The sequence below is a fragment of the Streptococcus sp. 2106 genome (assembly GCF_013277315.1).
Lineage (GTDB): Bacteria > Bacillota > Bacilli > Lactobacillales > Streptococcaceae > Streptococcus > Streptococcus pseudopneumoniae.
Genome location: NZ_VMMS01000029.1, coordinates 52,403 through 109,824 on the forward strand (window position 1 = coordinate 52,403; position 57,422 = coordinate 109,824).

Below are 57,422 nucleotides of genomic sequence, written 5' to 3' on the forward strand. Positions count from 1 at the left end.
GTAACATATACATACGGCACGACAAGGCTGACATGGTTTGAAGAGTATGGAACAATCATAACTTATTTGAAGATTTTAAAAGATTGTAAGCTATTATATCTGGATAAATAAGTATTAGAAACTAAAGTGAGGAAAAAGATGTTTTTATATTTAAAGGGTTTAGGAAAATTTCGTAAGTCAAAAGCTTATGGATTGGTGGGATGTCTGGCATTGGTGAGTATGATTGGATTATCGGTTCCTGATTTACCAGTTATTGGTGGTGGGGTCGTTTATGCTGACGTTATTCAAGGTGGCGATGATATAAAAGATGTGGACGTTCATAGTAAATCTGCAGAAGGTGTTGCTATGACTTATACCACTTATGATAGTGGTACGAGTGGAAAACAAACCGCGTCTGGCAGTGGTGTCTTTGTAGCGCCGAATGTCATGGTAACAGTAGCTCATAACTACTATGATAAAAACCAAGAGGATAAGTCTGCGGTCTTGCGTGGTGGGGCGTCTGCTCGTAGTTATGTTGTGATGAACTCAGACACAGAGAAAAGTAACAAAGTACCGACATCAGGAGTATCAGAAGCTCTTGAAAAAGACTCTATTCACTTATATAACGGCAACGACTTTGGTAAAGACTATAGCAACGACTTAGCAGTAGTGGTAACTAAAAAGCCTGTAGAAGCTATGACGGGTGGTGAGGACTCTCCAAGAGAGTTGAGCCATAAAGAGGTTTCTACTGGTGATAAAATCACTATGGTAGGTTATCCCAATGATTTTTCGACTCCGAATTTAAGTGAAGAAAACAAGAAGAGGTTGAAAGATGGTAAGGCTTATTCAGTCTCAACAACTGTAAGCAGTGTCAATAAAGAGAGCGGTGCAGTCACTTATCATTCCTCAGCTTTGGGAGGTTTTTCAGGTGCTCCTTTGTTTAATGATAAGGGAGATGTAGTCGGTATCCACCAGCACGGAACAAATACTTCAAACGCTCCTGAGAGTGAGCGTATTGGGGGTGGTACGATTTTTACGGAAAAGCACAGAGCTTGGATTCGTTCTATGATTGATAAATATGGTATAAAGGGTTGGTATATAGATGGTGCAAACCGTTACTACTATGATGAAAATCATATAGCTTTAAAAGATGTAGAGTCTGAGATTGACGGTGCTTTGTATCGTTTTGATGAAAAAGGTCGAGCTACTTTAGTAAAAGGTGAAGAAAAAGGTCGTGTTCTACTTCGAGTGGAAGATACTAAAGGAACTCGTTTGATTTCAGATAAGGTTGTTCAGGAAGGTCCTGTTGGAAGTGGCTTGAATTTTCATTTAAGACAAAATCCAGACTTCAAACAGTTAATAGCAACTTCCCCAACAGCTAAAGTGGTATCCTATAACGAAGTGCCAATTAACAAACTAGCAAGTGATACTACTTGGTCTGATGACTATGTCAGTAAGTTAGCTTTAGGAGATACAATTATAAGAGCGGTAGTAGATTCGGTAACTCCTCCATCTACCTCTTCTTCGGATTTTGCAAGAACTGAAGTTGGTAAAGTCGATTTGAGTGGTAAATCGAACTTACCTGTTCCTAGTAAAGAGGTGTTACAAGCTCCGAATGGCTCAGAAAATTTCTATGCTACAACGCACATTCAAACGCCAGATGGGTCGGGGTCAGGTACTTTAATTGCACCAAATTTGGTGTTAACAGTCGCTCATAATTTCTTAACAGTTAAAGGTTCTGAAGTAATTACTAAATCTGGTCGCACTAATACAGTGTATAAAGCAACTTTGCCGAATGGGTTGTCTGTGCATTTTTCAGATGATGATATTGTTTATTGGAATAAAAAAGATTCCGTATTTGGATTTAAAAATGACTTAGCCTTGGTTCGACTAAAAGAAGATTTCAAAGCGGTATCTCCTGTAGAGGTGGTTTCTGAGTCAACTTCTATCGCTAAGGGTGAAAAAGTTTCGGTTTATGGTTTCCCGGACGGTCGTTTATCTCCAGTCTTGGATAGTGAAGTTGTAGATACTACTGATTTCGGTTCAGGTATTGAGGGTATCAGCTATGAAGGCACAAAACCCGGAGCGTCTGGTGGTGGTCTTTATAATGACAAAGGTACTTTAATTGGAGTTCACCAAAATGGTGTTGTAGGAAGCCGCAGTGGTGGTTTGGTTTTATCAAAAGAGCAACTGGATTGGGTTCGTTCTTATATTGAAGGTAAACCAAAAGAGCCTGTCTATGTAAGAGATGAAGTTTTGGTGGATGAGAAGGATAAGGATAAACTTCCTTCAACTCCAAAAGACGAAAAACAAAGTACACCTAAAATAGAGTCTGATAAAGATAAAGTAGAACCTCCTCTCAAACCGCAAAAGGAGCCGAAAACAGAGGTTATTACCACTTACGAAGGTGATAGTACCCTTGAGGTTGGAAAAGAGCGTACAGAGGATACTAAGGGTGAAAAAGAAGGTGTTCCACTTATTTACCGAGTAGTGTATAAAGGTACTAAGCCGAAAGTAGAAAAAGAATCGATTGCTTTTGATACTCTTTACCAAGGAGATGAAACAAAAGAGCTTGGTTTCCGTTCAGTTGTAGAGGGTAAAGGAGGGGTGGTTACTCGAACTACTACTTATCAAGTAGATAAGTATACAGGAGCGGTATCTTCTCAAGTTTCTGAGAAGAAAATAGCTCCTCAATCCAAGGTGATTACTTTAGGTATTAAACCCAACAGTGTCATAAAAGAACTTCCGATTACAGAGCGTTTTGAGGACTCTGAAGAGTTAGAGAAAGGGAAAACGGAGGTTGTTTCGGAGGGGTATGTAGGTAAAGAAGTTACTAAGGTGATTTATAAGGTCTTAGCTGATGGAAAGATTGTTGAAAATTCTCGTACAGTCGAGGTTACACCCATGAGAGAACGTGTGGTTCTTAAGGGTGTGAAGGAAGTGGTGTCATCGACGGAAGAAAACTCAAGTAATCTCAAAGAGGAAGTGGTATCTCCAGATAAAGTAGAGTTTCTAGTTCCAAAAGATGCGCCAATCAGAGAAGAACTGCCTGCGTCTAGTGAGGAATTTTCAGAATCAGAGGTTTTAGTATCGGGAGAAAAAATACCAGGCGACCTTGGGAAGTCTATAGTATCTTCAAAAGAACTAGTCCCTGAAAGAGTGGAAGTTCCAGACTTTGTGGCTAAAGTTACAGGTGGAGAAAAATTGACAGTAGAAGGGCACCGAGATGAGAGAAAAATAAAGACTCCATCAAAACAGGAAAGATTATCTAGCCCAGAAACCACTGCTCAATTCACAACGAACGGGACAGGTTCGTCATCGTTAACAGCTGTTTTTGGCGTTGAAGCGGATAACATGTCACTTTCTACTGTTGAACATTCTGTTATTACATATAATCAACAAAGAGGATGGCATAAGATAAATAATCAGTGGTATTTTAGAAATTCCGATGGGAAAGAACGGACAGGCTGGATGAAAGAAAATGATGCATGGTATTATTTTGATGCGAATGGAATCATGCAAACCGGTTGGATACAGGATACAGACGGTAATTGGTATTATCTCAAGGATAATGGCATGATGGAGGTAGGCTGGTTCCAAGATTCAAGTGGCGCGTGGTACTACTTAGGATCATCTGGTTCCATGGAATCCAATACATGGATTTATTATAAAGGAAAGTGGTACTATATCGATGCTTTTGGGAAACTACTTTTCAATTCGCTAACACCAGACGGCTATAGAGTGAACGAGTACGGGGAATGGATCAACTGATTTTGCTTTATGACCTATTGATGAGCAAGCGAGTAGTATAAAAAACATTAGAATTAATAGTCTAGGAAGTGGTAAGAGTTCTCTAAAACGGCTGATTTTGTAATCTTTTTTGTAAAATAGAGTCTTTAATAAATAATATGAGCAAGATTTATCTCTTTACAAGTGATTAGGATTAATAATTTTTAACTTTCTCGCTCCTTTTGTCTTTCTTTTCCGAATAAATAGGTAGTAGCAGTGAATCTAGTAAACCTAGATTTAAAAATGTGCTATAATGAAAGGAGAGGAAATATGATTCTAAGACATCCGGGCATTAGCCCGACCAATGATTTGGTTGCTAAGAAAATCTTTAGCAACCCAGAAATCACTTGTCAATTTATCCGCGATATGCTGGATTTACCAGCAAAAAATGTGACCATTTTGGAGGGAAGCAATATTCATGTCTTGCCTTCCATGCCATACTCGGCACAGGATTTCTATACCAGTATTGATGTCTTAGCGGAGTTGGACAACGGCACTCAAGTTATCATTGAGATTCAGGTACATCATCAGAATTTTTTCATCAATCGTTTGTGGGCTTACTTGTGCAGTCAGGTCAATCAAAATCTTGAAAAAATTCGCCAACGAGAAGGTGATACACACCAGAGCTATAAACACATCGCACCAGTATACGCTATCGCAATTGTCGATAGTAATTACTTCTCAGATGACTTAGCTTTTCATAGCTTTAGTATGCGAGAGGATACGACAGGTGAGGTCTTAACAATTATCAACAATGGTCAGGAAAACCATCTAGTCAAGATGGCATTCTTGGAATTAAAGAAATACAGAGAAACCAGCAAAGACGAGGTTCGAAAGCCGTGGTTGGAGTTTTTTGGGAACAAGCCCTTTACTCAACAACCCGAGCGAGCCATCAGCCAAGCAGATCAACTGCTGGACTACAAGAGCTGGTCCGAGGAGGATAGGAAAATGTTTAGTGAACAACGCAGGCGAGAAGAACAAGCCTTATTAGCACAGGACTATGCTTTGGAGCAAGCTGAGGAAAAAGGTTTAGAGAGAGGTCTTGAACGTGGGAAAGTTGAAGGAAGTTTGTCTATGCTACTAAATCTAGTCCACCAAGGACTTCTGACTTCCGAGGTTGCCAGTCAGCAGTTGGGCATGACCGTTGCTGAGTTTGAAGTATTATTGAAAGACCATCATAAATAAGAATGTTGAATCTCAAATTCAAGTTAGGCAGAGAGAAGAAATTTTCAGAGAGATTTGCGATCCAACTATTTTTTAGGACAATCATTGCTTCACCTCTCGATGAAGGCAACTTTTTTAGAAGTCGTTTTTTTAGGTAAGAGGATTGACTTTAGGAAATCATCTACGAGTCAGTTTTTTTAAGTCCTCATATAGAGACTCTAGGCATAAAATCTTAAAAATCACAAACACGCATAGTATCAGGTAATTAAAAAAACTTGATATTATGCGTTTTATAGTGCATTGAATCTATATTAGGACACAACAATTCTTAAATCATTGTTAGAAATTGGTTTGAATTTTCCAATCAATTTGTTCGATTTTTACATCATTGCATTATATCATGTGACTATTAACCTTGTTTTCTCCTAAAATTGACTTTCTTGTTTTCTTATCTTGTCCACTCGAAACAAGTATTGTAAGAATTTGATTATTTTTGAAAGTACTTTTAATATATTTGATATAGTTAAAAAAGATTTGAAACTAAATTCCAAATTAGAAAAAGACTTGAAATACTAAAAAAAAAGTATACTCTAATTGGAAACGGTAACAAAACTAATTTAGAGAATGAAATATAGAGTATTTCTCTCTTAAAAGTTTTTGGTGAAACGAGATGTAGAAAGGAGATTTAGCCAAAGAGTCTATTAGTGCTAGAATAATAGATTAGAATTATTTTAGAAAAACTAATACTCAATGAAAATCAAAGAGCAAACTAGGAAACTAGCCGCAGGCTGTACTTGAGTACGGCAAGGCGACGTTGACGCAGTTTGAATTTGATTTTCGAAGAGTATAAGTGAGCAGCTTATAAATTCAAGTCCTCGAATAGATTCATACTAGTATCTTTTGCAAAAAATAAAGGGCGACTTTCTTCATGAATATCAATTTCATCTATAAGGAAGGTAGTTCATTGAACTAATTTATTTGTTCTGTTTGTCGCTAGAAAAATCAGATCTTCTTGTGAAGATTGAGGAGATACTGAATGAAAATCAAAGAAGAAACTAGCAAGCTAGTAGCAGATTGCCCAAAACACCGCTTTGAGGTTGTAGATAAGCTGACCTATATAATCCAAGGTGAAGCGACTGTGGTTTGAAGCGATTTTCAAAGAGTATAGGCTAGAGAGTGTTGTGTTTTTATGTCCTTCTAGTAGAAAATGCTAGACAGAAGAATGGGGAACTTGGATAGGAAAAATAGATTGAGAAAGGAGGTTAGAAGAGATGATTATTACAAAAATTAGCCGTTTAGGAACTTATGTGGGAGTAAATCCACATTTTGCAACATTGATAGATTTTCTAGAAAAAACAGGACTAGAAAATTTAACAGAAGGTTCGATTGCTATCGATGGTGATCGATTGTTTGGGAATTGCTTTACTTATCTAGCAGATGGTCAAGCAGGGGCCTTCTTTGAAACACACCAAAAATATTTGGATATTCATTTAGTTTTGGAAAACGAAGAAGCCATGGCTGTTACGTCGCCGGAAAATGTAAGCGTTACCCAAGAGTATGATGAAGAGAAGGATATTGAATTATACACAGGGAAAGTGGAACAGTTGGTTCATTTGAGAGCTGGCGAATGTCTCATCACTTTTCCAGAAGATTTACATCAACCCAAGGTTCGTATAAATGATGAACCTGTGAAAAAAGTTGTCTTTAAAGTTGCGATTTCTTAATGTAGAAAGGGAAGAACGATGAAAAAAATGAGAAAGTTTTTATGTCTAGCTGGAGTTGCGCTAGCAGCCGTTGCCTTGGTAGCTTGTTCAGGAAAAAAAGAAGCTACAACTAGTACTGAACCACCGACAGAATTATCTGGCGAGATTACAATGTGGCACTCCTTTACTCAAGGACCCCGTTTAGAAAGTATTCAAAAATCAGCAGATGCTTTCATGCAAAAGCATCCGAAAACGAAAATTAAGATTGAAACATTCTCTTGGAATGACTTCTATACTAAATGGACTACAGGTTTAGCAAATGGGAATGTGCCAGATATCAGTACAGCTCTTCCTAACCAAGTAATGGAAATGGTAAACTCAGATGCTTTGGTTCCGTTAAACGATTCTATCAAGCGTATTGGACAGGATAAATTTAACGAAACTGCCTTAAATGAAGCAAAAATTGGAGATGATTACTACTCTGTTCCTCTTTATTCACATGCACAAGTTATGTGGGTTAGAACTGATTTGTTAAAAGAACATAATATTGAGGTTCCTAAAACTTGGGATCAACTCTATGAAGCTTCTAAAAAATTGAAAGAAGCTGGAGTTTATGGCTTGTCTGTTCCGTTTGGAACAAATGACTTAATGGCAACACGTTTCTTGAACTTCTACGTACGTAGTGGTGGTGGAAGTCTCTTGACAAAAGATCTTAAAGCAGATTTGACAAGTCAACTTGCTCAAGATGGTATTAAATACTGGGTTAAAATGTATAAAGAAATTTCACCTCAAGATTCTTTGAACTTTAATGTCCTTCAACAAGCTACCTTGTTCTATCAAGGAAAAACAGCATTTGACTTTAACTCTGGCTTCCATATTGGAGGAATCAATGCCAACAGTCCTCAATTGATTGATTCAATTGATGCTTATCCTATTCCAAAAATCAAAGAATCTGATAAGGACCAAGGAATTGAAACTTCAAACATTCCAATGGTTGTTTGGAAAAATTCAAAACATCCAGAAGTTGCTAAAGCATTCTTAGAATCACTTTATAATGAAGAAGACTACATTAAATTCCTTGATTCAACTCCAGTAGGTATGTTGCCAACTATTAAGGGGATTAGCGATTCTGCAGCCTATAAAGAAAATGAAACTCGTAAGAAATTTAAACATGCTGAAGAAGTAATTACTGAAGCTGTTAAAAAAGGTACTGCTATTGGTTATGAAAATGGACCAAGTGTACAAGCTGGTATGTTGACTAACCAACACATTATTGAACAAATGTTCCAAGATATCATTACAAATGGAACAGATCCTATGAAAGCAGCAAAAGAAGCAGAAAAACAATTAAACGATTTATTTGAGGCTGTTCAGTAGATGTAAAAGACTAGAAAATAGGTGGGCTATTGAGCTGGAAAGCCCTAGCCCAATCTTGTAAAAGAAGGGAGAAGGAGAATGGTTAAAGAACGTAATTTAACTCGCTGGATATTTGTTTTGCCAGCTATGATTATCGTAGGATTACTCTTTGTTTATCCGTTTTTCTCGAGTATTTTTTATAGCTTCACCAATAAGCATTTGATTATGCCCAATTACAAATTTGTTGGTTTAGCTAACTATAAAGCTGTGCTATCAGATCCCAACTTCTTTAATGCGTTCTTTAATTCAATTAAGTGGACCGTTTTCTCATTAGTTGGTCAAGTTTTAGTAGGGTTTGTATTGGCTTTAGCTCTTCACAGAGTACGCCACTTCAAGAAATTATATAGGACCTTATTGATTGTTCCTTGGGCATTTCCTACCATCGTTATTGCCTTTTCTTGGCAGTGGATTCTAAACGGGGTTTATGGCTACTTACCTAATCTAATCGTAAAATTAGGTTTAATGGAACATACACCTGCATTTTTGACAGATAGTACATGGGCATTCCTATGTTTGGTGTTTATCAACATTTGGTTTGGAGCGCCGATGATTATGGTCAATGTGCTTTCAGCTTTGCAAACAGTACCCGAAGAACAATTTGAGGCTGCTAAGATAGATGGTGCTTCAAGTTGGCAAGTCTTCAAGTTTGTCGTCTTTCCACATATTAAAGTGGTTGTAGGACTTCTAGTTGTTTTGAGAACTGTATGGATCTTTAATAACTTTGACATTATCTACCTCATTACTGGTGGTGGACCAGCTAATGCTACAACGACGCTTCCAATTTTTGCTTACAACCTAGGTTGGGGAACTAAATTGTTGGGTCGTGCTTCAGCAGTTACAGTATTGCTCTTTATCTTCTTGGTGGCGATTTGCTTTATCTACTTTGCTATCATCAGTAAGTGGGAAAAGGAGGGTAGAAAATAATGAAGAAGAAATCCAGTATTTATTTAGATATTCTCTCACATGTACTCTTGATTGGTGCGACCATTGTTGCAATTTTCCCATTGGTATGGATTATCATATCGTCTGTCAAGGGTAAAGGGGAATTAACTCAGTATCCAACACGATTTTGGCCTGAACAATTTACATTAGATTATTTTACACATGTTATCAACGATTTGCACTTTATTGATAACATTCGAAACAGTTTAATCATTGCCTTGGCTACAACCCTTATTGCGATTATTATTTCTGCTATGGCAGCCTATGGTATTGTTCGATTCTTCCCTAAATTGGGAGCAATCATGTCGAGACTACTCGTCATTACCTACATTTTCCCACCAATTTTGTTAGCAATTCCCTATTCAATTGCCATTGCTAAAGTTGGGTTAACAAATAGTTTATTTGGCTTGATGATGGTTTATCTATCTTTTAGTGTTCCATATGCAGTTTGGCTCTTAGTTGGATTTTTCCAAACAGTTCCAATTGGAATTGAAGAAGCGGCTCGAATTGATGGTGCAAATAAATTTGTTACGTTTTATAAAGTTGTGCTACCGATTGTAGCACCAGGTATTGTAGCAACAGCTATTTATACATTCATCAATGCTTGGAATGAATTCTTATATGCTTTGATTTTGATTAACAATACAGGAAAGATGACAGTAGCAGTAGCCCTTCGTTCGCTTAATGGTTCAGAAATACTAGACTGGGGAGATATGATGGCAGCATCTGTTATTGTGGTTCTTCCATCAATCATTTTCTTCTCTATCATCCAAAATAAGATTGCAAGTGGATTATCAGAAGGATCTGTGAAGTAGACGAAAGAAGGAAAAAAATGAATAAAAGAGGTCTTTATTCAAAACTAGGAATTTCTGTTGTAGGCATTAGTCTTTTAATGGGAGTTCCCACTTTGATTCATGCGAATGAATTAAACTATGGTCAACTGTCCATATCTCCTATTTTTCAAGGAGGTTCATATCAACTGAACAATAAGAGTATAGATATCAGCTCTTTGTTATTAGATAAATTGTCTGGAGAGAGTCAGACAGTAGTAATGAAATTTAAAGCAGATGAACCAAACTCTCTTCAAGCTTTGTTTGGCCTATCTAATAGTAAAGCAGACTTTAAAAATAATTACTTTTCAATTTTCATGAGAGATTCTGGTGAGATAGGTGTAGAAATAAGAGACGCCCAAAAGGGAATAAATTATTTATTTTCCAGACCAGCTTCATTATGGGGAAAACATAAAGGACAGGCAGTTGAAAATACACTAGTATTTGTATCTGATTCTAAAGATAAAACATACACAATGTATGTTAATGGAATAGAAGTGTTCTCTGAAACAGTTGATACATTTTTGCCAATTTCAAATATAAATGGTATAGATAAGGCAACACTAGGAGCTGTTAATCGTGAAGGTAAGGAACATTACCTCGCAAAAGGAAGTATTGATGAAATCAGTCTATTTAACAAAGCAATTAGTGATCAGGAAGTTTCAAATATTCCCTTGTCAAATCCATTTCAGTTAATTTTCCAATCAGGAGATTCTACTCAAGCTAACTATTTTAGAATACCGACACTATATACATTAAGTAGTGGAAGAGTTCTATCAAGTATTGATGCACGTTATGGTGGGACTCATGATTCTAAAAGTAAGATTAATATTGCCACTTCTTATAGTGATGATAATGGGAAAACGTGGAGTGAGCCAATTTTTGCTATGAAGTTTAATGACTATGAGGAGCAGTTAGTTTACTGGCCACGAGATAATAAATTAAAGAATAGTCAAATTAGTGGAAGTGCTTCATTCATAGATTCATCTATTGTTGAAGATAAAAAATCTGGGAAAACGATATTACTAGCTGATGTTATGCCTGCGGGTATTGGAAATAATAATGCAAATAAAGCCGACTCAGGTTTTAAAGAAATAAATGGTCATTATTATTTAAAACTAAAGAAGAATGGAGATAACGATTTCCGTTATACAGTTAGAGAAAATGGTGTCGTTTATGATGAAACAACTAATAAACCTACAAATTATACTATAAATGATAAGTATGAAGTTTTGGAGGGAGGAAAGTCTTTAACAGTCGAACAATATTCGGTTGATTTTGATAGTGGCTCTTTAAGAGAAAGGCATAATGGAAAACAGGTTCCTATGAATGTTTTCTACAAAGATTCGTTATTTAAAGTGACTCCTACTAATTATATAGCAATGACAACTAGTCAGAATAGAGGAGAGAGTTGGGAACAATTTAAGTTGTTGCCTCCGTTCTTAGGAGAAAAACATAATGGAACTTGCTTATGTCCCGGACAAGGTTTAGCATTAAAATCAAGTAACAGATTGATTTTTGCAACATATACTAGTGGAGAACTAACCTATCTCATTTCTGATGATAGTGGTCAAACATGGAAGAAATCCTCAGCTTCAATTCCGTTTGAAAATGCAACAGCAGAAGCACAAATGGTTGAACTGAGAGATGGTGTGATTAGAACATTCTTTAGAACCACTACAGGTAAGATAGCTTATATGACTAGTAGAGATTCTGGAGAAACATGGTCGGAAGTTTCGTATATTGATGGAATTCAACAAACTTCATATGGCACACAAGTATCTGCAATTAAATATTCTCAATTAATTGATGGAAAAGAAGCAGTCATTTTGAGTACACCAAATTCTAGAAGTGGCCGTAAGGGAGGTCAATTAGTTGTCGGTTTAGTCAATAAAGAAGATGATAGTATTGATTGGAAATATCACTATGATATTGATTTGCCTTCGTATGGTTATGCCTATTCTGCGATTACAGAATTTCCAAATCATCACATAGGTGTACTGTTTGAAAAATATGATTCGTGGTCGAGAAATGAATTGCATTTAAGCAATGTAGTTCAGTATATAGATTTGGAAATTAATGATTTAACAAAATAAAGGAGAAAAACATGGTTAAATACGGTGTTGTTGGAGCAGGGTATTTTGGAGCTGAATTGGCTCGCTACATGCAAAAGAATGATGGAGCAGAGATTACTCTTCTCTATGATCCAGATAATGCAGAGGCGATTGCAGAAGAATTGGGAGCAAAAGTAGCAAGTTCCTTAGATGAGTTGGTTTCTAGCGATGAAGTAGATTGTGTTATCGTCGCAACTCCAAATAATCTTCATAAGGAACCGGTTATTAAGGCTGCACAGCATGGTAAAAATGTTTTCTGTGAAAAACCTATTGCGCTTTCTTATCAAGATTGTCGCGAGATGGTCGATGCGTGTAAAGAAAACAATGTAACCTTTATGGCAGGACATATTATGAATTTCTTTAATGGTGTTCATCATGCAAAAGAACTCATTAATCAAGGAGTTATCGGAGACGTTCTATATTGTCATACAGCTCGTAATGGTTGGGAAGAACAACAACCGTCCGTATCATGGAAAAAAATTCGTGAAAAATCAGGTGGTCACTTGTATCACCACATCCATGAATTGGATTGTGTTCAATTCCTTATGGGGGGCATGCCTGAGACTGTAACCATGACAGGTGGAAATGTAGCCCATGAAGGTGAACATTTCGGTGATGAAGATGATATGATTTTTGTCAATATGGAATTTTCTAATAAGCGTTTTGCTTTGTTAGAATGGGGTTCAGCTTATCGTTGGGGTGAACATTATGTCTTAATCCAAGGAAGCAAAGGTGCCATCCGCTTAGACTTATTCAACTGTAAAGGAACTCTTAAGCTAGATGGGCAAGAAAGTTATTTCTTGATTCATGAATCGCAAGAAGAAGATGATGATCGCACTCGTATCTATCATAGTACAGAGATGGATGGAGCAATTGCTTATGGTAAACCAGGTAAACGTACTCCATTATGGCTATCATCTGTCATTGATAAAGAAATGCGCTATCTGCATGAGATTATGCAAGGAGCTCCAGTATCAGAAGAATTTGCAAAACTTTTGACAGGTGAAGCTGCCCTAGAAGCAATTGCTACTGCAGATGCTTGTACCCAGTCTATGTTTGAAGATCGCAAAGTAAAATTGTCAGAAATTGTAAACTAAATTTTGGTATTCTCCTATTATAGGTCGACTTGCTCCTCTGAAAGTACTTTTAGAGGAGCTGTTTGACTTGGCTAGTTTTTGAAACTGAAATCTATTATACTACAAACTCTTGAAAGCGTTTTAATTTTAAGGTATAATAATCTCATAGAAATAAAGAAAAAAGAAAGGGAGGAAAGAGGATGCCACAGATTAGTAAAGAAGCCTTGATTGAACAAATCAAAGATGGAATCATCGTTTCTTGTCAGGCTCTTCCTCATGAACCGCTTTATACAGAAGCGGGAGGGGTGATTCCCTTGCTGGTCAAAGCGGCTGAGCAAGGTGGAGCAGTCGGTATCCGAGCCAATAGTGTTCGCGATATCAAGGAAATTAAGGAAGTCACCAAACTTCCGATTATTGGGATAATCAAACGAGATTATCCGCCACAAGAACCCTTCATCACGGCTACTATGAAAGAAGTTGATGAATTGGCAGAACTGGACATCGAGGTGATTGCTCTGGATTGTACCAAGCGTGAACGCTACGATGGTTTGGAAATTCAAGAGTTCATTCGTCAGGTCAAGGAGAAATATCCTAACCAGCTCTTGATGGCGGACACCAGTACTTTTGAAGAAGGATTGGCAGCGGTCGAAGCAGGAATTGACTTTGTCGGAACAACCTTATCAGGCTACACATCCTACAGTCCAAAAGTGGATGGTCCAGATTTTGAACTCATCAAAAAACTCTGTGATGCCGGTGTAGATGTCATTGCAGAAGGAAAAATTCATACACCAGAACAAGCCAAACAAATCCTTGAATACGGAGTGCGAGGCATCGTTGTTGGTGGCGCTATTACTAGACCAAAAGAGATTACAGAACGCTTCGTTGCTGGTCTTAAATAAGATGTGAGGGGGGGAGTTTTATATTTAAAGTTTTACAAAAAGTTGGAAAAGCTTTTATGTTACCTATAGCTATACTTCCTGCAGCAGGTCTACTTTTGGGGATTGGTGGTGCACTTTCAAACCCAACCACGATAGCAACTTATCCAATACTAGACAATAGTATTTTTCAATCGATATTCCAAGTAATGAGCTCTGCAGGAGAGGTTGTATTCAGTAACTTGTCACTACTTCTCTGTGTGGGATTATGTATTGGCTTAGCGAAACGAGATAAAGGAACCGCTGCGTTAGCAGGAGTAACTGGTTACTTAGTTATGACTGCAACGATCAAAGCTCTGGTAAAACTTTTTATGGCAGAAGGATCTGCAATTGATACTGGAGTTATTGGAGCATTAGTTGTCGGAATAGTTGCCGTATATTTGCACAACCGATATAGCAATATTCAATTACCTTCCGCTTTAGGATTCTTTGGAGGTTCACGCTTCGTTCCTATTGTTACATCGTTCTCTTCTATCTTAATTGGCTTTGTCTTCTTTGTTATTTGGCCACCTTTCCAACAACTTCTTGTTTCTACAGGTGGATATATTTCTCAGGCAGGTTCAATTGGAACTTTTCTATATGGATTTTTAATGAGACTTTCTGGAGCAGTAGGCTTACATCATATAATTTACCCTATGTTTTGGTATACTGAACTTGGTGGTGTTGAAACTGTTTCAGGACAAACAGTGGTTGGAGCTCAAAAAATATTTTTTGCTCAATTAGCCGATCCGGCTCATTCTGGATTATTTACAGAAGGAACAAGGTTTTTTGCAGGTCGTTTCTCAACAATGATGTTCGGTTTACCGGCTGCCTGTTTAGCGATGTACCATAGTGTTCCTAAGAATCGTCGTAAAAAATACGCGGGTTTGTTTTTTGGAGTTGCTTTAACATCTTTTATTACCGGTATTACAGAACCAATTGAATTTATGTTTCTATTCGTCAGTCCGGTTCTATATGTTGTTCACGCATTCCTTGATGGTGTCAGCTTCTTTATTGCAGACATCTTAAATATTTCAATAGGAAACACATTTTCAGGAGGTGTAATCGATTTCACTTTATTTGGAATTTTGCAGGGGAACGCTAAGACGAATTGGGTTCTTCAGATTCCATTTGGACTTATTTGGAGTGTTTTGTATTATATTATTTTTAGATGGTTCATTACTCAATTCAACGTTCTAACGCCAGGAAGAGGAGAAGAAGTAGATTCTAAAGAAATTTCTGAATCCGCAGATTCAACTTCAAATACTGCGGATCATTTAAAACAGGATAGCCTACAAATTATCAGAGCCTTGGGTGGATCAAATAATATAGAAGATGTAGATGCTTGTGTGACACGTTTACGTGTAGCTGTAAAAGAAGTTAATCAAGTTGATAAAGCACTTTTAAAACAAATTGGTGCAGTTGATGTCTTAGAAGTGAAGGGTGGCATTCAAGCAATCTATGGAGCAAAAGCAATCTTATATAAAAATAGTATTAATGAAATTTTAGGTGTAGATGATTAAGTACTTACTGACTTAATAAAAAATAGAGGAGAGTGATTGATGAGTAGGAAAAAATGAAAACGTATATAAATGCAAAGAACTCATTATCCAAGTTGGATACGCTTATAAAATAGGAGAATACAAATGAAATTTAGAAAATTAGCTTGTACAGTACTTGCGGGTGCTGCGGTTCTTGGTCTTGCTGCTTGTGGCAATTCTGGCGGAAGTAAAGATGCTGGTAAATCAGGTGGTGACGGTGCCAAAACAGAAATCACTTGGTGGGCATTCCCAGTATTTACTCAAGAAAAAGCTGGTGACGGTGTTGGAACTTATGAAAAATCAATCATCGAAGCGTTTGAAAAAGCTAATCCAGATGTAAAAGTGAAATTGGAAACCATCGACTTCAAGTCAGGCCCTGAAAAAATCACAACAGCCATCGAAGCAGGAACAGCTCCGGACGTACTCTTTGACGCACCAGGACGTATCATCCAATACGGTAAAAATGGTAAATTGGCTGAGTTGAACGACCTTTTCACAGATGAATTTGTTAAAGATGTCAATAACGAAAACATCATACAAGCAAGTAAAGCTGGAGACAAGGCTTACATGTATCCAATTAGTTCTGCCCCATTCTACATGGCAATGAACAAGAAAATGCTAGAAGATGCTGGAGTGGCAAACCTTGTAAAAGAAGGTTGGACAACTGATGATTTTGAAAAAGTATTGAAAGCACTCAAAGACAAGGGCTACACACCAGGTTCATTGTTCAGTTCTGGTCAAGGGGGAGACCAAGGAACACGTGCCTTTATCTCTAACCTTTATAGCGGTTCTGTAACAGATGAAAAAGTTAGCAAATATACAACTGATGATCCTAAATTCGTCAAAGGTCTTGAAAAAGCAACTGGCTGGATTAAAGACAATTTGCTCAATAATGGTTCACAATTTGACGGTGGGGCAGATATCCAAAACTTTGCCAACGGTCAAACATCTTACACAACCCTTTGGGCACCAGCTCAAAATGGTATCCAAGCTAAACTGTTAGAAGCAAGTAAGGTAGAAGTAGTAGAAGTACCATTCCCATCAGACGAAGGTAAACCAGCTCTTGAATACCTTGTAAACGGATTTGCAGTATTCAACAATAAAGACGACAAGAAAGTCGCTGCATCTAAGAAATTCATCCAGTTTATCGCAGATGACAAAGAGTGGGGACCTAAAGACGTAGTTCGTACAGGTGCTTTCCCAGTCCGTACTTCATTTGGAAAACTTTATGAAGACAAACGCATGGAAACAATCAGCGGCTGGACTCAATACTACTCACCATACTACAACACTATTGATGGATTTGCTGAAATGAGAACACTTTGGTTCCCAATGTTGCAATCTGTATCAAATGGTGACGAAAAACCAGCGGACGCTTTGAAAGCCTTCACTGAAAAAGCGAACGAAACAATCAAAAAAGCTATGAAACAATAGTCCTTAGTTATTCTATAAAAAGTAGTTTTTTAAAGAAGCTAAGAGTGTATACCCCCTTTTCCCTCTACACAGATAGTGTAAGAAAAGGGGGCTTTTGTTTAAAATGTAAGAAACTGTCACGAAATTAAAATGAAGTTCTTACATAAGCGAATCATAAAAAATTTCATTTTGATTTTAAAACAGTTCAAGAAAGTCAAAAAATTATTCTATTTGAAAGAGAGGTGCCGACTGTGAAAGTCAATAAAATTCGTATGCGGGAAACAGTGATTTCCTATGCTTTCCTAGCACCAGTGTTGTTCTTCTTTATTATCTTTGTTTTAGCACCAATGATTATGGGCTTCATCACAAGTTTCTTTAACTATTCTATGACTAGTTTCCAATTTGTGGGCTTAGATAACTATGTCCGTATGTTTAAAGATCCTGTCTTTGCAAAATCTCTGATTAACACAGTTATTTTGGTTATTGGATCTGTGCCAGTTGTTGTTCTATTCTCACTCTTTGTAGCATCGCAAACCTATCACCAAAATGCTATTGCCAGATCCTTCTACCGTTTTGTCTTCTTCCTTCCTGTTGTAACAGGTAGTGTTGCCGTAACGGTTGTATGGAAATGGATCTATGATCCACTATCAGGTATCTTGAACTTTGTGCTTAAATCAAGTCATATCATTACTCAAAACATTTCATGGCTTGGTGATAAGCACTGGGCATTGATGGCGATTATGATTATTCTCTTGACCACTTCAGTTGGTCAGCCCATCATCCTTTATATCGCTGCTATGGGGAATATTGATAATTCACTGGTTGAAGCGGCGCGTGTTGATGGTGCAACTGAGTTTCAAGTTTTCTGGAAGATTAAATGGCCAAGCCTTCTTCCAACAACTCTTTATATTGCAATCATCACAACAATTAACTCCTTCCAGTGTTTCGCCTTGATTCAGCTTTTGACATCTGGTGGTCCAAACTACTCAACAAGTACCTTGATGTACTACCTGTACGAAAAAGCCTTCCAATTGACAGAATACGGCTATGCCAACACCATTGGTGTCTTCTTGGCAGTCATGATTGCGATCGTAAGCTTTGTTCAATTTAAAGTACTTGGAAACGACGTAGAATACTAAAGAAAGGAGACAGTTATGCAATCTACAGAAAAAAAACCATTAACAGCCTTTACTGTTATTTCAACAATCATTTTGCTCTTGTTGACTGTGCTGTTCATCTTTCCATTCTACTGGATTTTGACAGGGGCATTCAAGTCACAGCCTGATACCATTATGATTCCGCCACAATGGTTCCCTAAAATGCCAACCATGGAAAACTTCCAACAACTTATGGTGCAGAACCCTGCCTTGCAATGGATGTGGAACTCAGTATTTATCTCATTGGTAACCATGTTCTTAGTCTGTGCAACCTCATCTCTAGCAGGTTATGTATTGGCTAAAAAACGTTTCTATGGTCAACGCATTCTATTTGCTATCTTTATAGCTGCTATGGCGCTTCCAAAACAAGTTGTCCTTGTACCATTGGTACGTATCGTCAACTTCATGGGAATTCATGACACTCTTTGGGCAGTTATTTTGCCTTTGATTGGATGGCCATTTGGGGTCTTCCTCATGAAACAATTCAGTGAAAATATCCCTACAGAATTGCTCGAATCAGCTAAAATTGATGGCTGTGGTGAGATTCGTACCTTCTGGAGCGTAGCCTTCCCGATTGTGAAACCAGGGTTTGCGGCTCTTGCAATCTTTACCTTCATCAATACTTGGAATGACTACTTCATGCAGTTGGTAATGTTGACTTCACGTAACAATTTGACTATTTCACTTGGGGTTGCGACCATGCAGGCTGAAATGGCAACCAACTATGGTTTGATCATGGCAGGAGCTGCCCTTGCTGCCGTGCCAATTGTAACAGTCTTCCTAGTCTTCCAGAAATCCTTCACACAAGGGATTACTATGGGAGCGGTCAAAGGATAATACTCTGCGAAAATCGAATGCAAACTAGGTCAGTGTCACCTTGCCATACTTAAGTATTGCCTGCGGTTAGCTTCCTAGTTTGTTCTTCAATTTTCATTGAGTATAAGAGAATATAGAGTTATAAGTGTCTACAAAATGGAGGGTATGCAGTTACTTTATGAAGTTTTGTCAGACACTTATCAACTTAAGAATGGTTTTAGTTAACTATCAGAAACGAAGGAAAGAGTATGATTTTTGACGATTTGAAAAACATCACCTTTTACAAAGGGATTCATCCTAATTTAGACAAGGCTATCGACTATCTTTATGAACATCGTAAGGATTCTTTCGAATTAGGAAAGTATGATATTGATGGAGATAAAGTCTTTCTAGTTGTTCAGGAAAATGTCCTAAATAAAGCTGAAAATGACCAGTTTGAACATCACAAGAACTATGCAGACTTGCATTTGTTGGTAGAAGGGCATGAATATTCGAGCTACGGTTCACGTATCAAAGATGAAGCAGTAGCATTCGACGAAGCGACTGACATTGGCTTTGTTCATTGTCATGAACACTACCCACTCTTATTGGGTTATCACAATTTTGCGATTTTCTTCCCAGGTGAGCCACATCAGCCAACTGGCTATGCAGGCATGGAAGAAAAGGTTCGAAAATATCTCTTTAAAATCTTGATTGATTAAAAATAATATGAACTGTTTTTTGTAAAGCTTTGATAATTCTCTACCATGAAATTGATCTTTGTGAGGTAGGGAAATGAGAATAAAATATTTAAAAATTGGTATCTTCTTGTCAGTCTGTTTATTGCTAATGAGTAATATTTTACCTTCAATTGTGTATGCGAATGAAGTTTCGCATATCCAAACTATACAGTCAGAAATAGATCGAATAGATGCAAAATTATCTCAAAATTACTTGCTAACTGAACAAGAAATTAAGGATCTGGTGGAAGATAGCAAAGGAGTCTATCCAGACATATCAGATGAACGTAAAATTGAATTGCTAGAAATGGTATCTTCTAAGTATGCTGCAAGAGCTAGTTTCTTGGATGGACAGGGAATTACAGTTGATGAGATGGCTTGGATAATTAGGGGCATTGTGAATGCATTGATTGGTAGATACATAAAATTAGGTACTTATGCGGCTAAGTATGGTATTAGTATGGCACGCTCGATCTTAAGTAGGGCAGCTGCAACTGCAGCAGCAAGAGTAGGATTAGCGACCAAGATTTCTGGATGGATTTTACGAGTAGCTGTGAATGTAGCTGATGTATATGGTAATTTTGCCTACAATATTGCTGCAGCTTGGGATGCACATGATAAAATTCCTAACAATGGTCGTATAAACTTTTAAAATGCGAGAATGAAAGCACTTTGTATTTTTTTATTGAATATGTTAGCTTGGACAGTGCTTGCAATGATAATTCGTGGAGGGCTAGATGGATTTAATGAGCATACTTGGAGTACTATTTTAATTGCTTCGCTGTTCGGGGTATATGATTATAAGCCTATATATAAAAATAGAAAAAAGTCCAAAAGAAAAAAGAAAAAATAGATTTGTTCATGGTAGGGACTTATGAAAGCTTTACTGACAAAAAAGAAAACAGTTTACAAAGAAAAATGATGGAGGAGCAAACATGTCACAAAAAGGAAGAAGTCTCATCAAGGCTGCATTTGATACAGATAATTTTCTAATGCGAATTAGTGAGAAGGTTTTAGATATTGTAACAGTCAATCTTCTCTTTGTAGTAACTTGTTTGCCAATCGTAACGATTGGAGTGGCTAAAATTAGCCTCTACGAGACCATGTTCGAAGTTAAGAAGAGCAGACGGGTGCCTGTTTTTAAAATCTATCTAAGATCTTTCAAGCAAAATCTGAAACTAGGTCTTCAGCTGGGTTTAATGGAGTTAGGAATTGTGTTTCTTACCCTTTCAGATCTCTATCTTTTCTGGAGTCAAACAGCTCTGCCCTTCCAATTGCTGAAAGCCATTTGTTTAGGTATTCTGATGTTTCTTACTATCGTGATGCTGGCTAGTTACCCTATCGCGGCACGTTATGACCTATCTTGGAAAGAAATTCTTCAAAAAGGATTGATGTTGGCTAGTTTTAACTTTCCTTGGTTCTTCCTCATGTTAGCCATTCTTGTCCTCATTGTGATGGTTCTTTATCTGTCCGCCTTCAGTCTACTCTTAGGTGGCTCAGTCTTCCTACTTTTTGGGTTTGGACTATTGGTCTTTATCCAGACTGGATTGATGGAGAAAATTTTCGCAAAATATCAATAGGAGTCTTATTTCTGAAACTACTTTCAAAGGCTTCAAACGCTATTCTATAAGCTAGAAACTAAAATCTAAGTGTCTATAAGATATTGAAAGCCTTTTCGGTAAAGTGTATACTAAAGAAGTAAAGAAAGAATCTGCTTTAGCAGAAAATAAAAATAATAGGAGAAAATCTATGTCAGATTTGAAAAAATACGAAGGTGTCATTCCAGCCTTCTACGCATGTTATGATGATCAAGGAGAAGTAAGTCCAGAGCGTACACGTGCCTTGGTTCAATACTTCATTGATAAAGGTGTTCAAGGTCTTTATGTCAATGGTTCTTCTGGTGAATGTATCTACCAAAGTGTAGAAGACCGCAAGTTAATCTTGGAAGAAGTCATGGCAGTTGCTAAAGGTAAATTAACTATTATTGCCCATGTTGCTTGCAACAATACCAAAGATAGTATGGAACTGGCTCGCCACGCTGAAAGCTTGGGAGTAGATGCCATTGCAACAATTCCACCAATTTACTTCCGCTTGCCTGAATACTCAGTTGCCAAATACTGGAACGATATCAGTTCTGCAGCTCCAAATACAGACTATGTGATTTATAACATTCCTCAATTGGCAGGGGTTGCTTTGACTCCAAGCCTTTATACCGAAATGTTGAAGAATCCTCGTGTTATCGGTGTGAAGAACTCTTCTATGCCAGTTCAAGATATCCAAACCTTTGTCAGCCTTGGTGGGGAAGACCATATCGTTTTTAACGGTCCAGATGAACAGTTCCTAGGTGGTCGCCTCATGGGTGCCAAAGCTGGTATCGGTGGTACTTATGGTGCTATGCCAGAACTCTTCTTGAAACTCAACCAATTGATTGCGGATAAAGATTTAGAAACAGCGCGTGAGTTACAGTATGCTATCAACGCTATCATTGGTAAATTGACTGCTGCACATGGAAATATGTACGGTGTCATTAAAGAAGTCTTGAAGATCAATGAAGGATTGAATATTGGTTCTGTTCGTTCACCATTGACGCCAGTAACGGAAGAAGATCGTCCAGTTGTAGAAGCAGCTGCAGCCTTGATTCGTGAAACCAAGGAGCGCTTCCTCTAATCCATAAGGAGGTATTTATGACACACTACGTTGCAATTGATATAGGTGGAACCAACATCAAGTATGGTTTGGTTGATCAAGAGGGGCAACTTCTTGAATCGCATGAAATGCCAACTGAAGCGTATAAGGGTGGATCTCATATCTTACAAAAAACCAAAGATATTGTAGCCAGCTATTTAGAAAAAGGCCCAGTAGCAGGTGTTGCCATTTCTTCTGCAGGAATGGTGGATCCTGATAAGGGGGAAATTTTCTACGCTGGACCTCAGATTCCAAATTATGCAGGAACCCAGTTCAAGAAGGAAATCGAAGAAAGCTTTGCTATTCCTTGTGAGATTGAAAATGATGTCAACTGTGCAGGTCTGGCTGAGGCAGTATCTGGTTCAGGTAAGGGAGCAAGTGTCACCCTTTGCTTGACCATTGGAACAGGTATCGGTGGTTGCTTGATTATGGATGGGAAAGTCTTCCATGGTTTTAGCAATTCGGCCTGTGAAGTCGGGTATATGCATATGCAAGATGGAGCTTTTCAGGATCTCGCTTCTACCACAGCCTTGGTGGAGTATGTAGCAACATCTCATGGAGAAGATGTTGATCAGTGGAATGGCCGACGCATTTTCAAGGAAGCCACTGAAGGCAATAAACTCTGCATGGAAGGTATTGACCGCATGGTAGACTATCTAGGAAAAGGTCTGGCAAATATTTGCTACGTTGCCAATCCAGAAGTGGTTATTCTTGGTGGTGGTATCATGGGGCAAGAGGCTATCCTCAAACCTAAGATTCGCACAGCCTTGAAAGAGGCTTTGGTACCAAGTTTAGCAGAAAAAACACGATTAGAATTTGCCCATCACCAGAATACAGCAGGTATGCTTGGTGCATATTATCATTTTAAGACAAAACAATCCTAGTTTGGCTCAGCCAAACTAGGATTTTCTAATCAAATTCCCTTGACTTTCTTTATAATTGTGAGATAATAAATAAAATATATAAAGGAATTATATAAAATGACTATAGCGAATTCAAGTAAGATTGTGACCTTCCAAGCTAATAGAGAATTAGTAAATGATGCCATGGAAGTGTTAAAAGAAAAAAATCTCTCTCTTTCATCAGCACTCAGATTATTTTTAAAGAATGTTGCCGTAACAAATGAAGTAGATTTACTGAGTGAAGAGGAATTAGAGAAGGAGTATTTGTTTAGACAATTACAAGCAGAAGTTCAAGAAAGTTATGCCAAGATTGAGGCTGGAAATTACTTGACAGATGAGGATGTCGTGACACGCTATGGATTATAAAAGATATAGGATTTTGTATTCTCCTAGAGTGATTGATAGTCTGGATAAAATATATCAGTATATAGCGGAGGAAATCGGTTCTGTAGAGGCTGCGAGACGAAAAGTAGCCAATATTAGAAAAGATATTAATCGGCTAGAAATTTTCCCCCAAGCTGGATTTGATGCTGATGAAAAATTTGGTAAGAAATTAGACCCTCGCTACCAAACGCGAGGATGGACCTTGAGTAAGGATTACATTGTATTGTATACAATTGTTGAGGATACCGTCAGACTTGCTTATTTACTCCCTTCAAAAAGTGATTACATGAAATTATTCAAGACTAAGTCAAGATATGACTAATTCATAATCTTGAAGAGGTATGTTTGGTGATGAATAAAAATCCTAGTTTGGCTTAGCCAAACTAGGATTTTCTGACACGTTTTTGTCTACGATAGCCGTTGAGTTTCTTATTTTCCCAGTAGCTATTAAAGATTTTTTCCTTGCTTTCGCGATTGATTTCCAAAAAGTAGGCATAAATCAAATCGATAAAGAAGAGCATAGGAAGTTGAGCGGATATTCGTTGGATATAGGAAGGCTGGCTGTGGGTGGCTACAAGAACAGTCTCTGTGTAGGCCTGGCTATCTTTATTGGGAACACTTGAAAAGAGTACAGTCTTTGCCCCCATCTCCTTGGCATCTAATAGACTATCTAAAATAGAAGGTGTTGTACCAGAAAGTGAGAAGCCCAGTACGAGACAATTTTCCTCCATAATGCTGGTTGTCCATGCAAAGCCATCTTGATCGGTCAAGGCTTCGCAGACCACACCCAGACGCATGAACCGCAATTTCATTTCACGGGCGACGAGGCCAGAACTCCCTGTTCCGAAGAAGTAGACACGCTCAGCATCTTCGATTAGCTGGGCAATTCGTTCTAGTTGGATTTCGTCAATCAAGTCTTGTGTTTGTTCCCTCATATTGCTATAACTTCTGAGGACTCGTTTGGTCAGTGGACTGTGCTTGGAGACTTGGTTGGCTTGATTTTCTGCCTGATGTTGGTATTGGAAAATAAATTCTCGGTAGCCAGTAAAGCCACACTTTTTAGCAAAGCGGGTCAAAGCAGCTTGAGAAATATGTAATTTTTGGGTGACTTGTTGAGAAGATAAATCATCTGTAATCGTTTCAGCTTGCAAAAAATAGCGAGCGATTTCTTGCTCTAGGTCTGTCATTTCTTCAAAATGTGAATCAATGATAGTTGCGATATCTGGTTTGTCCATAGGGAAAGCTCCTTTACATGAGTCATACTGGAAGACTAGATCAGGGAATAGTCACACTTCATTATAACACATAATATAAGGATAGATAAATAAAAACGCATCTCTGTTTTAAAAACGAAAAAGTCGAAAAAGCTTCTTACTTTTCCATAATTTTCTACTCAAATTGTGGTACAATTAAGAGTAAGATTTTAATTATACTCTTCGAAAATCTCTTCAAACTACGTCATCGTTGCCTTGCCGTACTCAAGTACAGCCTGCGGCTAGCTTCCTAGTTTGCTCTTTGATTTTCATTGAGTATTAGAAATGAGACTAATTTGTATGAGAAGATTTAACAGCCATTCGATTCCGATTCGGCTTAATTTATTGTTTTCAATCATCATTTTACTCTTTATGACCATTATTGGTCGTTTGTTGTATATGCAGGTTTTAAACAAGGATTTTTACGAAAAAAAGCTAGCATCAGCTAGTCAGACCAAGGTCACAAGCAGTTCTGCCCGTGGGGAAATTTATGATGCTAGTGGAAAACCTTTGGTAGAAAATACGTTAAAGCAGGTTGTTTCCTTTACGCGTAGCAATAAAATGACGGCTACAGACTTAAAAGAAATAGCTAAAAAGTTACTGACTTATGTGAGCATCAGTTCGCCAAATTTGACAGAACGCCAGCTGGCTGATTACTATTTGGCTGATCCTGAAATCTATAAAAAAACAGTGGAAGCTCTCCCAAGTGAGAAACGATTGGATTCAGATGGCAATCGCCTATCCGAATCAGAACTGTATAACAATGCGGTCGATAGTGTCCAAGCGAGTCAACTAAACTATACAGAGGATGAACAGAAAGAAATCTATCTTTTTAGTCAGTTAAATGCTGTTGGAAACTTTGCGACAGGAACCATTGTGACAGATCCTCTAAATGATTCTCAGGTGGCTGTTATTGCCTCTATTTCAAAGGAGATGCCTGGCATTAGTATTTCTACTTCTTGGGATCGAAAGATTTTGGAAACTTCCCTTTCTTCTATAGTAGGGAGTGTATCCAGTGAAAAAGCTGGTCTCCCAGCGGAAGAAGCAGAAGCCTATCTTAAAAAAGGCTATTCTCTAAATGACCGTGTTGGAACCTCCTATTTGGAAAAGCAATATGAAGAGACCTTACAAGGAAAACGCTCGGTAAAAGAAATCCATCTGGATAAATATGGCAATATGGAAAGCGTGGATACAATTGAGGAAGGTAGTAAGGGAAACAATATCAAACTGACCATTGATTTGGCTTTCCAAGATAGCGTGGATGCCTTGCTGAAAAGTTATTTTAATTCAGAGTTGGGGAATGGTGGAGCCAAGTATTCTGAAGGCGTGTATGCAGTCGCTTTGAATCCCAAAACAGGTGCTGTTTTGTCTATGTCAGGGATTAAACATGACTTGAAAACGGGAGAGTTGACGCCTGATTCCTTGGGAACGGTAACCAATGTCTTTGTCCCAGGTTCGGTTGTCAAAGCAGCGACCATCAGCTCAGGTTGGGAAAATGGAGTCTTGTCAGGAAACCAGACCTTGACAGACCAGTCCATTGTCTTTCAAGGTTCAGCTCCAATTAATTCTTGGTACACTGCCTTTTCTGTTCCAATGCCGATTACGGCGGTTCAAGCTCTGGAGTATTCATCCAATGCTTATATGGTCCAAACAGCCTTAGGTCTTATGGGGCAAACCTATCAACCCAATATGTTTGTCGGCACCAGCAATCTAGAGTCTGCTATGGGGAAATTGCGTTCAACCTTTGGTGAATATGGTTTGGGTTCTGCGACTGGGATTGACCTACCAGATGAATCTACTGGATTTGTTCCCAAAGACTATAGCTTTGCTAATTACATTACTAATGCCTTTGGGCAGTTTGATAACTATACCCCAATGCAATTAGCTCAGTATGTGGCAACGATTGCAAATGATGGTGTTCGTGTGGCTCCTCGTATTGTTGAAGGCATTTATGGCAATAATGATAAGGGAGGACTGGGCGACTTGATTCAGCAACTGCAACCGACAGAGATGAATAAGGTCAATATATCCGACTCCGATATGAGTATCTTGCACCAAGGTTTTTATCAGGTTGCTCATGGGACTAGCGGATTGACAACTGGACGTGCCTTTTCAAATGGTGCCTTGGTATCTATTAGTGGAAAAACGGGTACAGCCGAAAGCTATGTGGCAGATGGTCAGCAAGCAACTAATACCAATGCGGTGGCCTATGCCCCATCTGATAATCCCCAAATCGCTGTGGCAGTGGTCTTTCCTCATAATACCAATCTAACAAATGGTGTAGGACCTTCCATTGCGCGTGATATTATCAATCTGTATCAAAAATACCATCCGATGAACTAGAAAGGAAATTATGCTTTATCCAACACCTATTGCTAAGCTGATTGACAGTTATTCTAAGTTACCAGGTATCGGGATTAAGACGGCCACGCGTCTGGCCTTTTATACGATTGGGATGTCTGATGACGATGTCAATGAATTTGCAAAAAATCTCCTTTCTGCTAAGAGAGAGCTGACCTATTGTTCCATCTGTGGTCGTTTGACTGATGACAATCCTTGCTCCATTTGTACCGATCCAAGTCGTGACCAGACAACGATTTTAGTTCTTGAGGATAGTCGTGATGTGGCAGCCATGGAGAATATCCAAGAATACCATGGACTCTATCATGTCCTGCATGGCCTCATTTCTCCTATGAATGGTATCAGTCCAGACGATATCAATCTCAAGAGTCTCATGACTCGTCTGATGGATAGTGAAGTTTCAGAAGTAATCGTAGCAACCAATGCTACAGCAGATGGGGAAGCGACTTCCATGTATCTTTCCCGCTTACTCAAGCCAGCTGGGATTAAGGTCACTCGCCTGGCACGAGGCCTCGCTGTGGGAGCAGATATCGAGTATGCGGACGAAGTGACCCTCTTACGGGCTATTGAAAATCGGACAGAGTTGTAAGTGTAGACAAATTTACGAACTCCATTCATTTATAAAAAATCAAAGAGGCTGAAAATCGTTCATATCGGCCTCTTTTTGTATAGTGTGATGAGTAGTATCAGGTTCAAGTTTTAAAAAAACAAGCAAATATGATATACTAAAGAGCGAGTATTCTAGTAGAATTAGGACAAATAATATGAAACAAACGATTATTCTTTTATATGGTGGACGGAGTGCGGAACGCGAAGTCTCTGTCCTTTCAGCGGAAAGTGTCATGCGTGCGGTCAATTACGACCGTTTCACAGTTAAGACTTTCTTTATCAGTCAGTCAGGTGACTTTATCAAAACGCAGGAATTTAGTCAGACTCCAGGTCAAGAGGACCGTCTCATGACCAATGCGACCATTGATTGGGATAAGAAAGTTGCACCAAGTGCCATCTACGAAGAAGGAGCTGTGGTCTTTCCAGTTCTTCACGGTCCGATGGGAGAAGATGGCTCTGTTCAAGGATTTTTAGAAGTTTTGAAAATGCCCTATGTCGGCTGTAATATCTTGTCATCAAGCCTTGCTATGGACAAAATTACGACCAAGCGTGTTCTGGAATCTGCTGGTATTGCCCAAGTTCCTTATGTGGCTATCGTTGAAGGGGATGATGTGACTGCTAAAATTGCTGAAGTGGAAGAAAAATTAGCTTATCCAGTCTTCACAAAACCATCAAACATGGGTTCAAGTGTCGGTATTTCTAAGTCTGAAAATCAAGAAGAACTCCGTCAAGCTTTGAAACTTGCCTTCCAATATGACAGCCGTGTCTTGGTAGAGCAAGGGGTGAACGCCCGTGAAATCGAGGTTGGTCTACTGGGCAACTACGATGTCAAAAGCACGCTACCAGGAGAAGTAGTCAAGGATGTTGCCTTCTATGACTATGATGCCAAGTATATTGACAACAAGATTACTATGGATATCCCAGCCAAGATTAGTGATGATGTGATAGCTGTCATGCGTCGAAATGCAGAAACGGCCTTTCGTGCGATTGGAGGCCTCGGTCTATCTCGTTGCGATTTCTTCTATACAGACAAGGGAGAGGTTTTCCTCAACGAGCTCAATACCATGCCAGGTTTCACCCAGTGGTCAATGTATCCACTGCTTTGGGACAATATGGGAATCAGCTACCCAGACCTAATCGAGCGTTTGGTTGACCTTGCTAAGCAAAGTTTTGACAAGCGCGAAGCGCATTTACTATAAAAATGAAAGAGAGGGTAGAAGCCAGAACCGTCACTGCAAGGTGATCAGAGTTCTAGGACTTCAACCCTTTTTAAAGGAGTAGAAATGAAACTTACAATTCACGAAGTTGCCCAAGCTGTTGGAGCTAAAAATGATGTTAGTCTTTTTGCGGACGCACAGTTAGAAAAGCCTGAGTTTGACAGTCGTTTGATTGGGACTGGAGATTTATTTGTGCCACTTAAAGGTGCGCGTGATGGTCATGACTTTATCGAAACAGCTTTTGAAAATGGTGCAGCACTAACCTTGTCTGAGAAAGAGGTCGCAAATCATCCTTACATTCTAGTAGATGATGTCTTGACTGCCTTTCAGCAACTAGCAGCCTACTATCTTGAAAAAACAGCTGTTGATGTCTTTGCGGTTACGGGTTCAAATGGTAAAACAACGACCAAGGATATGTTAGCTCACTTGCTATCAACAACCTACAAAACTTACAAAACACAAGGCAACTACAATAATGAGATTGGTCTTCCTTACACAGTTCTCCATATGCCTGAAGGAACAGAAAAGTTGGTCTTGGAGATGGGACAGGATCACTTGGGAGATATTCATCTCTTGTCAGAATTGGCTCGTCCAAAAACAGCCATCGTGACCTTGGTTGGAGAAGCCCATTTGGCTTTTTTCAAAGATCGTTCTGAAATTGCTAAAGGGAAAATGCAAATTGTAGATGGGATGGTACCTGGTTCCTTGCTCTTGGCACCAGCAGATCCGATTGTAGAGGACTACTTGTCAGCTGATAAAAAGGTGGTCCGTTTTGGGCAAGGAGCAGAGTTGGAAATCACAGACTTGGTTGAGCGTAAGGACAGTCTGACCTTTAAGGCTAATTTCTTGGAACAAGCCCTCGATTTGCCAGTGACTGGTAAGTACAATGCGACAAATGCTATGATTGCGTCCTATGTTGCCCTACAAGAAGAAGTTTCAGAGGAGCAGATTCGTCAGGCCTTCCAAGGTCTTGAATTGACGCGTAACCGTACCGAATGGAAGAAAGCAGCCAATGGAGCAGATATTTTGTCTGACGTTTACAACGCCAATCCAACTGCTATGAAGCTGATTTTAGAGACTTTCTCTGCCATTCCAGCCAATGAAGGTGGCAAAAAAATCGCTGTCTTGGCGGATATGAAGGAACTTGGTGACCAGTCTATTCAACTCCATAATCAGATGATTTTGAGCCTTTCTCCAGATGTGCTGGATACCGTGATTTTCTACGGAGAAGACATTGCTGAATTGGCCCAACTTGCCAGTCAAATGTTCCCAATTGGCCACGTTTACTATTTCAAGAAAACAGAAGACCAAGACCAATTTGAAGACCTAGTCAAGCAGGTCAAAGAAAGCCTTGGAGTCAATGACCAAATCCTACTCAAAGGCTCTAACTCTATGAATCTAGCCAAGTTGGTAGAAAGTTTAGCAACTGAAGCCAAGTGATTTTGTCAAACATTTACGTATTTCTAAATCCATTTTTGACAAATAGCATGGTATAATAATATGCAGGAAAATTTTGAATTATGAGGAAGACTAGATGAATTTATGGGATATTTTTTTTACAACTCAGCCAACAGAACCACCTAAATTTGACCTTTTTTGGTATGTTAGCCTATTTACGCTCTTAGCCTTGACCTTTTATACAGCCTATCGCTATCGTGAAAAGAAGGTTTACCAACGATTTTTCCAGATTTTACAGGCCGTTCAGTTGATCCTTCTTTATGGTTGGTACTGGGTCAATCATATGCCATTGTCAGAAAGCCTACCCTTTTACCATTGCCGTATGGCTATGTTTGTGGTACTCTTGCTTCCTGGTCAGTCCAAATATAAACAATACTTTGCATTATTGGGAACATTTGGGACATTAGCAGCCTTTGTTTATCCAGTGCCAGATGCTTACCCTTTTCCACATATCACCATTTTATCCTTTATCTTTGGTCATTTAGCACTCTTGGGGAACTCTCTAGTTTATCTATTGAGACAGTATAGTGCGAAATTGCTGGATGTGAAGGGAATTTTTCTCATGACCTTTGCCCTAAATGCCTTGATTTTTGTGGTCAATTTGGTAACAGGTGGGGATTACGGATTCTTGACAAAACCGCCATTGGTTGGGGATCATGGTCTAGTAGCTAATTATTTACTTGTTTCAATTGTGCTGGTAGCTACTATCAGTTTGACTAAGAAAATCTTAGAATTCTTTTTAGCTCAAGAAGCAGAAAAAATGATTGCAAAGAAAGCTTAACACAGAGCTTTCTTTTTTTGTCTTAGAGAGTTTTTACAAGCAGCTTATAAAATAAGAATTTCTGAACATAGAAACTCAAAAATTGGCTGGGAAATTTAGGAAAAAAGCAAGCATGATTAAATTTTTTGTGTTATAATATTCTGTGAATAGCTATGCCTAAGTTTAGCTATGGAATAATACGAAGTGCGAAACTTGGAAGATAGAGAGGATGCGATGTAATGGCTAGAGAAGGCTTTTTTACAGGTCTAGATATTGGAACAAGCTCTGTCAAGGTGCTTGTAGCCGAGCAGAGAAATGGTGAATTAAATGTAATTGGCGTGAGTAATGCCAAAAGTAAAGGTGTAAAGGATGGAATTATTGTTGATATTGATGCAGCAGCAACTGCTATCAAGTCAGCCATTTCCCAAGCAGAAGAAAAGGCAGGCATTTCGATTAAATCAGTGAATGTCGGCTTGCCTGGTAATCTTTTGCAGGTAGAACCAACTCAAGGGATGATTCCAGTAACATCTGATACCAAGGAAATTACGGATCAAGATGTTGAAAATGTTGTCAAATCAGCTTTGACAAAGAGTATGACACCTGACCGTGAAGTCATTACCTTTATTCCTGAAGAATTTATTGTGGATGGTTTCCAAGGGATTCGTGACCCACGTGGCATGATGGGGGTTCGTCTTGAAATGCGTGGTTTGCTTTATACAGGTCCTCGCACTATTTTACATAACCTACGTAAGACAGTAGAACGTGTCGGACTACAGGTTGAAAATGTTATTATTTCACCACTAGCAATGGTTCAATCAGTTTTGAACGAAGGTGAACGTGAATTTGGTGCTACAGTGATTGATATGGGAGCAGGTCAAACGACTGTCGCTACAATCCGTAACCAAGAACTTCAGTTCACACATATTCTCCAAGAAGGTGGAGATTATGTAACTAAAGATATCTCCAAGGTTTTGAAAACCTCTCGCAAATTAGCGGAAGGCTTGAAACTGAATTACGGGGAAGCCTATCCGCCTCTTGCAAGCAAAGAAACCTTCCAAGTAGAAGTTATTGGAGAAGTAGAAGCAGTTGAAGTGACGGAAGCCTACTTGTCAGAAATTATTTCTGCACGAATTAAGCACATCCTTGAGCAAATCAAGCAAGAATTAGATAGAAGACGTCTATTGGAGCTCCCTGGTGGTATTGTCTTAATCGGTGGGAATGCCATTTTACCAGGTATGGTTGAACTTGCTCAGGAAGTCTTTGGCGTCCGTGTCAAGCTTTATGTTCCAAATCAAGTTGGTATCCGTAATCCAGCCTTTGCGCATGTGATTAGTTTATCAGAATTTGCGGGTCAATTAACAGAAGTGAATCTTTTGGCTCAGAGAGCGATAAAAGGTGAGAATGACTTAAGTCATCAGCCAATTAGTTTTGGTGGGATGCTGCAAAAGACAGCTCAGTTTGTACAATCAACGCCTGTTCAACCAGCTCCTGCTCCAGAAGTAGAGCTGGTGGCGCCTACAGAACCAATGGCGGATTTCCAACAAGCTTCACAAAATAAACCGAAATTAGCAGATCGTTTCCGTGGCTTGATCGGAAGCATGTTTGACGAATAAAGAGGAAAAATAAATTATGACATTTTCATTTGATACAGCTGCTGCTCAAGGGGCAGTGATTAAAGTAATTGGTGTCGGTGGAGGTGGTGGCAATGCCATCAACCGTATGGTCGACGAAGGTGTTACAGGCGTAGAATTTATCGCAGCAAACACAGATGTACAAGCATTGAGTAGTACAAAAGCTGAGACTGTTATTCAGTTGGGACCTAAATTGACTCGTGGTTTGGGTGCAGGAGGTCAACCTGAGGTTGGTCGTAAAGCTGCTGAAGAAAGCGAAGAAACACTGACGGAAGCTATCAGTGGCGCAGATATGGTCTTCATCACTGCTGGTATGGGAGGAGGCTCTGGAACTGGAGCTGCTCCTGTTATTGCTCGTATCGCCAAAGATTTAGGTGCTCTTACAGTTGGTGTTGTGACACGTCCCTTTGGTTTTGAAGGAAGCAAACGTGGACAATTTGCCGTTGAAGGAATCAACCAACTTCGTGAGCATGTAGATACTCTATTGATTATTTCAAACAACAACTTGCTTGAAATTGTTGATAAGAAAACACCGCTCTTGGAGGCTCTTAGCGAAGCGGATAACGTTCTTCGTCAAGGTGTTCAAGGGATTACCGATTTGATTACCAATCCAGGATTGATTAACCTTGACTTTGCCGATGTGAAAACAGTTATGGCAAATAAAGGGAATGCTCTTATGGGTATTGGTATCGGTAGTGGAGAAGAACGTGTTGTTGAAGCAGCGCGTAAGGCAATTTACTCTCCACTTCTTGAAACAACAATTGATGGAGCAGAAGATGTGATTGTCAACGTAACTGGTGGTCTCGATTTAACCTTGATTGAGGCAGAAGAGGCTTCACAAATTGTGAACCAGGCAGCAGGTCAAGGAGTGAACATCTGGCTCGGTACTTCAATTGATGAAAGTATGCGTGATGAAATTCGTGTAACAGTTGTTGCAACAGGTGTTCGTCAAGACCGCGTAGAAAAGGTTGTGGCTCCACAAGCTAGACCGACTACTAACTACCGTGAGACAGTGAAACCAGCTCATTCACATGGCTTTGATCGTCATTTTGATATGGCAGAAACAGCTGAATTGCCAAAACAAAATCCACGTCGTTTGGAACCAACTCAGGCATCTGCTTTTGGTGATTGGGATCTTCGCCGTGAATCGATTGTTCGTACAACAGATTCAGTCGTTTCTCCAGTTGAACGCTTTGAAGCCCCAATTTCACAAGATGAAGATGAATTGGATACACCTCCATTTTTCAAAAATCGTTAAGTAAATGAATGTAAAAGAAAATACAGAACTTGTTTTTCGAGAAGTTGCAGAGGCTAGTCTGAGTGCTCATCGAGAGAGTGGTTCAGTCTCTGTCATTGCAGTTACCAAGTATGTAGATGTACCGACAGCGGAATCCTTGCTTCCGCTAGGTGTTCATCATATCGGTGAAAATCGTGTCGATAAGTTTCTGGAAAAATATGAAGCTTTAAAAGATCGAGATGTGACTTGGCATTTGATTGGTACCTTGCAAAGACGTAAGGTGAAAGATGTCATACAATTTGTCGATTATTTCCATGCCTTGGATTCAGTAAAGCTAGCGGAGGAAATCCAAAAAAGAAGTGACCGAGTCATCAAGTGTTTCCTTCAAGTAAATATTTCTAAAGAAGAAAGCAAGCACGGTTTTTCGAGAGAGGAACTGCTGGATATCTTGCCAGAGTTAGCCAGACTAGATAAGATTGAATATGTTGGTTTAATGACGATGGCACCTTTTGAGGCTAGAAGTGAGCAGTTGAAAGAAATTTTCAAGGCGACCCAAGATTTACAAAGAGAAATCCAAGAAAAACAAATTCCAAATATGCCTATGACCGAGTTAAGTATGGGAATGAGTCGTGATTATAAAGAAGCGATTCAATTCGGTTCCACCTTTGTTCGTATAGGTACAGCATTTTTTAAGTAGGAGAGAACCATGTCTTTAAAAGATAGATTCGATAGATTTATAGATTATTTTACGGAGGATGAGGATTCAAGTCTCCCTTATGAAAAAAGAGATGAGCCTGTGTTTACTCCAGTAAATTCTTCACAGGAACCGGCTCTCCCAATCACTCAAACTCCACAATCAGCTGGAACAAAGGAGAACAATATCACCAGACTTCATGCAAGACAACAGGAATTGGCAAATCAGAGTCAGCGTGCAACGGATAAGGTCATTATAGATGTTCGTTATCCTAGAAAATATGAAGACGCAACAGAAATTGTTGATTTATTGGCAGGAAACGAAAGTATCTTGATTGATTTTCAATATATGACTGAAGTGCAGGCTCGTCGTTGTTTGGATTACCTGGATGGGGCTTGCCATGTTCTAGCTGGAAGTCTGAAAAAAGTAGCTTCTACCATGTATCTGTTGACACCAGTGAATGTTATTGTGAATGTAGAAGATATTCGTTTGCCAGATGAAGATCAACAGGGTGAGTTTGATTTTGATATGAGACGAAATAGAGTACGATAATGATTTTTTTAATTCGTATGATTTATAATGCAGTGGATATTTACTCCCTGATTTTGGTAGCCTTTGCTGTCATGTCTTGGTTTCCAGGCGCCTACGAATCCAGTTTGGGTCGTTGGATTGTAGCGTTGGTAAAACCAGTGCTTGCTCCCTTGCAACGCCTGCCTTTACAGATAGCGGGCCTTGATTTATCTGTTTGGGTTGCGATTGTTTTGGTTCGATTTTTAGGAGAAAACCTAGTCCGTTTTCTGGCGATGATAGGATGAATAAAGGGATTTATCAGCATTTCTCCATAGAAGATCGTCCCTTTCTTGACAAGGGAATGGAATGGATAAAGAAGGTAGAAGATAGCTATGCTCCTTTTTTAACTCCTTTTATCAATCCTCATCAGGAGAAGCTATTAAAGATTTTGGCCAAAACCTATGGTCTTGCTTGTAGCAGTAGTGGGGAATTTGTCTCGAGTGAGTATGTTCGAGTTTTATTATACCCAGATTATTTCCAACCAGAGTTTTCAGATTTTGAAATATCTCTTCAGGAAATTGTGTATTCCAATAAATTTGAACATTTAACGCATGCTAAGATTTTAGGGACAGTCATCAATCAATTAGGGATTGAACGGAAACTTTTTGGAGATATCCTAGTAGATGAAGAACGGGCGCAGATTATGATTAATCAGCAGTTTCTTCTTCTCTTTCAAGATGGATTAAAGAAAATTGGCCGTATACCTGTTTCGCTGGAGGAACGTCCTTTCGCCGAGAAAATAGATAAGCTAGAACAGTATCGAGAACTGGATTTATCTGTGTCTAGTTTTCGATTAGATGTTCTTTTATCAAATGTTTTGAAACTATCTAGGAATCAAGCAAACCAGTTGATTGAAAAGAAACTTGTCCAAGTAAATTATCATGTGGTAGACAAATCAGATTACACTGTTCAAGTTGGAGATTTGATTAGTGTGAGAAAATTTGGTCGCTTGAGATTACTTCAAGATAAGGGACAAACGAAAAAAGAGAAGAAAAAAATAACCGTCCAGTTATTATTAAGTAAGTGAGGAATAGAATGCCAATTACATCATTAGAAATAAAGGACAAGACCTTTGGAACTCGATTCAGAGGCTTTGATCCAGAAGAAGTCGATGAATTTTTAGATATTGTGGTTCGTGATTACGAAGATCTTGTTCGTGCGAATCATGATAAAGATTTGCGTATTAAGAGTTTAGAAGAGCGTTTGTCTTACTTTGACGAAATGAAAGATTCATTGAGCCAGTCTGTATTGATTGCCCAAGACACAGCTGAGCGAGTGAAACAAGCAGCACATGAACGTTCAAACAATATCATTCATCAAGCAGAGCAGGATGCGCAACGCTTGTTGGAAGAAGCTAAATATAAGGCAAATGAGATTCTTCGTCAAGCAACGGATAATGCTAAGAAAGTTGCTGTTGAAACCGAAGAGTTGAAGAACAAGAGCCGTGTCTTCCACCAACGTCTTAAATCTACAATTGAGAGTCAGTTAGCTATTGTTGAATCTTCAGATTGGGAAGATATTCTCCGTCCAACAGCTACTTATCTTCAAACCAGTGATGAAGCCTTTAAAGAAGTGGTTAGTGAAGTACTTGGAGAACCGATTCCAGCTCCAATTGAGGAAGAACCAATTGATATGACACGTCAATTCTCTCAAGCAGAAATGGCAGAGTTACAAGCTCGTATTGAGGCAGCCAATAAAGAATTGGCTGAATTTGAAGCTCAGGCTAAACAGGAAGTGGGAAATCCAACTCCTGTAGTGAGTCCTCAAATGGAAGAAGAGCCTGCTCATCCAGTTGGTCCAATGTATGAAGAGCCAGAAGTAGCTCCAGTACATCCTTCGGCTCCAACACCAGCTACAGAAACATTTGATTCAGCACCAGGATTTGAAGCACCGCAAGAATCCGTTACAATTTTATAAGAAATATTCTGAGAACAATATCTTATCCTTATATTTCCAGCGAGCAGGAGATGGTGTGAGTCCTGTAATCCCTATTGATAAGATTATCCTCTCAAAAACTCAAGTCTGAAGTTAGTAGGATTTGACGTTCCCCACGTTACGGGATAAGAGGGAGAAAGACTAAATCTTTTTCCGAATAAAGGTGGTACCACGATTTTCGTCCTTTTTGGCAGTCGTGGTTTTTAATTTGTGATTATTTATAAAGGAGATACCATGAAACTCAAAGATACCCTTAATCTTGGGAAAACAGCTTTCCCAATGCGTGCAGGCCTTCCTACCAAAGAGCCAGTTTGGCAAAAGGAATGGGAAGATGCAAAACTTTACCAACGTCGTCAAGAATTGAACCAAGGAAAACCTCATTTCACCTTGCATGATGGCCCTCCATACGCGAACGGAAATATCCACGTTGGACACGCTATGAACAAGATTTCAAAAGATATCATTGTTCGCTCAAAATCTATGTCAGGATTTTACGCGCCATTTATTCCTGGTTGGGATACTCATGGTCTGCCAATCGAGCAAGTTTTGGCAAAACAAGGTGTCAAACGCAAAGAAATGGACTTGGTTGAGTACTTGAAACTTTGCCGTGAGTACGCTCTTTCTCAAGTAGATAAACAACGTGAAGACTTTAAACGTTTGGGCGTTTCTGGTGACTGGGAAAATCCATATGTGACCTTGACTCCTGACTATGAAGCAGCCCAAATCCGTGTCTTTGGTGAGATGGCTAATAAGGGTTATATCTACCGTGGTGCCAAGCCAGTTTACTGGTCATGGTCATCTGAGTCAGCCCTTGCCGAAGCGGAAATTGAATACCATGATTTGGTTTCAACTTCCCTTTACTATGCCAACAAGGTAAAAGATGGCAAAGGTGTTCTAGATACAGATACTTACATCGTTGTTTGGACAACTACTCCATTCACCATCACAGCTTCTCGTGGTTTGACGGTTGGTGCAGATATTGATTACGTTTTGGTTCAACCTGCTGGTGAAGCTCGTAAGTTTGTCGTTGCTGCAGAGTTGTTGACTAGCTTGTCTGAAAAATTTGGTTGGGCTGATGTTCAAGTCTTGGCAACTTACCGTGGTCAAGAACTCAACCACATCGTAACAGAACACCCATGGGATACAGCTGTAGATGAGTTGGTTATCCTTGGTGATCACGTTACTACTGACTCTGGTACTGGTATTGTCCATACAGCCCCTGGTTTTGGTGAGGACGACTACAATGTTGGTATTGCTAATGGTCTTGAAGTCGCAGTGACTGTTGACGAACGTGGTATCATGATGAAGAATGCTGGTCCTGAGTTTGAAGGTCAATTCTATGAAAAGGTAGTTCCAACTGTTATCGAGAAACTTGGTAACCTCCTTCTTGCCCAAGAAGAAATCTCTCACTCATACCCATTTGACTGGCGTACTAAGAAACCAATCATCTGGCGTGCAGTACCACAATGGTTTGCCTCAGTTTCTAAATTCCGCCAAGAAATCTTGGATGAAATTGAAAAAGTGAAATTCCACTCAGAATGGGGTAAAGTCCGTCTTTACAATATGATTCGTGACCGTGGTGACTGGGTCATCTCTCGTCAACGTGCTTGGGGTGTTCCACTTCCTATCTTCTACGCTGAAGATGGTACAGCGATCATGACTGCTGAAACGATTGAACATGTAGCTCAACTCTTTGAAGTACATGGTTCAAGCATTTGGTGGGAACGTGATGCTAAGGACCTCTTGCCAGAAGGATTTACTCATCCAGGTTCACCAAATGGTGAGTTCAAAAAAGAAACAGATATCATGGACGTTTGGTTTGACTCAGGTTCATCATGGAATGGAGTTGTAGTAAACCGTCCTGAGTTGACTTACCCAGCAGATCTTTACCTAGAAGGTTCTGACCAATACCGTGGTTGGTTCAACTCATCACTCATCACATCTGTTGCCAATCATGGTGTAGCACCTTACAAACAAATTCTGTCACAAGGATTTGCCCTTGATGGTAAAGGTGAGAAGATGTCTAAATCTCTTGGAAATACCATTGCTCCAAGCGATGTTGAAAAACAATTCGGTGCTGAAATCTTGCGTCTCTGGGTAACAAGTGTTGACTCAAGCAATGACGTACGTATCTCTATGGATATCTTGAGCCAAGTCTCTGAAACTTACCGTAAGATTCGTAACACTCTTCGTTTCTTGATTGCCAATACATCTGACTTTAACCCAGCTCAAGATTCAGTAGCTTACGATGAGCTTCGTTCAGTTGATAAGTACATGACGATTCGCTTTAACCAGCTTGTCAAGACCATTCGTGATGCCTATGCAGACTTTGAATTCTTGACAATCTACAAGGCCTTGGTGAACTTTATCAACGTTGATTTATCAGCCTTCTACCTTGATTTTGCCAAAGATGTTGTTTATATCGAAGGTGCCAAATCACTCGAACGCCGTCAAATGCAGACTGTTTTCTATGACATTCTTGTGAAAATCACCAAACTCTTGACACCAATCCTTCCTCACACTGCGGAAGAAATCTGGTCATACCTTGAGTTTGAAGCAGAAGACTTCGTTCAATTGTCAGAATTGCCAGAAGCGGAAACTTTTGCTAATCAAGAAGAAATCTTGGATACATGGGCAGCCTTCATGGACTTCCGTGGACAAGCACAAAAAGCCTTGGAAGAAGCTCGTAATGCAAAAGTTATCGGGAAATCACTTGAAGCACACTTGACAGTTTATCCAAATGAAGTTGTGAAAACTCTACTCGAAGCAGTAAACAGCAATGTAGCTCAACTTTTGATCGTGTCTGAGTTGATCATCGCAGAGGGACCAGCTCCGGAAGCTGCCCTTAGCTTTGAAGATGTCGCCTTCACTGTTGAACGCGCTGCAGGCCAAGTCTGTGACCGTTGCCGTCGTATTGACCCAACAACAGCAGAACGCAGCTACCAGGCAGTCATCTGTGACCACTGTGCAAGCATCGTAGAAGAAAACTTTGCGGACGCAGTCGCAGAAGGATTTGAAGAGAAGTAAGGTTGTTGTATGATACTAAGAAGGAAAAGGATTGCCAAACAGTCCTTTCCTTTTTGGTTTTGACTAGCTTTTTTGTGAAAAATTGTGTAGAATAGAATAGATAAACGAGGGGAAACCTCGGAAAATTTGAAGGAGAATCCATCTAATGGTAAAATTGGTTTTTGCTCGCCACGGTGAGTCTGAATGGAACAAAGCTAACCTTTTCACTGGTTGGGCTGATGTTGATTTGTCTGAAAAAGGTACACAACAAGCGATTGACGCTGGTAAATTGATCAAAGAAGCTGGTATCGAATTTGACCAAGCTTACACTTCAGTATTGAAACGTGCTATCAAAACAACGAACTTGGCTCTTGAAGCTTCTGACCAATTGTGGGTTCCAGTTGAAAAATCATGGCGCCTGAACGAACGTCACTACGGTGGTTTGACTGGTAAAAACAAAGCTGAAGCTGCTGAGCAATTTGGTGATGAGCAAGTTCACATCTGGCGTCGTTCATACGATGTATTGCCTCCAAACATGGACCGTGATGATGAGCACTCAGCTCACACAGACCGTCGTTACGCTTCACTTGACGACTCAGTAATCCCAGATGCTGAAAACTTGAAAGTGACTTTGGAACGTGCCCTTCCTTTCTGGGAAGATAAAATCGCTCCAGCTCTTAAAGATGGTAAAAACGTATTCGTAGGAGCTCACGGTAACTCAATCCGTGCCCTTGTAAAACACATCAAAGGTTTGTCAGATGACGAGATCATGGACGTGGAAATCCCTAACTTCCCACCATTGGTATTCGAATTCGACGAAAAATTGAACGTTGTTTCTGAATACTACCTTGGAAAATAAAAAAATGTAAGTCTAGAATTGATTTCTAGGCTTTTTGTTTTTGTTCCCAGTTTCCAATGGCTTGAAAAAGCGATATAATGATAGTAGGAAGTAATTTGTTTAAGAGAGGGTGGCACTGATGGCTTATATTGAGATGAAACACTGTTACAAGCGTTATCAGGTTGGGGACACGGAGATTGTGGCCAATCGCGATGTGAATTTTGAAATTGAAAAGGGTGAATTGGTTATTATTCTAGGTGCGTCTGGTGCAGGCAAGTCAACGGTTCTTAACCTTCTTGGGGGAATGGATACCAATGATGAGGGGGGAATCTGGATTGATGGTGCCAATATTGCAGATTATAGTTCCCACCAGAGAACCAATTATCGTAGAAATGATGTGGGGTTTGTTTTTCAGTTTTATAATCTAGTTTCCAATTTGACTGCTAAGGAAAATGTGGAGTTGGCTTCTGAAATCGTGACAGATGCTTTGGATCCTGAGCAGGTTTTGACAGATGTAGGTCTGGCTCATCGTCTCAATAATTTTCCAGCCCAGCTTTCTGGAGGGGAGCAACAGCGAGTCTCCATTGCACGCGCAGTAGCCAAAAATCCTAAAATCCTCCTTTGTGATGAACCGACTGGAGCCTTGGATTATCAGACAGGCAAGCAAGTCTTGAAGATTCTCCAAGACATGTCTCGTCAAAAGGGAGCGACGGTGATTATCGTGACTCACAATGGAGCTTTGGCGCCCATTGCTGATCGCGTGATTCATATGCACGATGCCAGTGTCAAGGATGTGGTGCTCAACCAGCATCCTCAGGATATTGACAGTTTGGAGTACTAGCATGATCAAGCGAAAAACTTATTGGAAGGACTTAATTCAGTCCTTCACAGGCTCCAAGGGGCGTTTTTTATCCATCTTGATCCTGATGATGTTGGGATCTCTAGCCTTAGTCGGTCTCAAAGTGACTAGTCCCAATATGGAGGCGACAGCTAATGCTTATTTAACAACTGCTCAAACCTTGGATTTGGCAGTTATGTCTAATTATGGTTTGGATCAAACAGATCAAGAAGAACTAGAACAGATAGAGGGCGCAGAGGTTGAGTTTGGCTATTTGACAGATGTGACTATGGAAAATGGGCAGGATGCCATTCGGCTGTACTCCAAACCAGAGCGAATTTCAACCTTTCAGCTAAGAGAGGGACGACTTCCTCAGTCAGACAAGGAAATCGCTTTGGCCAGTCATCTGCAGAGTCAATATAGTGTGGGCCAGGAGATTAGTTTTAAAGAAAAAGAAGAGGGTCATTCCTCTTTAAAAGACCATACTTATACCATTACTGGTTTTGTGGATTCGGCTGAAATCCTCTCCCAGCGAGATATGGGCTACGCAGGAAGTGGAAGTGGGACTCTGACAGCCTATGGGGTCATTTTACCTAGTCAGTTTGATCAGAAAGTTTACAATATAGCACGCTTAAAATATCAAGATTTGTCAGGTTTAAATGCTTTTTCAGCAGCTTATGAAGAAAAATCCAAGCAACATCAGGAAGACCTTGAACAAGCTTTGTCAGATAATGGTAAGGCACGTCTGCAACTCTTGAAAAAAGAAGGACAAGAGTCTCTCGATAAGGGGCAAGAGACCCTTAATAAGGCTGAGACTAATTTGCAGGAAGGTAAGCGTCGTTTAGCAGCTGCTCAAGCTCGTTTACAGACTCAGGAAAGTCAACTAGCCTTGCTTCCTCAAGCTCAAAGAGACCAGGCTAGTGCTCAATTTACCCAAGCCAAGCAGGAATTGAGCAAGGAAGAGGATAGACTAAAGCAGGCCGAACAAAATCTAGCCCAAGAAAAGGAACACTTAGAAAAACATCAGCAAGTCTTGGATGACTTGGCGGAGCCCAAGTATCAAGTATATAATCGTCAGAACATGCCAGGTGGTCAGGGCTATCTCATGTATAGCAATGCTTCATCCAGTATTCGAGCAGTGGGCAATATCTTTCCTGTGGTTCTTTATGCCGTAGCAGCTATGGTGACCTTTACAACTATGACTCGTTTTGTGGATGAAGAGCGAACTCATGCAGGGATTTTTAAGGCCTTGGGCTATCGCAGTAAGGATATTATCACCAAGTTTCTCCTTTATGGACTAGTAGCTGGGACTGTCGGAACGGCTCTAGGTAGTATACTTGGTCATTATTTGCTAGCCAGTGTAATTTCAAGTGTCATTACAAAAGGCATGGTGGTGGGAGAAACCCAGATTCAGTTCTATTGGATCTATAGCTTACTAGCTCTTGTCTTGAGTTGGTTGGCGAGTGTGTTACCAGCCTATCTGGTGGCTTGGAGGGAACTTCATGCCGAAGCAGCCCAGCTTCTACTGCCTAAACCACCTGTCAAAGGAGCTAAAATCTTACTGGAGCGCATCGGTTTTATCTGGCGTCGTCTCAGTTTTACCCATAAGGTAACAGCCCGTAATATCTTCCGTTATAAACAGCGGATGTTGATGACGATCTTTGGTGTGGCAGGTTCAGTCGCTCTGCTTTTTGCAGGTTTGGGAATTCAATCCTCTGTAGCAGGAGTTCCGTCTAGACAGTTTCAACAAATCCAACAGTATCAAATGATTGTCTCTGAAAATCCTAGTGCGACCAATCAAGACAAGGCAGAGTTGGAAGAAGTGTTGAAAGGGCAAGATATCCATGCTTACCAAAAAATCTATTCTAAAACGCTAGACAAGGATTTCAAAGGTAAGGCAGGTCTTCAGACTATTACCCTTATGATGACAGATAAGGAAGATTTGACGCCCTTTATCCATCTGCAACATCATCAGCAGGAGCTGATATTAAAAGATGGCGTCGTTATTACAGCTAAACTCGCCCAGCTGGCAGGTGTCAAGGTTGGGGAGAACCTAGAAATTGAAGGTAAGGAGCTAAAGGTCGCTGCCATTGCTGAGAACTACGTTGGTCATTTTATTTATATGAGTCAGACTGACTATGAGCAAACTTACGGACAGTTACCCCAATCCAACACTTATTTGGTCTCGTTAAGGGATACCAGTGCTACTAGTATCGAAAGACAGGCCGGCTTACTTATGAATCAAGCTGCGGTGTCCAGCGTCGTCCAGAATGCTTCAGCCATTCGCCTCTTTGACTCCGTTGCTAGCTCACTCAATCAGACCATGACTATCTTGGTCATCGTGTCGGTTCTATTGGCTATTGTTATCCTCTACAATCTGACCAATATCAATGTGGCTGAGAGAATCCGTGAACTCTCCACTATCAAGGTTCTCGGCTTTCATAATAATGAAGTCACCCTCTACATTTATCGTGAGACGATTGTGCTGTCCCTTGTTGGAATCGTACTTGGTCTGGTAGCTGGTTTCTATTTACACCAATTTTTGATTCAAATGATTTCGCCTGCGACTATTCTCTTTTATCCACAGGTAGGCTGGGAAGTATATGTAATCCCAGTGGCAGCAGTAAGCATCATTTTGACCTTACTTGGTTTCTTTGTCAATTATCATCTGAGAAAGGTTGATATGTTAGAAGCTCTGAAATCTGTAGAGTAAGGTAGTTATTTTTAGCTGATTGAACTTCTACTTACTAATATTCAAAAATCCTCCGTTTCAAAGAGAACTCTTTGTGACAGAGGATTTTTTCTATAGGGCTTTGGCAGCTGCAATTGCGGCTTCGAAGTTTGGCTCAGAGTTGATATTGTCCACGTATTCAACATAGCGAATAGTGTTGTCAGTATCGAGGACAAAGACTGCGCGTGCCAATAGGTGCCACTCATTGATTAAGAGGGCATAATCACGTCCAAAAGAATGGTCGAAATAGTCTGAAAGCATGATGGCATTTTCAATGCCTTCAGCACCGCACCAACGTTTCTGAGCAAAAGGCAGGTCCATGGAAACAGTCAAGACAACCGTATTGTCCAGTCCAGCCAGTTCTTCATTAAAGCGACGCGTTTGAGTTGAGCAGATGCCTGTATCGATAGAAGGCACGACACTCAAGACTTTTTTCTTGCCATCAAAATCAGCCAGAGATTTTTTAGAAAGGTCTGTTGTAGTGAGAGAAAAATCAAGCGCCTTGTCGCCGACTTGTAGTTGTTTACCTGTAAAGCTCACAGGATTTCCGAGAAAAGTTACCATAAGATACTCCAATCTTTTTTCTTCCATTTTAGCTGAAACAGTCGGAATTTTCCAATGATTTGACCGGAAATGTGGGCATAGAAAAAACGCCAGCTCATGTGAGAATGACGTTTTTCAGATTTTTTATCTATTTGATATTTCTCGAAGGTAGTGCGGACGGGAGCAACTTCCTTCGGAACTTCATCCCTAATTTTTGAGCCCTAGGGCTCAAAAATTCCGTCCTAGATAAGATCAAAGTTCTTATCTAGGATACCACTACAGTGAGAAATATCTGGTAAAAACTCACTTCGTTCGTACTGATTTAAGAAATCTTTATTCTTATAAACGCTGTTTTGTAGCTAGAGATAGAACTAACAAAGCTAGTATTAGAAGTAATGTAAAGAGAGACAAGAACCTAGTAATAGATAAACTAATATCTAGATTATTTTGCCAATCCTTCAGCAATCTTGTCAAGGTTGTATTTCATCATGTTGTAGTAGCTGTCGCCTTCTTTACCTTGTTCTGCGATAGAGTCAGTAAAGATTTGTGCGTAGATTGGGATGTTTGTGTCTTGAGAAACAGTTTTCATTGGACGGTCATCCACACTAGATTCTACAAAGAGTGATGGAACTTTTGTTTGGCGAAGTTTTTCAACCAAGGTCTTGATTTGTTCAGGAGTTCCTTCTTCTTCAGTATTGATTTCCCAGATGTAGGCACTTGGGACACCGTAGGCTTTAGAGAAGTATTTGAAGCATCCTTCGCTGGTTACAATGAGTTTTTTCTCAGCAGGGATGTTGTTAAATTTCTCCTTAGCTTCCTTGTCAAGTTTGTCTAGCTTATCAGTATATTCTTTGAGATTTTTTTCGTAGAATTCCTTGTTGCTAGGGTCTTTAGCGCTCAATTGTTTTGCGATGTTTTTAGCAAAAATCATACCGTTTTCAAGGTTAAGCCAAGCGTGTGGGTCTTCTTTACCTTTTTCGTTTTGGCCTTCAAGGTAGATAACATCAACGCCTTCGCTGACTGCAAAGTAGTCTTTGTTTTCAGTTTTCTTAGCATTTTCTACCAATTTTGTAAACCAAGCATTGCCACCTGTTTCAAGGTTGATACCGTTATAGAAAATGAGGTCAGCCTCAGAAGTTTTCTTAACGTCTTCAGGAAGTGGTTCGTATTCGTGTGGGTCTTGACCAACAGGAACGATACTGTGAAGATCAATCTTATCACCAGCAATATTTTTAGTAATATCAGCGATGATTGAGTTTGTAGCAACAACTTTTAGTTTTTGACCAGAAGCTGCATCTTTTTTTCCACTAGTACATGCTACAAGAGCGATGACGGAAAGAAAGAGAACGAGTAATGTACCTAATTTTTTCATTAGATCCTCCAATTTATTGGGGTTTTGCCCCTTATTTTAACAAATGTTTATTTTTTAGTTTCAAATATCGTTGTTTTGGAGCGATAAAGAAGCTAATGAGAAAGAAACTAGCAGCTGTGAGCACGATACTAGAACCTGCCGCAACGTTAAAGCTATAACCGATAAAGAGTCCCAAAACTGAAGCAGTAGCTCCAAAGGTTGAGGAAAGGAAAATCATACTTTTCAGGCTATTAGCATACAGATAAGCAGTTGCAGCTGGGGTAATCAGCATGGCTACAATCAGGATAGTTCCAACACTTTGCATGGCTGTCACAGACACGAGAGTCAGGAGTATCATGAGGAGGTAGTGATAGAAATTGACAGGCATTCCCATGGCTTTAGCCAGAAGTTCATCAAAGGAAGTTATCAAGAGTTGCTTGAAGAAAATCCAGATTAACAAGAGAATGACCGCCCCTACGCCCATAGTGATAAACATATCCGTATCTTGGACGGCTAGAATATTACCAAAAAGGATATGGAAAAGGTCAGTTGAACTTTTAGCGACACTAATCAAGATGATACCGAGGGCTAAGAAAGAAGAAAAGGTAATGCCGATGGCGGTATCGCTTTTGATAATCGAGTTCCCCTTGATGTAGGTAATGATGATGGCAGCTAGCAATCCAAAGACAATGGCTCCGATAAAGAAGTCAAGGCCCAAGATGAAGGAGAGGGCTACACCTGGTAAGACAGCATGTGAAATAGCATCTCCCATGAGTGACATCCCACGTAGAATGATGAAACATCCCACAGCTCCAGCTACGACCCCGACGACAATAGCTGTTATCAAGGCATTTTGTAGGAAATGGAATTTTTGCAATCCATCGATAAATTCTGCAATCATAGGTCACCTCCATTGAAAAAGAGTCGATTACCGTAAGCTTCTTTGAGATTGGCTTCGGTAAAGGTTTCTTTGGTTGGACCAAAGGCGATCACTTCTCGATTGACAAGTAAGACTTGATCGAAGTAGTGGGAAACCTTGCTGAGGTCGTGGTGAACGATGAGAACCGTCTTACCAGCTTTTTTCAAATCTCTCAGCGTATTCATGATGATTTCCTCACTGACAGAGTCAATCCCAACAAAGGGTTCATCCAAGAGGATATAATCGGCTTCCTGCACCAAACATCTGGCAATCAAGACCCGCTGGAATTGACCTCCAGACAGTTGACTGATTTGACGTTCAGCGTAGTCAGCTAGGCCGACGATTTCAAGGGCTTCCTCTACTTTTTTCCAATGTTTAGCATTTAAACTGCGAAAGAGAGGAATAGAAGGAAATAGTCCTAGCGAGACACATTCCTTGACCTTGATGGGAAAGTTGTAGTCGATATTGATTTTTTGTTCGACATAGGCAATTCGGTGTAAGGATTTTTTAACTTCCTTGTCATCGAGAAATGCCTGACCTTGATGTGGGATAATTCCCAGCATACCTTTTAATAATGTTGATTTTCCAGCGCCGTTTGGACCAATGATTCCGATAATTGTTGGTCCTTGGAGCACTAGTGAAATATCCTTAAGTGCCAACGTTTCTTTGTAGGAGACACTGAGGTTTTCGATACGTATCATAAACTTGTATTCCTCCTTACTCTTAATATACCTTAAAAAAAAAATTAAGTCAAGTTAATTTTTGAAAAAATTAAAATAAGTCATTAAAAAATCTTTACACATCACACAAGGGAATCAATATATAGTGGATTGAATTTGGAATAGTCCACCGAGTTTTTTAAAACATTGTTAGAAATTCAAAGTAAATTATAAAAATGCCTTAGAAGCAGCATTGTACTACTCCAGCTCCAACTAACTCTATTTTGCTATATATTTAGTAGGAGGTCTAATAAAACGCATAATCTCAAGGTTTATACACCTGATATTATGCGTTTTTATGATTTTAAAGATTCTTTAATTAGATTTACTATCTGTACTTCAAAAAGTGTTTTAATCTATCCATGGATAACCCCTTAGTTTACCCTTTGATTTTTGTTGAGTATGAGCGATTCTTTGATGAATTATTTTGAATAAGTATATCACACTTTAAACATCAATAGTTTTTACTTTTGGTTAATGGACTAAAGTAACTAAATCCCCCTGCAAGAAATCTTATAGTACCTGCTAATATTAGAATACTTATGATAGTTAAGTTATGTGAAACAAGTATCCCTCCAAGGTATGCTCCTAAGGGGATAGAAGCAAATGAGATCATTCTAGTAATACTAACAACACGTCCCAACATTTCTTTTTTGACAACTTTTTGTCGTAACGTAAAATATGTAATGGCATTGATATTGCCAAACATATTACTCAAACCTAAAAATACTCCCATATATATATAGTTTGTGTTAATTGATAGCAACATAGTAGATAGACCAGCTAGCATTGTACTGATGGAGAGGATTTTTCCATATCTAAACTTTTTAATTAATTCAGGGGCAAGAATAGCACCTAATATAGCTCCTACACCAGCTATTGAGAGTATTAATCCATAGTGAAAGGAGGTATAGCCTAGAACATCTGTAATATAGTAAACTAAGTTGGCCTGAAATATATGAATGGCAAAGTTTGTTCCAAAAAAAAGAATAGCTCCACTTAGGATGATTTTATCATTTTTTACATAGTGCAAACCAATAGATATTGTTTTAGAAAGACTCTCTTTTTTAGAGATATTTACTAGTGTATTTTCTGGAGTTTTTATGAAGAGAATTAATAGGCTGGCAATTAAAAAGGTAAGAGCATTGACCCATAAAACTTTAGCTGGATTAATAAGTAATAGAACAGATCCACTAATCATAGGACCAATAAGATTTAATGTATTGTCAATAAGTTGGATTCCTGAATTGGCTTTTGATAGCTGATTGTCTGTCACAATCTGTGGTAACAAGCTTTGAAATGCTGGGTGGACTAATGGCTCTGTAGAAGAGAGCAGGAAGGTTAAAATATAAATTAAGAGTAAGAGTATATTATCATTTTTAAAAGATATTATTAGCAAACTTAGAATGATTAATGAGATTAAATGACATATTGAGATGATATATACTTTTTTGAATTTATCTGCTAATATACCTCCTACTAGAGAAAATAAAATCCATGGTAAAAATGAAATACCGTATAGAGTAGCCATATGAAATGGAGATCCTGTTTTCTCAAATACTAGCAAAGGTAGAGCTAATTTTCTTAGCCAATCACCAAAGTTGGATACAAGAAATGTTAGCCACAATATTTTGTAATTTCTATTCAATAATATTACCTCCACGACAGGTTATACAATTGGGATCTATATGCCAATGCTCGGCTATTTTTGTAGTCATTGTATTCATATCTATAGATTTTAATTGGCCTACAGTAGTTAATTCACCGATACCAGTGATATATTTTGTAACTTCTGAACAAATGATACCAGTTGCTACAGATACTAGAGGAGCTATGGCAGTATTGTCACCAACTAAATTTAAACGAGTTCTTTCTTCAAGGATTAGGTGAGAAATAGGGTGTTCTTTTTGGATAGTATTTCTCCAACAATCTATGCATCCAGATATTTTGGGGATAATAGTATATTGCAGGGCTCATTGCGCTTCTAAACCTGCACAAAATAAAGGAATATTCAGCTTTACTATAGCTTCATTTACCCATCTTGCTAGTTTGATTTTAGGTCTATCCGCAACTAGTATTAAGCAGTCGAATCCTCGGAATGATTCAACAACATCTTCAGATGAATTGATTTTCTTTTCATCAACAGTAAATTTTATTTGAGGATTAAATTCATAGATGCGTTGTTTTGCTATACTTGCTTTACTCTTTCCTATATCATCAAAGTTATATAAAATTTGTCTATTTAAATTAGATATATCAACGACATCAAATTCAACAGCTTTTATTTCTCCTATACCTAAGCCAGCTAAGTCATATATAATGTGAGAGCCTAATCCGCCTAATCCAATAATTCCAATTTTTGAATCAATTAATTTTTTTTGAGAAATATATTTATTTTCACTTAAAGTTGCGTAAGATGAAAAAAAGTTGATGTTTCTGTGATAACGTTCTAATTCATACTTGGATAATATTTTAGAACCAGTAAGATTTAAATCCTCGATAAATCGTTCTTTACTGATTTCATCAATAGCTTCCATTACATCAGATGGTGATAGTTCACTGTAGGTTTCTGAAACTTCTCTTATGATTTTTTCGACGGTATTAATTCCATCCATTTTTTTGAGCATGTATTCAATAGCTCCGCTAGGGTCTTCATATTCTGTAATTTCTCCAACCCCACCTATATAGACCGATCCGTCTTTATATACTACTGGGTAAGCCTTTTTTAGTTTTGGACGAGCTTTTAGTAGATCCATTATATCTCCTTATATCAATTAAAAGAAAAGGTAACTAGAGAAAGTCTAGTTACCAGCCTCGGTGAAGAAAGTATTACTATCCTTCTACTGCGATTCCTGTAATACTTACAGAATGAACACGTTTTTGCTTAAGCATAAAATCTACCTCCTAATATTTAAATTTCAAGTAGCAAAGCTATGAGATAGATAGAATTTTATCATTTTATATATTTTTTGTCAATTCATTTTTCAGACAATTAATTTTTTTGTGAATTTTTAAAAAATTGAAATAATAACTGAAAAATGATAGAAAAGGAAAGTTCATTTTTAATTGCATTCCCTAGTGATTTTTGTTAAGATAAAAACAAATACAAATACAAATGAAAGCGAGAACAAGATGACACGTTATCAAGATGATTTTTATGATGCTATCAATGGAGAATGGCAACAGACAGCTGAAATCCCAGCAGATAAATCTCAAACGGGAGGTTTTGTTGATTTAGACCAGGAAATTGAAGACCTGATGCTGGCGACAACAGACAAGTGGTTGGCAGGAGAAGAGGTGCCTGAGGATGCTATCTTGGCAAACTTTGTCAAATACCACCGCCTAGTTCGTGATTTTGACAAGAGAGAAGCTGACGGTATCACACCTGTCTTACCACTCCTTAAAGAATTCCAAGAATTGGAGACTTTTGCGGATTTTACAGCTAAACTAGCAGAGTTTGAGCTTGCAGGAAAACCAAACTTCCTTCCTTTTGGTGTATCGCCAGACTTTATGGATGCTAGAATCAATGTTCTATGGGCTAGCGCTCCAAGCACAATCTTGCCAGATACGACCTACTATGCAGAAGAGCATCCTCAGCGCGAAGAGCTCTTGACTCTTTGGAAAGAAAGCAGCGCAAATCTCCTCAAGGCTTATGATTTCTCTGATGAAGAAATTGAAGACTTGCTAGAAAAAAGACTTGAATTGGACCGCCGAGTTGCGGCAGTGGTGCTCTCTAATGAAGAAGGTTCAGAATATGCCAAGCTTTACCATCCATATTCTTACGAAGATTTCAAGAAATTTGCGCCTGCCCTACCTTTGGATGACTTTTTCCAAGCTGTTCTTGGACAAGTACCAGACAAGGTTATTGTAGACGAAGAACGTTTCTGGCAAGCAGCAGACCAATTCTATAGTGAAGAGGCTTGGCCTCTCCTCAAGGCAACCTTAATTTTAAGTGTTGTGAATCTCTCAACCAGCTATTTAACAGAAGAAATCCGTGTCTTGTCAGGTGCCTATAGCCGTGCGCTTTCAGGAATTCCACAAGCTAAAGACAAGGTCAAGGCAGCTTATCAACTAGCCCAAGGTCCTTTCAAACAAGCCTTAGGTCTTTGGTATGCCCATGAAAAATTCTCTCCAGAAGCTAAGGCAGACGTAGAGAAAAAAGTAGCAACTATGATTGATGTCTATAAGGAACGCTTGGCTAAAAATGACTGGCTGACTCCCGAAACTCGTGACAAGGCCATCGTCAAACTCAATGTTATCAAGCCTTACATCGGTTACCCAGAAGAATTGCCAGAACGCTATAAGGACAAGGTAGTGGATGAAACGGCTAGTCTTTTTGACAATGCTCTAGCTTTTGCGCGTGTGGAAATCAAGCACAGTTGGAGCAAGTGGAACCAACCTGTAGACTACAAAGAATGGGGCATGCCTGCTCATATGGTCAATGCTTACTACAATCCACAGAAGAACCTAATTGTCTTCCCCGCGGCCATTTTACAAGCTCCTTTCTATGACTTGCATCAGTCATCTTCTGCTAACTACGGGGGTATCGGGGCGGTTATTGCCCATGAAATTTCCCACGCCTTTGATACCAACGGAGCTTCCTTTGATGAAAATGGTAGCCTCAAGGATTGGTGGACAGAGAGCGACTATGCTGCCTTCAAGGAGAAAACACAAAAAGTTATTGACCAATTTGATGGACAGGATTCTTATGGAGCAACCATTAACGGTAAATTGACTGTGTCAGAAAACGTGGCTGACTTGGGAGGAATCGCAGCAGCGCTTGAAGCAGCTAAGAGAGAAGCAGACTTCTCAGCAGAAGAGTTCTTCTACAACTTCGGTCGCATCTGGCGCATGAAAGGTCGTCCAGAATTTATGAAACTTTTGGCTAGTGTCGATGTGCACGCGCCAGCCAAACTTCGTGTCAATGTACAAGTGCCAAACTTCGATGATTTCTTTACAACCTATGATGTCAAAGAAGGAGACGGTATGTGGCGTTCACCAGAAGAGCGCGTGATTATTTGGTAATACAAAGAGACAAGTAAAACTCCTATAATTACACCTTCCCTATCTATGTACACCCTAAAAAGTTAGATAGAATAATCTAGCTTTTGGGGTGTAGTTCATAGGGATTATGAAATTGAAGTCTTTTCTTATTTTAAAATTCATAGTAAAATATCCCTCTGTATCAAGATAACAGGAGGATTTTTATGTCTCAAAAGACTATCAACATAGGCTACGCCCGTGTATCTACTCATAAGCAAGACCTAGGATTGAAAGTGCAAATCGAAGCTCTCAAACATTGCGATAAACTTTTTATAGAAAAGGAATCTGGTGCAAATAACACTCGTCCTGAACTTACAAAAGCCTTAAAACTGGCCTCTGACTTTTCGAAAGATGGCAAGCAGGTTACTTTCACTATCTATAAGTTAGATAGACTGACTCGATCTATGTTTAAGCTACTAGAACTTATTGAACAATTTAATGAATATCATATTCAGCTAGTCAGTTTGCATGAAAAACTAGAAACAGACTCTCTTATTGGCAGGTTACTTTGCGTTATTTTAGGCTTTGTGGCAGAAAATGAGCTGGAAAATCTGAGGTTTCGCACAAAAGAAGGACTTCGAAAAGCTAAGGAAAATGGTGTTAGATTAGGAGCAAAACGGATTTCAAAAGAAAAGGAGGAGCGGATACTTAACAAATATCTACATTCAAATATAAGCATACGTAATATTGCAAAAGCTGAACAAATTTCTACATCAACCCTATATAAAGTGTTAGAACGCAATAAAGTGGCGAACAATCGTCAAAAAAAAACGGAAAATCATTGCTAAAAATAGGGAAAAATGGTAGAATGAAGCTGTAAATTTGTTTCGATTAACGACCGTTTGATGAAACAGTCAAAACAACAATATGAATATTTAAAAAATACGAGTTTAACAGTGTTTTTAACCTGTATTAGACTGGTATTTTTTGTGTATCGTTTAACGGTCGTTACGCGATACACTTAGTTCCCTATCTCTAAAGTAGTTAGCGAGCTTATGGTAACAAAAAATTGAAAAATTATTAAGATATGTAATAGTGTAATAGCTGTATTGTTCAGTTAATGGATAAAGGTTCATTTAAGGCTTCTATCAAGAACATTAAATGTTTAGAGAATGAGTTGGCTCAAAATTTTGCTTTTGTGGTCTTGAAAGGAAGTTGATTTTGTTATTTTATAAGCCTAAAAAGGCAATTTTACATTCCCAAGGAGGAAAAATTATGAATAAACTAACTAAACTAGGTATTGTCACTTTCTCTGCTGTAACTCTTAGTGCTGCCGTGCCAACTTTGGTGCGTGCCGAGGAAAACGTTGCGCCGCAGCCAAATGTTGCTGCTAAACCTAATGTTGCTCAACCAACACCTGCACCAAAACCTAATGGTAGCTGGGTTGATTTCAGTATGCTCGACCCAATCGCTAAGCCAAAGCCAGGCAAAGAAGTTTCAAAACCTGCTGAAAAGCCGGTAGAAGAGCCCGCGCCTGTCGAAAAACCTTCGACCGAGGGCAACATTCTCGCAAACGGAACAGATGAGGCTATCGCAGAGGACAAGAAAAATGCTGAGATCGAGAAAAAATACAACGTCGATCCAACCAATCAGCTACCTGAGCCAGGCCTGCCAATCATAACACCTGAGCCAGAACAACCTATAACAGATTCTGAAGAGATGAAGAAGATGGTAGCAGAGGATTTAGCCTATAAGAAAGGAGCAGCTAAGACTCAAGAAGAGTACAATAAACTGATAGCTGAGGCTAACAAGGAGCTTTGGGCTGCTGACGGAGTTGATATAGATGAACTGCTCCATAAACCAATCCCAGGAGCACCTCCTGGAGCAGTGCCAGCATTCTCAGATATAAGCGTTCGAAAATATGAAATCCAAGCAGATTTCTTAGATGCTGATCTTGTCCAAAAACATGGATACACTACTGAATCAAGAATTGATAGTCCAAAACAAGCAGAAGTTAGCTCTACATGGAACGTACATGACAAAGATAGCGCAGATGGAATACTAACAGCAGAAAAAATTCCTGGCTACACTTTTAGCCACGTCGTAAAATCAACTGTAGACCATCCAGATATCGACCCGGATCCAAAAGTTGTCAGAGTCAGTTATGATGCAGCTTATGCTTTGCGTGGTTCTGGCTACAAAAATGGTAAAGGAGATAATCTTTTTCGCTACTATTTTGTTTACACTAAAAATAAACCAGTAGAAGAAAAACCGAAAGATCCGCAACCAGCGGAAACGGAAAAACCTGCTGAAATTTCGAAACCAGCGGAGACAGTTGAACCAACTGTGCAGCCGAAACCAGCTGAGAACAAGCCGGTTGAAAATAAACCAGCTGAAACACCCGTTCCATCTCCAAAACCAGCAGAAAACCCTCAACCAGAGGTTAAGCCTGCAGAGCAACCACAGCCTACTAAACCAGTGGAACCAGCTGAAAATGCTGGATTGCCAAAGGTTCCTTATAGAACCAACCAGCCAAAACGTTGGTTTAATAACGGAACAGGTCGCCCTACTCTAACAACAAACGACCTTGCTGCTCCACTTCCTGCTGAAAATGTAGAAAAAACCTCTTACGGTTGGTGGACAGCTGAACCAGACTTGCTTCATGCAGGATCTCATATAAAAGTAAATACTTTTAATTCGAATTTCAATAATCCGATGTTCGAAAACGGTAAAGAGATAAAATTTAAAGGTAGCGGATTTGGAGATATGGACAGTAGGTTTAAACCTGCTCTTGTTCGAGTAAAAGTTCCAGAGTTGGAAGGAATGAACTACGAAGCTTATACAATCTTCTATGAAGTTCCTAATAAAAATGGAAATCCAACTTACGGAACAAATCGAACTCTCCAAGGTGGTGGCATCTCTTTAACTATCAAATCAAAAGAGAAGAAAGAAGATATTCAGGTTTATACATTAACTAAGGATAGAAAACTGGAAGAACTCTATTATCCAGGATTCCCAAGTGAAGAAACAAATCGCTATGATGAGAAAACTAAAACTCATTCATACAATCTATTTGGTGAAACCTACGATACTTACGTTTTCTTGTTTAAGAACCCTGCTGAAAAACCAGCTGAGCAAGTAAAACCTGAAGTTAAGCCAAGTGAACAACCTAAGCCAGACAAGCAACCAAGTGTTCCTACTGTTCCAGTTGATCAACCACAACCTGCTAAGCCAGTGGAACCAACTGAGAAGCCAAGTGAGAAACCTGTAGTTCCTGACACACCAAAACCAGTTGCACCAGCTGTTCCAGATCAACCACAACCTGCTAAGCCAGAGAAACCAACTGAACAACCTGTGAATCCAGTTGCTCCAATAACACCGACAACTCCCGTAACGCCTACGCTTAATCCAGCCATCCCAAACAATACTCGTGTTCTTTCGAACAAAGCTGGAAGCGTTCAAGTGCATGGTTCAGAAGCAACACTCAAAAATGTCAGCTATATCAAGGTAGAAGAAACCAAGCCGACTTCACTTGAATCAAAAGACTACAAGGCCTTTGACATTCATCTATATGACGCGAATGGTAAAGCTATCCAGCCAAATGGCATGGTTCTAGTAAGTCTTTCTGCCGATAAGCCAGTTGAAAATGTTTACTATGTTGCTCCAGATGGTACTTTACAGGCATTGAAGTTCAAACAAGATACAGATAAGGTTACTTTTGAAACCAATCACTTTAGTATCTATGCTATGACTTTCAAAGTTGCCGCAAGCCGTGATAACGGAGGTAGTACAACTCCTGTTCCAGTTGTAAATAGTAGTAATACTGAACAAAAAGGAAATGACGCAAGTAGTACAAAAACTCAAGCTGAGTCGTTAGCAACTAAGACTGAAACTATTTCGAAACAAGTAGCTAAGACTTTGCCAAATACTGGAGAAAATCACTCAATTCTCGCTACCCTATTTGGAATGTTAACTCTAACTGCTGGATTATTTAGCTTTCGTAAGGAGTCAGAATAACTCCAATTCATAGTTTATCTATCAATTATTTTAGACTGTGAAAAAATCAATTTGAGGAGATGATTTAGAAAATCTTTTCATGATAAAACGCATAATATCAAATTTTCTACATCTGATATTATGCGTTTTTTATAATTCTAATACTCTTCGAAAATCTCTTCAAACCACGTCAGCTTCGCCTTGCCGTATGTATATGTTACTGACTTCG

47 protein-coding genes are annotated in these 57,422 nt (G+C 39.2%); 40 read left to right on the plus strand and 7 right to left on the minus strand.

Going from position 1 to position 57,422, the window contains the following annotated elements; translation table 11 throughout:
* The first annotated feature begins 138 nt into the window (after positions 1-138).
* From HT723_RS03795 to HT723_RS03890, 21 genes are all read left to right on the plus strand, one after another.
* On the plus strand, positions 139-3,750 hold the full coding sequence (locus tag HT723_RS03795; RefSeq protein ID WP_172934676.1) for a trypsin-like peptidase domain-containing protein: 3,612 nt from the start codon (positions 139-141) through the stop codon (positions 3,748-3,750).
* A 288-nt stretch (positions 3,751-4,038) separates the two neighbouring features.
* Complete coding sequence (locus tag HT723_RS03800; protein WP_172934677.1) at positions 4,039-4,953, plus strand: Rpn family recombination-promoting nuclease/putative transposase; 915 nt, start codon at positions 4,039-4,041, stop codon at positions 4,951-4,953.
* A gap of 1,250 nt (positions 4,954-6,203) precedes the next feature.
* Complete coding sequence (locus tag HT723_RS03805) at positions 6,204-6,656, plus strand: YhcH/YjgK/YiaL family protein (RefSeq protein ID WP_000587462.1); 453 nt, start codon at positions 6,204-6,206, stop codon at positions 6,654-6,656.
* 18 nt (positions 6,657-6,674) lie between these two features.
* Positions 6,675-8,012 (plus strand): sugar ABC transporter substrate-binding protein, encoded by a 1,338-nt coding sequence (locus tag HT723_RS03810; protein WP_057517239.1) that lies wholly within the window; start codon positions 6,675-6,677, stop codon positions 8,010-8,012.
* A 78-nt stretch (positions 8,013-8,090) separates the two neighbouring features.
* Positions 8,091-8,975: a sugar ABC transporter permease gene (locus tag HT723_RS03815; RefSeq protein WP_172934678.1), complete on the plus strand. Its 885-nt coding sequence runs from the start codon at positions 8,091-8,093 to the stop codon at positions 8,973-8,975.
* Positions 8,975-9,808 carry a carbohydrate ABC transporter permease gene (locus HT723_RS03820; RefSeq protein WP_050245992.1) on the plus strand — a complete coding sequence of 278 codons (834 nt, stop codon included), beginning with the start codon at positions 8,975-8,977 and terminating at the stop codon, positions 9,806-9,808. Before HT723_RS03815 ends, HT723_RS03820 begins: the two co-directional genes overlap by 1 nt.
* A gap of 17 nt (positions 9,809-9,825) precedes the next feature.
* A complete protein-coding gene (gene nanB / locus HT723_RS03825; RefSeq protein WP_172934679.1) occupies positions 9,826-11,919 on the plus strand; it encodes a neuraminidase NanB in 2,094 nt (697 codons plus the stop codon).
* Between the two features lie 11 nt (positions 11,920-11,930).
* Positions 11,931-13,034: a Gfo/Idh/MocA family oxidoreductase gene (locus HT723_RS03830; protein WP_000241724.1), complete on the plus strand. Its 1,104-nt coding sequence runs from the start codon at positions 11,931-11,933 to the stop codon at positions 13,032-13,034.
* A gap of 179 nt (positions 13,035-13,213) precedes the next feature.
* A complete protein-coding gene (locus tag HT723_RS03835; RefSeq protein WP_001135655.1) occupies positions 13,214-13,912 on the plus strand; it encodes an N-acetylmannosamine-6-phosphate 2-epimerase in 699 nt (232 codons plus the stop codon).
* A 20-nt stretch (positions 13,913-13,932) separates the two neighbouring features.
* On the plus strand, positions 13,933-15,450 hold the full coding sequence (locus HT723_RS03840) for a PTS transporter subunit EIIC (protein WP_050208707.1): 1,518 nt from the start codon (positions 13,933-13,935) through the stop codon (positions 15,448-15,450).
* A gap of 123 nt (positions 15,451-15,573) precedes the next feature.
* Positions 15,574-16,902: an ABC transporter substrate-binding protein gene (locus HT723_RS03845; RefSeq protein ID WP_000672129.1), complete on the plus strand. Its 1,329-nt coding sequence runs from the start codon at positions 15,574-15,576 to the stop codon at positions 16,900-16,902.
* Positions 16,903-17,153: 251 nt separating this feature from the next.
* Positions 17,154-18,020 carry a sugar ABC transporter permease gene (locus tag HT723_RS03850; protein WP_161802645.1) on the plus strand — a complete coding sequence of 289 codons (867 nt, stop codon included), beginning with the start codon at positions 17,154-17,156 and terminating at the stop codon, positions 18,018-18,020.
* Between the two features lie 15 nt (positions 18,021-18,035).
* The gene (locus HT723_RS03855; RefSeq protein ID WP_001192006.1) at positions 18,036-18,875 is read left to right on the plus strand and encodes a carbohydrate ABC transporter permease; all 840 of its coding nucleotides are present in this window, start codon (positions 18,036-18,038) and stop codon (positions 18,873-18,875) included.
* A 227-nt stretch (positions 18,876-19,102) separates the two neighbouring features.
* Complete coding sequence (locus HT723_RS03860; protein ID WP_050246694.1) at positions 19,103-19,555, plus strand: YhcH/YjgK/YiaL family protein; 453 nt, start codon at positions 19,103-19,105, stop codon at positions 19,553-19,555.
* A gap of 325 nt (positions 19,556-19,880) precedes the next feature.
* Complete coding sequence (locus HT723_RS03865; RefSeq protein ID WP_014017319.1) at positions 19,881-20,225, plus strand: hypothetical protein; 345 nt, start codon at positions 19,881-19,883, stop codon at positions 20,223-20,225.
* A gap of 9 nt (positions 20,226-20,234) precedes the next feature.
* A complete protein-coding gene (locus tag HT723_RS11515) occupies positions 20,235-20,426 on the plus strand; it encodes a hypothetical protein (RefSeq protein ID WP_014017318.1) in 192 nt (63 codons plus the stop codon).
* 82 nt (positions 20,427-20,508) lie between these two features.
* Positions 20,509-21,153, plus strand: coding sequence for a YesL family protein (locus HT723_RS03870; RefSeq protein ID WP_119947048.1), 645 nt, complete (start codon positions 20,509-20,511; stop codon positions 21,151-21,153).
* 169 nt (positions 21,154-21,322) lie between these two features.
* Positions 21,323-22,240, plus strand: coding sequence for a dihydrodipicolinate synthase family protein (locus HT723_RS03875; protein ID WP_001281495.1), 918 nt, complete (start codon positions 21,323-21,325; stop codon positions 22,238-22,240).
* Positions 22,241-22,257: 17 nt separating this feature from the next.
* Complete coding sequence (locus HT723_RS03880) at positions 22,258-23,142, plus strand: ROK family protein (protein ID WP_000150277.1); 885 nt, start codon at positions 22,258-22,260, stop codon at positions 23,140-23,142.
* A 96-nt stretch (positions 23,143-23,238) separates the two neighbouring features.
* The gene (locus tag HT723_RS03885; RefSeq protein WP_000150673.1) at positions 23,239-23,526 is read left to right on the plus strand and encodes a hypothetical protein; all 288 of its coding nucleotides are present in this window, start codon (positions 23,239-23,241) and stop codon (positions 23,524-23,526) included.
* On the plus strand, positions 23,516-23,866 hold the full coding sequence (locus HT723_RS03890; RefSeq protein ID WP_000384969.1) for a type II toxin-antitoxin system RelE/ParE family toxin: 351 nt from the start codon (positions 23,516-23,518) through the stop codon (positions 23,864-23,866). The genes HT723_RS03885 and HT723_RS03890 overlap by 11 nt, the downstream gene beginning before the upstream one ends.
* Positions 23,867-23,927: 61 nt before the next feature.
* On the opposite strand, the gene HT723_RS03895 is transcribed toward HT723_RS03890, so the two are convergent.
* Positions 23,928-24,779, minus strand: a complete 852-nt coding sequence (locus HT723_RS03895) for a MurR/RpiR family transcriptional regulator (RefSeq protein WP_000360337.1) — start codon at positions 24,777-24,779, stop codon at positions 23,928-23,930.
* Positions 24,780-25,082: 303 nt separating this feature from the next.
* On the opposite strand from HT723_RS03895, the gene pbp2b reads away from it, so the two are divergent.
* The 16 genes from pbp2b (at position 25,083) to HT723_RS03975 (ending at position 44,664) form a co-directional block, all read left to right on the plus strand.
* Entirely contained in the window at positions 25,083-27,140 is a 2,058-nt protein-coding gene (gene pbp2b, locus HT723_RS03900) for a penicillin-binding protein 2B (protein ID WP_172934680.1), read from the plus strand.
* Positions 27,141-27,150: 10 nt separating this feature from the next.
* Complete coding sequence (gene recR / locus HT723_RS03905; RefSeq protein ID WP_076984727.1) at positions 27,151-27,747, plus strand: recombination mediator RecR; 597 nt, start codon at positions 27,151-27,153, stop codon at positions 27,745-27,747.
* A gap of 175 nt (positions 27,748-27,922) precedes the next feature.
* The gene (locus HT723_RS03910) at positions 27,923-28,966 is read left to right on the plus strand and encodes a D-alanine--D-alanine ligase (protein ID WP_172934681.1); all 1,044 of its coding nucleotides are present in this window, start codon (positions 27,923-27,925) and stop codon (positions 28,964-28,966) included.
* Positions 28,967-29,050: 84 nt separating this feature from the next.
* Entirely contained in the window at positions 29,051-30,424 is a 1,374-nt protein-coding gene (gene murF, locus HT723_RS03915) for a UDP-N-acetylmuramoyl-tripeptide--D-alanyl-D-alanine ligase (RefSeq protein WP_172934682.1), read from the plus strand.
* Between the two features lie 94 nt (positions 30,425-30,518).
* Entirely contained in the window at positions 30,519-31,223 is a 705-nt protein-coding gene (locus HT723_RS03920) for a TIGR02206 family membrane protein (protein ID WP_001055261.1), read from the plus strand.
* Positions 31,224-31,441: 218 nt separating this feature from the next.
* The gene (gene ftsA, locus HT723_RS03925; protein WP_172934683.1) at positions 31,442-32,815 is read left to right on the plus strand and encodes a cell division protein FtsA; all 1,374 of its coding nucleotides are present in this window, start codon (positions 31,442-31,444) and stop codon (positions 32,813-32,815) included.
* Between the two features lie 16 nt (positions 32,816-32,831).
* A complete protein-coding gene (ftsZ, locus tag HT723_RS03930) occupies positions 32,832-34,091 on the plus strand; it encodes a cell division protein FtsZ (protein ID WP_000144271.1) in 1,260 nt (419 codons plus the stop codon).
* A 4-nt stretch (positions 34,092-34,095) separates the two neighbouring features.
* Complete coding sequence (locus HT723_RS03935; RefSeq protein ID WP_001101087.1) at positions 34,096-34,767, plus strand: YggS family pyridoxal phosphate-dependent enzyme; 672 nt, start codon at positions 34,096-34,098, stop codon at positions 34,765-34,767.
* Between the two features lie 9 nt (positions 34,768-34,776).
* Positions 34,777-35,316, plus strand: coding sequence for a cell division protein SepF (locus tag HT723_RS03940; RefSeq protein ID WP_000053381.1), 540 nt, complete (start codon positions 34,777-34,779; stop codon positions 35,314-35,316).
* On the plus strand, positions 35,316-35,579 hold the full coding sequence (locus HT723_RS03945) for a YggT family protein (RefSeq protein ID WP_000576513.1): 264 nt from the start codon (positions 35,316-35,318) through the stop codon (positions 35,577-35,579). Before HT723_RS03940 ends, HT723_RS03945 begins: the two co-directional genes overlap by 1 nt.
* Positions 35,576-36,361 (plus strand): RNA-binding protein, encoded by a 786-nt coding sequence (locus tag HT723_RS03950; protein ID WP_001032411.1) that lies wholly within the window; start codon positions 35,576-35,578, stop codon positions 36,359-36,361. The genes HT723_RS03945 and HT723_RS03950 overlap by 4 nt, the downstream gene beginning before the upstream one ends.
* Positions 36,362-36,369: 8 nt before the next feature.
* On the plus strand, positions 36,370-37,251 hold the full coding sequence (locus HT723_RS03955; RefSeq protein ID WP_050098631.1) for a DivIVA domain-containing protein: 882 nt from the start codon (positions 36,370-36,372) through the stop codon (positions 37,249-37,251).
* Between the two features lie 252 nt (positions 37,252-37,503).
* A complete protein-coding gene (gene ileS / locus HT723_RS03960) occupies positions 37,504-40,296 on the plus strand; it encodes an isoleucine--tRNA ligase (RefSeq protein ID WP_172934684.1) in 2,793 nt (930 codons plus the stop codon).
* 145 nt (positions 40,297-40,441) lie between these two features.
* Positions 40,442-41,134, plus strand: a complete 693-nt coding sequence (locus HT723_RS03965) for a phosphoglycerate mutase (protein ID WP_000240129.1) — start codon at positions 40,442-40,444, stop codon at positions 41,132-41,134.
* A gap of 118 nt (positions 41,135-41,252) precedes the next feature.
* Positions 41,253-41,954: an ABC transporter ATP-binding protein gene (locus tag HT723_RS03970; RefSeq protein ID WP_023940422.1), complete on the plus strand. Its 702-nt coding sequence runs from the start codon at positions 41,253-41,255 to the stop codon at positions 41,952-41,954.
* 1 nt (position 41,955) lies between these two features.
* A complete protein-coding gene (locus HT723_RS03975; protein ID WP_172934685.1) occupies positions 41,956-44,664 on the plus strand; it encodes an FtsX-like permease family protein in 2,709 nt (902 codons plus the stop codon).
* A 90-nt stretch (positions 44,665-44,754) separates the two neighbouring features.
* Here the strand turns inward: HT723_RS03975 and tpx are convergent, their stop codons facing one another.
* From tpx to HT723_RS04005, 6 genes are all read right to left on the minus strand, one after another.
* Positions 44,755-45,246, minus strand: a complete 492-nt coding sequence (tpx, locus tag HT723_RS03980; RefSeq protein ID WP_000256026.1) for a thiol peroxidase — start codon at positions 45,244-45,246, stop codon at positions 44,755-44,757.
* A gap of 421 nt (positions 45,247-45,667) precedes the next feature.
* The gene (gene psaA, locus HT723_RS03985; RefSeq protein WP_172934686.1) at positions 45,668-46,597 is read right to left on the minus strand and encodes a metal ABC transporter substrate-binding lipoprotein/adhesin PsaA; all 930 of its coding nucleotides are present in this window, start codon (positions 46,595-46,597) and stop codon (positions 45,668-45,670) included.
* A gap of 31 nt (positions 46,598-46,628) precedes the next feature.
* On the minus strand, positions 46,629-47,477 hold the full coding sequence (locus HT723_RS03990) for a metal ABC transporter permease (protein WP_172934687.1): 849 nt from the start codon (positions 47,475-47,477) through the stop codon (positions 46,629-46,631).
* Positions 47,474-48,196: a metal ABC transporter ATP-binding protein gene (locus HT723_RS03995; protein WP_138706136.1), complete on the minus strand. Its 723-nt coding sequence runs from the start codon at positions 48,194-48,196 to the stop codon at positions 47,474-47,476. The genes HT723_RS03990 and HT723_RS03995 overlap by 4 nt, the downstream gene beginning before the upstream one ends.
* Before the next feature lie 472 nt (positions 48,197-48,668).
* Positions 48,669-49,862 (minus strand): MFS transporter, encoded by a 1,194-nt coding sequence (locus tag HT723_RS04000; protein ID WP_172934688.1) that lies wholly within the window; start codon positions 49,860-49,862, stop codon positions 48,669-48,671.
* Positions 49,863-50,187: 325 nt separating this feature from the next.
* Complete coding sequence (locus HT723_RS04005; RefSeq protein WP_240154942.1) at positions 50,188-50,970, minus strand: ThiF family adenylyltransferase; 783 nt, start codon at positions 50,968-50,970, stop codon at positions 50,188-50,190.
* 376 nt (positions 50,971-51,346) lie between these two features.
* Between HT723_RS04005 and pepO the strand changes: the two genes are divergently transcribed.
* The 3 genes from pepO (at position 51,347) to HT723_RS04020 (ending at position 57,214) form a co-directional block, all read left to right on the plus strand.
* Complete coding sequence (pepO, locus tag HT723_RS04010; protein WP_172934689.1) at positions 51,347-53,239, plus strand: endopeptidase PepO; 1,893 nt, start codon at positions 51,347-51,349, stop codon at positions 53,237-53,239.
* A 182-nt stretch (positions 53,240-53,421) separates the two neighbouring features.
* Entirely contained in the window at positions 53,422-54,045 is a 624-nt protein-coding gene (locus HT723_RS04015) for a recombinase family protein (RefSeq protein WP_000078994.1), read from the plus strand.
* A 427-nt stretch (positions 54,046-54,472) separates the two neighbouring features.
* Positions 54,473-57,214: an LPXTG cell wall anchor domain-containing protein gene (locus HT723_RS04020; RefSeq protein WP_172934690.1), complete on the plus strand. Its 2,742-nt coding sequence runs from the start codon at positions 54,473-54,475 to the stop codon at positions 57,212-57,214.
* The last annotated feature ends 208 nt before the right edge of the window (positions 57,215-57,422 follow it).

Coding starts and splice junctions, on each gene's coding strand:
- HT723_RS03795 (WP_172934676.1), top strand. CDS start 139: ATGTTTTTATATTTAAAGGGTTTAGGAAAATTTCGTAAGTCAAAAGCT.
- HT723_RS03800 (WP_172934677.1), top strand. CDS start 4,039: ATGATTCTAAGACATCCGGGCATTAGCCCGACCAATGATTTGGTTGCT.
- HT723_RS03805 (WP_000587462.1), top strand. CDS start 6,204: ATGATTATTACAAAAATTAGCCGTTTAGGAACTTATGTGGGAGTAAAT.
- HT723_RS03810 (WP_057517239.1), top strand. CDS start 6,675: ATGAAAAAAATGAGAAAGTTTTTATGTCTAGCTGGAGTTGCGCTAGCA.
- HT723_RS03815 (WP_172934678.1), top strand. CDS start 8,091: ATGGTTAAAGAACGTAATTTAACTCGCTGGATATTTGTTTTGCCAGCT.
- HT723_RS03820 (WP_050245992.1), top strand. CDS start 8,975: ATGAAGAAGAAATCCAGTATTTATTTAGATATTCTCTCACATGTACTC.
- nanB (WP_172934679.1), top strand. CDS start 9,826: ATGAATAAAAGAGGTCTTTATTCAAAACTAGGAATTTCTGTTGTAGGC.
- HT723_RS03830 (WP_000241724.1), top strand. CDS start 11,931: ATGGTTAAATACGGTGTTGTTGGAGCAGGGTATTTTGGAGCTGAATTG.
- HT723_RS03835 (WP_001135655.1), top strand. CDS start 13,214: ATGCCACAGATTAGTAAAGAAGCCTTGATTGAACAAATCAAAGATGGA.
- HT723_RS03845 (WP_000672129.1), top strand. CDS start 15,574: ATGAAATTTAGAAAATTAGCTTGTACAGTACTTGCGGGTGCTGCGGTT.
- HT723_RS03850 (WP_161802645.1), top strand. CDS start 17,154: ATGCGGGAAACAGTGATTTCCTATGCTTTCCTAGCACCAGTGTTGTTC.
- HT723_RS03855 (WP_001192006.1), top strand. CDS start 18,036: ATGCAATCTACAGAAAAAAAACCATTAACAGCCTTTACTGTTATTTCA.
- HT723_RS03860 (WP_050246694.1), top strand. CDS start 19,103: ATGATTTTTGACGATTTGAAAAACATCACCTTTTACAAAGGGATTCAT.
- HT723_RS03865 (WP_014017319.1), top strand. CDS start 19,881: ATGGTATCTTCTAAGTATGCTGCAAGAGCTAGTTTCTTGGATGGACAG.
- HT723_RS11515 (WP_014017318.1), top strand. CDS start 20,235: ATGAAAGCACTTTGTATTTTTTTATTGAATATGTTAGCTTGGACAGTG.
- HT723_RS03870 (WP_119947048.1), top strand. CDS start 20,509: ATGTCACAAAAAGGAAGAAGTCTCATCAAGGCTGCATTTGATACAGAT.
- HT723_RS03875 (WP_001281495.1), top strand. CDS start 21,323: ATGTCAGATTTGAAAAAATACGAAGGTGTCATTCCAGCCTTCTACGCA.
- HT723_RS03880 (WP_000150277.1), top strand. CDS start 22,258: ATGACACACTACGTTGCAATTGATATAGGTGGAACCAACATCAAGTAT.
- HT723_RS03885 (WP_000150673.1), top strand. CDS start 23,239: ATGACTATAGCGAATTCAAGTAAGATTGTGACCTTCCAAGCTAATAGA.
- HT723_RS03890 (WP_000384969.1), top strand. CDS start 23,516: ATGGATTATAAAAGATATAGGATTTTGTATTCTCCTAGAGTGATTGAT.
- HT723_RS03895 (WP_000360337.1), bottom strand. CDS start 24,779: ATGGACAAACCAGATATCGCAACTATCATTGATTCACATTTTGAAGAA.
- pbp2b (WP_172934680.1), top strand. CDS start 25,083: ATGAGACTAATTTGTATGAGAAGATTTAACAGCCATTCGATTCCGATT.
- recR (WP_076984727.1), top strand. CDS start 27,151: ATGCTTTATCCAACACCTATTGCTAAGCTGATTGACAGTTATTCTAAG.
- HT723_RS03910 (WP_172934681.1), top strand. CDS start 27,923: ATGAAACAAACGATTATTCTTTTATATGGTGGACGGAGTGCGGAACGC.
- murF (WP_172934682.1), top strand. CDS start 29,051: ATGAAACTTACAATTCACGAAGTTGCCCAAGCTGTTGGAGCTAAAAAT.
- HT723_RS03920 (WP_001055261.1), top strand. CDS start 30,519: ATGAATTTATGGGATATTTTTTTTACAACTCAGCCAACAGAACCACCT.
- ftsA (WP_172934683.1), top strand. CDS start 31,442: ATGGCTAGAGAAGGCTTTTTTACAGGTCTAGATATTGGAACAAGCTCT.
- ftsZ (WP_000144271.1), top strand. CDS start 32,832: ATGACATTTTCATTTGATACAGCTGCTGCTCAAGGGGCAGTGATTAAA.
- HT723_RS03935 (WP_001101087.1), top strand. CDS start 34,096: ATGAATGTAAAAGAAAATACAGAACTTGTTTTTCGAGAAGTTGCAGAG.
- HT723_RS03940 (WP_000053381.1), top strand. CDS start 34,777: ATGTCTTTAAAAGATAGATTCGATAGATTTATAGATTATTTTACGGAG.
- HT723_RS03945 (WP_000576513.1), top strand. CDS start 35,316: ATGATTTTTTTAATTCGTATGATTTATAATGCAGTGGATATTTACTCC.
- HT723_RS03950 (WP_001032411.1), top strand. CDS start 35,576: ATGAATAAAGGGATTTATCAGCATTTCTCCATAGAAGATCGTCCCTTT.
- HT723_RS03955 (WP_050098631.1), top strand. CDS start 36,370: ATGCCAATTACATCATTAGAAATAAAGGACAAGACCTTTGGAACTCGA.
- ileS (WP_172934684.1), top strand. CDS start 37,504: ATGAAACTCAAAGATACCCTTAATCTTGGGAAAACAGCTTTCCCAATG.
- HT723_RS03965 (WP_000240129.1), top strand. CDS start 40,442: ATGGTAAAATTGGTTTTTGCTCGCCACGGTGAGTCTGAATGGAACAAA.
- HT723_RS03970 (WP_023940422.1), top strand. CDS start 41,253: ATGGCTTATATTGAGATGAAACACTGTTACAAGCGTTATCAGGTTGGG.
- HT723_RS03975 (WP_172934685.1), top strand. CDS start 41,956: ATGATCAAGCGAAAAACTTATTGGAAGGACTTAATTCAGTCCTTCACA.
- tpx (WP_000256026.1), bottom strand. CDS start 45,246: ATGGTAACTTTTCTCGGAAATCCTGTGAGCTTTACAGGTAAACAACTA.
- psaA (WP_172934686.1), bottom strand. CDS start 46,597: ATGAAAAAATTAGGTACATTACTCGTTCTCTTTCTTTCCGTCATCGCT.
- HT723_RS03990 (WP_172934687.1), bottom strand. CDS start 47,477: ATGATTGCAGAATTTATCGATGGATTGCAAAAATTCCATTTCCTACAA.
- HT723_RS03995 (WP_138706136.1), bottom strand. CDS start 48,196: ATGATACGTATCGAAAACCTCAGTGTCTCCTACAAAGAAACGTTGGCA.
- HT723_RS04005 (WP_240154942.1), bottom strand. CDS start 50,970: ATGGATCTACTAAAAGCTCGTCCAAAACTAAAAAAGGCTTACCCAGTA.
- pepO (WP_172934689.1), top strand. CDS start 51,347: ATGACACGTTATCAAGATGATTTTTATGATGCTATCAATGGAGAATGG.
- HT723_RS04015 (WP_000078994.1), top strand. CDS start 53,422: ATGTCTCAAAAGACTATCAACATAGGCTACGCCCGTGTATCTACTCAT.
- HT723_RS04020 (WP_172934690.1), top strand. CDS start 54,473: ATGAATAAACTAACTAAACTAGGTATTGTCACTTTCTCTGCTGTAACT.